Consider the following 48,476-nt stretch of genomic DNA (forward strand, 5'->3'; position numbering starts at 1 on the left):
AGTTAGTTTGTCTAGCATCTAAAAATAAAAATTGACGTTCACGTTGTTTGTTTCGTTCAGTTTTCAAAGAACTACTTAGTCGCTCATTTGCGACTTCCTTATGTTAACATCTTCATTTTTCGATGTCAACTAAGTTTTTCAATTTCTTTTTTGTCGTTTTCTGCGTTTCCGCATCAGCGACGGTTATTAATATATCATGTAGAAAAACGAAATGCAATAGTTTTTCTAATAAAATTTTTAACTTAGTAAAAAAGCATAAAAACAGCAACTTTCTTCTATATAAGTATAGTTTTTTTAATCTGGCATCCACTTAACGAGCAATAATCTCGCTTTCCTTTTAATAGAAGGTTTCTCTCCCCTCAAATAAAGAAATAAAAAAAGCTTTGGAGAAATCTCCAAAGCTTAGTCTTGTTTATGGCGCATAGCTGGGAATAATAGTACGTCACGAATGGATGGTGCGTTTGTTAATAACATAACAAGACGATCAATACCGATTCCTAACCCACCCGTAGGAGGCATACCGTACTCAAGAGCTTCGATATAATCATCATCCATCATGTGAGCTTCGTCATTACCTTGCTCGCGCTCTTTTAGTTGAGCTTCAAAACGTTCTTTTTGATCGATTGGATCATTTAACTCAGTGAATGCATTTGCATGTTCACGCGCAACGATAAATAACTCGAAACGATCTGTGAATCGTGGATCTTCGTCATTCTTTTTCGCAAGTGGCGAAATTTCTACCGGATGACCGTAAATAAATGTTGGTTGGATTAATTTATCTTCTACTTTTTGTTCGAAGAACTCATTAATAATATGACCAACTTCCATTGTATTCTTAATTTCCACATTATGTTCTTTTGCAAGTTCACGCGCTTCTTCTACACTCATTGGATTCCAGAAATCTGCTCCAGAGTGTTGCTTAATTGCATCTACCATATGAAGACGTGTCCATTCTGGCTCTAGATTAATTTCATAATCACCATATTGGATTGTTGTTGTACCCAATACTTTTTTCGCGATATGAGCAACCATATTTTCTGTTAGTTTCATAATATCATTATAATCAGCGTACGCTTCATATAATTCAATCATCGTAAACTCAGGGTTATGACGAGTTGATACACCCTCATTACGGAATACACGGCCGATCTCATAAACCTTTTCTAATCCACCCACAATAAGACGTTTTAAATGAAGTTCAATTGCGATACGCATATATAATTCCATATCTAACGCATTATGGTGTGTAGTGAAAGGACGAGCAGACGCTCCACCTGCAATCGCGTGCATCATAGGCGTTTCCACTTCAAGATAACCGTTGTCATCTAAATATCTTCTCATTTCACGAATGATTTTACTACGGGTAACGAACGTTTCACGGCTTTCCATACTTGTAATTAAGTCCAAGTAACGTTGACGATAGCGTTGTTCAACATCTTTTAATCCATGGTATTTATCCGGTAATGGACGAAGGGATTTCGTTAAAAGTGTAAATCCTATTGCTTTTACTGAAAGTTCTCCAACGTTTGTTTTGAACACTTTACCTTCAATACCTACTAAGTCACCTAAATCTGCTGTCGTAAATAACTCGTACTCTTCATCTCCAACAGTATCTTTACGAACATAAATTTGAACTTGCCCCTGTAAATCTTGAATATGCGCAAATCCCGCTTTTCCTTTACCGCGTTTTGTCATAATACGACCAGCGATAGAAACAGTGATTTCTTTCTCTTCTAATTCTTCTTTAGAGAATTCTCCATATAGACTTACTAAGTCGGTTGTTGAATTTGTGCGTTCAAATCGTTTACCGAACGGATCGATTCCTTGCTCACGTAAATTATGTAGCTTTTCACGACGAACAAGCAATTGGTCGTTTAATTCTTCGTGGTTCATGTTATCCATGATATTAATATCACTCCAGCTCTATTAATTTTTACAATATATACAGTATAGCATTTTCTACTCAACTAGAAAAACTGCCAGCAACTAACTGGCAGTTCTTCTTTCTTTCACGTAATTATAGGAAGTGTATAGAAGAATGTCAATCTCCTATGCCCCCTTATTAACCAACATAAATTGTTTGTTGTTTCGCTTCTACTTCTTCTACAAATGCACCTAATACATTCGCAAGGTCCTCACGTGTGTCGCAAGTATTGATACCATTACGCACACTCGCATTACCACGAACACCTTTTAAATACCAAGCTGCATGCTTTCTCATCTCTCTTACGGCAACATTTTCGTTCTTTAAATCGATAAGACGATCTAGATGCAACATACATACATCAATTTTCTCACGCACTGTTGGTTCCGGCATTAACTCACCTGTCTCTAAATACTTTACCGTACGATAAATCATCCACGGATCTCCAAGAGCAGCGCGACCAATCATAACACCATCTACACCAATTTCATCAAGCATACGCTTTGCATCTTGTGGTGTTTCGACATCACCATTTCCGATAACCGGAATATTTACAGCCTGCTTTACTTGTTTAATAATATTCCAATCCGCTTTACCTTCATACATTTGTACTCGTGTACGCCCATGAACAGCTATCGCTTGTCCACCAGCACGCTCAACAGCTCTAGCATTTTCTATTGCGAAAATATGTTCTTCATCCCAACCAATACGCATTTTAACTGTAACTGGCTTTTCAACAGCATCTACAACCGCCGCTACCATCTCATATATTTTATTTGGGTCTAAAAGCCACTTTGCTCCTGCATCACACTTAGTGATTTTCGGTACTGGGCACCCCATATTAATATCAATAATGTCTGCTGTCGTATATTTATCTACGTATTTCGCAGCATCTACAAGAGTTTCTTTCTCTCCACCAAAAATTTGTAAACTTAATGGCTTTTCTCTCTCATCGATATATAACATATCTAATGTTCTTTTGTTATTAAGTAATATTGCCTTATCACTTACCATTTCAGCACAAACTAAACCTGCACCAAATTCTTTTACCGTCAAACGGAATGCAGAGTTACACACTCCCGCCATCGGTGCTAGTACAACTGGATTTTTCATCTCAATATTTGCAATCTTTAACACCCGACTTACTCCTTCCTTTACGGTCACTTTGGCATCAATTCGTCTATTGAAACGTTTAATGTTTTAGCGACTTCTACTACAAAATCTTGGGAAGGTGATCTATTGCCCCTCTCAACTTCACCTAAAACCGATACAGATACCCCTAATTCTTTCGCAAAACCTTCTTGCGTATAGCCTTTTAGCTTTCGAAAAGCACGAATGCGTCTTCCCCATTTTTCTGCTTCCATACCGTTACTCCCTCTCGCCTTTTCATTTCTTCTACTTGTGAACGTGAAATGTTTTGTTTTATATCTTGATTAATCTCTAACAACGGAACGATAACAAAAGCTCTTTCGAACATCCGCGGATGCGGAACAATCAGATTCTCTGCTTCAATATTTTCTTGATTATATAGTAAAATGTCAAGGTCGATGGTCCTCGGACCCCATCTAATTTCCCTTTTTCTTCCTAGGTCATTCTCTACCTTTTGTGTTACTTTCAATAATTCTTGCGGTGATAAATTGGTAGAAATTTTTATAACTAAATTTAAAAAGCAATTTTGGTCAGTATAGCCAACCGGATCAGTTTCATATACAGACGAAACATCATCAACTTGGATATGCTGGTTTTTATTTAAAAACTGAATTGCTTCAGTTAAATAAGTATAACGCTCCCCAATATTGGAACCTAATGCAATGTACGCTATATTATTCATGGACGTTCTCTCGTAATTTCTACCGCTACAGCACGATAATGTCCCGGTATCGGCGGATCCGGTTTAATTACCTTAATTGTACACTGTGAAATACTCTCATATTGTTTCAATATATCTGTAGCGATATTTTCAGCGATACTCTCTACAAGCTTATACGTTCTACCTTCAACCACTTTTCTACATAGTTCGAAAAGCTCCCCGTAATTGACAGAATACTCTAAGTCGTCACTTTCTCCTGCACGTTTTAAATCCAACTCCACCGTTAAATCCACTTTAAATCTCTGACCCAATTTATTTTCTTCTGGGAATACACCATGATAACCGTAAAACTCCATATCATGGATATAAATTTTATCCAATTACTTTGCCCCCTTACCAATCATCGCGTCCATCATCTTAGCCATACGCGCCATTTCTTTCACATCATGAACACGGATAAACTCACAGCCCTTTTCAATACCAAGACAAACGGTAGCTCCCGTTCCTTCAAGACGTTCCTCCACTGGCAAATCTAACACATGGCCAATAAAGAACTTTCTTGAAGTACCTAAGAGAACTGGGTAACCCAGTACATTTAACTGTTCTAAATTACGCATCGCTTCTAAATTTTGCTCAGGTGTTTTCGCAAAACCGATACCTGGGTCTAAAATAATATTCTCATCTCGCACACCAGCATCTTTAGCAATTTTAATACTTTCATACAAATCAGCAATCATATCGGCCATTAAATTGCGGTAATTCATATTATCTCGGTTATGCATTAAGATAATGGGCACATCATAATAGGCTGCAACTTCAGCAATCCTCGGTTCCGCCTTCGCTCCCCAAATATCATTAATAATATGAGCACCAGCTTCAATCGCTTGTTTCGCAACCTCAGCTTTATACGTATCAATAGAAATAGGTAGCTTTACTTCTTTTGACACTGCCTGAATCATTGGAACAACTCGCTTTATTTCCTCTTCTACTGAAACTTTAGCGAAACCCGGGCGGGTAGATTCGCCGCCAATATCAATAATATGGGCACCTTCACTTTTCATTTCTTTCGCATGTCGCACCGCAGCATCTACTTCGTTGTAACTCCCACCATCAGAAAATGAATCTGGCGTTACATTTAAAATCCCCATAATTAATGTCTTTTCATTTAAGTTCAATGTATATTCGCCGCAGCGCAAATCATAATCCCACTTCAAACTACACATCTCCTCTTCGCAATTCATTTCTGCTCCACAATTTCTCTCTCTGCACTCCATAAAGATCCATAAGTCTTTTTGTAACCACTCCCACTTTACCCGGGAAATCTTTCTCCTCTATACGATAAAGGGGGACAATCTCTTGAATAGAGTTCGTTACGAACACTTCATCCGCTGAAAGCAATTCATCTTTTGTAAAGAAACCTTCCTTTACTTCTATATCTAGCTCTTCAGCAGCCTTTATAATAAATGCACGAGTGATTCCGTTTAAAATCCCTGTTTCTAATGAAGGAGTATATAAAATATCTCCTTTAACAAAAAAGAGATTCGAAACAATACCCTCTGCAACATAACCTGTTTCGGTAAGAAAAATACCTTCCTTATTCACAACATTTCCAATTTCGCGTTTCCCTAAAATATTATTTAAATAATGATGGGACTTCAAGCGAAATGCACCCTCTGGTGTATTTCTCACTTGTTTTAAAATAACTCCTTCTTTTTCCACTACATTCCCTGGAGATGCTAAAGGTTTTATAAAAACAATAACAGACGGTTCTTCATATACTTCCGTTTGTAATCCTATTTCATCTATACCCGCCGATACATTTAAGCGCACATATGCATGCTTTAACCCATTCTTAACAAGTAGATTCTTTAAAATAAGCATCACTTCATCTTTTGTCATTGTCCATTTGATTTGCAATATATCGAGCGCATCCATTAAGCGTTCATAATGATCATCCAATAAAAAGGGATGACCATTATAAATACGAAATGTCTCAAAAACCCCAAGTCCATATAGGTAACCGTGGTCATAAGGAGAAATTTTCGCTTCACTCGCTTCTACATACGCGCCATTTACGTAAATTAACACGATGTCACACTTGGGCTATATTTGCGAATGAAATTCTGTAGCAATTCTTTCCCGTGAGAAGTCATAATAGATTCCGGATGGAATTGTACCCCTTCAATCGGCAACGTTTTATGACGAAGCGCCATAATTTCACCTTCTTCAGTCCAAGATGTTATCTCTAAACAATTCGGTAACGTCTCTTTTTTAACGATAAGAGAGTGATAACGTGTCGCGGTAAATGGATTTGGGATATCAGAAAAAATCGTCTGCCCATCATGATGCATTAAAGATGTTTTTCCATGCATCAAACGCTCTGCCCTGACAACATCCCCTCCAAATACTTGCGCAATTGATTGATGTCCAAGACAGACCCCAAAAATCGGAAGCTTACCTGCAAAATATTTAATAACCTCCATACTGATTCCCGCCTCATTAGGACTACATGGACCTGGCGAAATCATTAAAAAATCTGGTTTCATATTCTCAATATCCGAAATAGTCACTTCATCATTACGCTTAACAACAAGCTCTTGTCCAAGTTCTCCAAGAAACTGCACTAAATTAAATGTAAAAGAATCATAATTATCAATCATTAATATCATTTCTCTCACCTAACCGTTTCTTCGCTACTTTCTTTTGCACGCCATAAAGCGATTGCTTTTTTTAACGACTCTTTATATTCATTTTTTGGATTTGAATCAATTACAATACCCGCTCCAGCTTGCACATGCGCTTGTCCATCTTTAGCAAGTAGTGTTCGGATTATAATATTCAATTCCGTATCTCCAGAATAACCAATCCAACCAATTGACCCTGTATAAATTCCTCGGCGAACAGGTTCTAATTCTTCAATAATTTCCATCGTACGTATTTTCGGGGCACCGGTAATTGTCCCACCAGGAAATACAGCCTTCACCAAATCGAAAGCATCTTTATCTGCTTCCACCTCACCACGCACATTAGAAACAATATGCATAACGTGTGAGTACTTTTCAATTACCATAAATTCATCTACTTCAACAGTGCCATATTTACAAACCCGGCCCAAGTCATTTCGTTCTAAATCCACAAGCATTACATGCTCTGCTCTTTCCTTTTCATTTTCAATTAATTCTTTCGCTAATTCTTCATCCTCTTGCTCACTTGCTCCTCGAGAGCGCGTACCAGCAATCGGTCTTGTACTCACTTCTTTTCCTTGCTTTTTAATTAGCAATTCAGGCGAAGCACTAACAATTTGAAAATCTCCAAACTCCAAGTAACCCATATATGGAGATGGATTAATTTCACGAAGACTTGTATATATTTCTAGTGGATGTGTTTGTAATGTTCTTTCTTGTCTTGTCGACAAGTTTACTTGAAACACATCACCCGCTCCAATATATTCTTGAATACGTTCAACGGCCTTCATAAAGCCCTCTTCCGTAAAAGCGACTGCTTCATTTTTCTTTTCAGGAGATTCAAACGGCATAGTCACTTCGGGGGCTTCTTTCATCCAAAGACCCTTCCATTCATTTAATCGTTCTTCTGCCTCTTCACACTCATCTACATAATGCGTAATAATCCATAATACTCTCTCCTGTTGATCATACACAAACACGTCATCAAATAACAAAAAGAATATGTCAGGTATATTAATATCATCCTTCGCAAGAGAAGAAAGTTTTTCAATATAACGGATACAATCATAACTAAAGTATCCAATTGCCCCACCTTGAAAAGGTGGGTACTCCGGATTATAATCCGTTTTCCATTTCTCCATATACGCTTGCATTAAATCTAACGGATTCCCTCGCTTTATTGTTTCCTTACCACTTTCACTTATATGTAACGTCTCATTCTTACCCTGAATTACCGCTACTGGATCCAGCCCAACAATATTATAACGACCACCACGTCCACTTTCTAACAAAATATGTTGCGGCTTATCCTGAGAAAGAAATTTATATTGCTTAAAGAAATCTAACTGATATGGAATAGAAAGCGCTAAAGATTTTCTTCGTTGCATATCAACACCCCGTCTTCTGTTATCCCACCCTCTTAAGCCAATCAAATCAAACTACATAAAATTATTTATATAGAGAATGATTATACTTGAGGGCTAGTGAAAATAAATTAATTATACTACTTCTTATTTTACATGAAGTTTTCTAGTCATTCACTCTTTTCCTTTTTCCAATCAAAAAAGAAAAAGCATCCTTTTTTAAGGATGCTTTTCAAATCACATTCACTTATGACTCAAATTGATAAAGTGGTGTACTTAAATAACGTTCACCGTTACTTGGGATAATAACAAGTACCTTTTTCCCTTTACCTAATTTCTTCGCAACTTCTGTCGCTGCATAAACGACTGCTCCCGAAGAGATACCAACTAAAATACCTTCTTCTTTAGCCACTCTTCTCGCATATTCGAACGCTTGCTCCGTTTTCACTTGAATAATTTCATCATATACCTCTACATCCAATGTCTCCGGAACAAACCCCGCTCCAATTCCTTGGATCTTATGTGGTCCTGGCTTTCCACCAGATAATACTGGTGAATCCGCAGGTTCTACCGCGTAAATTTTGATATCTTTATAAGCCTCTTTCAGCACTTCACCGACACCTGTAATTGTTCCACCTGTACCAATACCTGCGATAAAAGCATCTAATTGATCCCCCATCTGTTCAACAATTTCTGGACCTGTTGTTATACGATGGATTTCTGGATTCGCTTGATTTTGGAACTGTTGTGGTATAAAGTACCCATGTTCTTCTGCTAATTCAGTTGCCTTTCGAATTGCTCCGCCCATTCCTTCAGGTCCTGGAGTCAATACTAATTCAGCACCGTAAGCGCGTAATAAATTACGACGCTCAATACTCATTGTTTCTGGCATTACTAAAATTGCCTTATATCCTTTAGCAGCTGCTACCATCGCTAAGCCAATACCTGTGTTACCACTTGTCGGCTCAATGATTGTATCGCCCTCTTTTAATAATCCTTTATTTTCAGCATCTTCAATCATAGCTAACGCGATACGATCTTTAACACTGCTCCCCGGATTCATAAATTCTAATTTTAAGTATACATCTGCGCTGTCTGATTCTACGATGCGGTTCAACTTAACGATCGGCGTTTTCCCGATTAATTCTGAAACTGATTGTGCCACTCGCATTCCTGTCACTCCTAACACCGAGTATTTTTATTGGTTTTATCTATATTTAGATTTTGTCAGAAAATTCCCTGTTTGTCAATCTATTTGGGCGGCTGATTCTCCACCTAAACTTCTTTATTACAGCTTCTCAATTAGACTTGTAATATCTTCTTTAGCGAATTTATGTCGTTCATTACAGAAGTGACAGTGAACTTCCGTCTCTTCTTCTTCTGCACGAATTTGTTCTAACTCCGCTTTACCTAAACTAATTAGCACACTTTCAATACGCTCACGTGAACATGTACAATTAAATTGAACATCCATTGTTTCTAGCACTTTCACTTTATCTTCTCCAAGCACTTCATACAGTAATTCTTCTGGAGAAAGACCTTGTTCGATTAATTGTGATACCGGCGGGATTTGTTGAAGACGCTCTTCAATAAATGAAATTGTTTCTTCCTGCGCACCTGGCATAATTTGAAGAATGAATCCACCCGCCGCTAATACGCTATCATCTCCATTTACAAGAACACCAACACCTACAGAAGAAGGTGTCTGCTCAGAAACCGCGAAATAATATGTGAAATCTTCCCCTAGTTCTCCTGAAACAATGGGAGATTGACCAATAAACGGTTCACGCATACCGATATCTTTAATTACCGTTACAAATCCTTCTGTACCTACCGCTTGATATACACGTAATTTTCCTTGTTCCGTTCCTTCAAAATCAACATGCGGATTCGTTACATAACCACGTACATCCCCATTTGCATGAGCATCGACTAAGATAGGACCAATCGGGCCGTTACCCTCTACTTTAATCGTTAACTTCTGCTCGCCTTTTAACATAGCACCCATCATTGTACCCGCAGTTAAAGAACGACCAAGTGCCGCTGAAGCTGTTCTCCATGTATCATGACGCTTTTGCGCCTCACTTACTGTATTTGTTGTACGTACACTATAAGCACGAACCTCTCCATTAAACGCTAACGCTTTTACTAAATAATCTTTCATACTTATTTATTCACCCTTCTCATGTTGTAAATTTGCATTACGCTCATATAACATATACAAACCTTTTAACGTTAAAAACGGATCTACAATATCAATTACATTTGATTCTTCTGAAATTAATTTTGCTAATCCACCTGTTGCAATAACTTTCGGTTCTTGCTTAGCTTCTTCCTTCATACGCTTAACAATACCTTCCACTTGTCCAACGTATCCATAAAGAATACCTGATTGCATTGCACTTACTGTATTCTTCCCGATAACACTACCCGGTTTTGTAATTTCAATACGAGGAAGCTTTGCTGCCCTGCTATATAAAGCCTCTGCCGAAATCATAATTCCTGGCGTAATGACGCCACCCATATAATGCTTCTCTTCGTTAATATAACAATATGTAGTAGCCGTACCAAAATCAACAATAATAAGCGGACTTCCATATAAGTGGATTCCTGCTACTGCATTTACAATTCGGTCCGCGCCTACTTCACGTGGATTTTCATATTTAATATTCAAGCCAGTTTTTATCCCAGGCCCCACTACAAGCGGTTTAATTTTAAAATACTTTTCACACATACGCTCTAAAGCGAACATAATTGGCGGTACGACTGAAGACACAATAATACCTTTCACATCTTCAAAAGAAAGACCTTCATGCTCAAGTAACTGCTTTACAAGCATCCCATACTCATCTTCTGTTTTATGACGATCTGTTTCCATGCGCCAATGCTGACGAAGTTCTCCCTCTTCAAACACACCTAGTACCGCATTTGTGTTCCCTACATCCAATACAAAAATCATATTCTCACCACTTATCTTATTTAATCTATATTTGCGCAGTATGTATAAAACTTATAAAAACATCATATCACACATACTTATATAATCATTTTTTCTATACTCATCATTGTACAAAAAGATTACTCTCTATTTCAATTTTTAATAATAGTTTCATTCAATTTTTTTTGCCACTTAAATTCATTCCACAAAAAAAAGGAGTGACTATTGTCACTCCTTTTTTCTTACTTATCTTCTGTATCTTCATCGTCTTTCTTCATATTGATGTTTACTTTCACATCATCTGAAGATGTTGGACGCTCAGGTAATCTGCCATAATCATATAAATGATTAATTTGCTCTGCATCTAATGTTTCTACTTCAAGTAACGTTTTCGCGATAATATCAAGCTTATCTCGTTTTTCAGTAAGAATTTGTTTCGCACGAGCATAACAGTCTTTAATAATTATTTGCATTTCCACATCAATTTCATGCGCGATTGCATCACTGTAGTTTTGTTCTGAATGGAAGTCTCTTCCTAAGAATACCTGACCACCTTGTGAGCTACCAAATTGCATCGGTCCAAGCTTATCACTCATCCCGAATTCTGTAACCATACGTCTTGCAATACCAGTCGCACGTTGGAAGTCGTTGTGAGCACCTGTACTTGCTTCACCAAATACAATCTCCTCAGCTACTCGGCCACCAAGTAAACCAGTGATTTTATCAAGTAACTCTGGTTTTGTCATGAAGTAACGATCTTCCTTCGGAAGCATTACCGCATATCCACCAGCTTGACCACGAGGGACAATTGTTACTTTATGAACGATATCTGCTTCATCAAGGACAACACCAATTACAGTATGGCCAGCCTCATGGAATGCAACGATATTACGTTCTTTTTCAGAGATAACGCGACTTTTCTTAGCTGGACCTGCAATAACACGATCCGTCGCTTCATCGATGTCACTCATATCAATTTTCTTCTTATCTTGACGCGCAGCTACTAAAGCAGCTTCGTTTAATAAGTTTTCAAGATCGGCACCAGAGAATCCTGGTGTACGAGTTGCAATTGCTCTTAAGTTGACATTCTCATCAAGCGGTTTATTACGAGCGTGTACCTTAAGTACAGCTTCACGACCATTTACATCTGGACGATCTACTGTAATTTGACGGTCAAAACGACCTGGACGTAATAACGCTGGATCAAGAATATCAGGACGGTTTGTCGCAGCGATGATAATAATACCTTCATTTGCACCGAATCCATCCATTTCAACAAGCAATTGGTTCAACGTTTGTTCACGCTCATCATGACCACCGCCAAGACCCGCGCCACGTTGACGTCCTACTGCATCAATTTCATCAATGAAAATGATACAAGGAGCATTTTTCTTTGCATTTTCAAATAAATCACGTACACGGGATGCACCGACACCGACGAACATCTCTACGAAGTCAGAACCACTAATAGAGAAGAACGGAACGCCTGCTTCACCTGCAACAGCACGTGCTAGTAAAGTTTTACCTGTACCTGGAGGTCCCACTAATAGAACACCCTTCGGAATACGGGCACCAACTTCAGCGAACTTACGAGGGTCTTTCAAGAATTCAACTACCTCAACAAGTTCTTGTTTCTCTTCATCCGCTCCAGCAACATCTCTGAAACGAATTTTTTTCTTTTCATCATTGTATAGCTTCGCCTTACTTTTCCCGAAGTTCATAACACGGCTACCGCCGCCCTGAGCTTGGTTTAATAAGAAGAAGAATAAAATGAAGATAATGACAAACGGAATGATAGAAGTAAAGAATGTTACCCAAGCACTTGTTTCTTCTGCTGGTTGATACTTAACTTCAGCCCCTTGCGCTTTATCATTAATTTTCTTTTGTAATTCCTCAGTATTTGGTGCATAAGTAACAAATTGTTCTCCTTGGCTAGAAGTCTTGAATTGTCCCTTTACCTCAAACACACCATTTTTCGGTTGAAGCTGCACATTACGCACTTCACCTTTTTCAAGTTGAGTAATGAATTTATCGTAGCTAACTGATGTCGTTTTTTGCGTCGAACCATTAAAATAGCTCACGATTCCAATTACTACTAAGAATATCAGTAAATAAAAGATGGTATTACGGAAGATACGATTCATTCCTAACCTCCTCTCACGGCATAAACACTATAGTAAATCGTAACATAAAAAAAATTTCCTATACAATTGTAACGCCTATATTTAATTAATTTGAGTAAACACTTGGTTTTAATACTCCTACATAAGGAAGATTACGGTACTGCTCTTTATAATCTAATCCATATCCTACAACAAATTCATGAGGAACAGTAAATCCAACATAATCTGCTTTCAGATCAACCTTACGGCCTGTTGGCTTATCTAATAAAGTAACAATTTTTACAGATTTCGCTTTACGATATTTAAACAGATCCACTAAATAGCTTAGTGTAAGACCGCTATCAATAATATCTTCAACGATTAAAATATCGCGACCTTCTACCGAAGTATCAAGATCTTTTAAGATTTTTACTTCGCCTGTCGAAACTGTAGAGTGACCGTAGCTAGATACAGCCATAAAATCCATTTCAAGATATGTATCTGTTCTCTTTAATAAATCTGCCATAAATGGCATTGCACCCTTTAGTACACCAATCGCAAGAGGTACTGTATTTTTGTAATCCTCTGCAATAACTGCACCTAGTTCGTGCACCTTTTCTTGTATTTGTTCTTCAGAAATTAATACTTTTTCGATATCTTGATTCATCATTTCATTATCCTCCCGGAAGACTCCTTGCTTTTGTAGTGAATAATCATGTATTTACCCTTCTTTGCTAGCTCTTTCGAAGTAGCAAACGCAGATCGTTTCAACAAGGGTACCCAAATAATATTTCCACTTGCGTCACAAACGATCGGCCATTCTTCTCTTTTTTCTTTTGGTACTTTCGCTTCGATAAAAACAGCTTTTATCTTTTTTGTACCATCCATACCTTGCATTGACATGCGATCTCCATTTTCCCTAGACCGAATACGAAGTGGATACGATATATCATTATACTTAGCAACAAATACTGTTTCATTCATGTTACTCGGTATATCTTCGCTCACCTCTGTTACAAGTTTATCCCCATTCGGCAATATAATTGTCCCAGGTACTGATAAATCTTGCGAAAAAGGAGAAACAATTTCTTGTTTAAATCCAAAACCACATTCTTCGTATGTGCGAACAATTTTCAAACCACCTGGAAAATCTAGTGAACCTGAAGGTTGTGCCCGCTTAAAAAATTCAATCACCTTGTCAATATGTATAGAAGAAAGCGAAGATGGAATCTTATATTCATAAAGATAGTTTAATATTAGTTGAATCCCTCTTCTTTGTAAAGGCATAGACATGGATTCAAAGGCAGGAATTGATAAGCTAATTTGTTTATCGCTTTTTTTTGTAATTACTTTATTCATTTTCTCAAAAGCTAATTCCTGCAAATAAGCCTCATCCTCTTGCATCTGCACGCTAAATTTTTGAAATTTCTCATGCATTTGTGGATTTTCTTCTTTCAAATAAGGAAGGACATATTTACGTAATCGATTCCTTGTATATACTTCTTTTTTATTACTCGGATCTATACGCGGAATAACTTTTAATTTATTACAGTAATCAACAATTTCTTCCTTAGTTACCCCAAGTAACGGCCTAATTAAATATCCATTATGAAAAGATCGCTTCACTGCAATTCCTGCGTATCCTTTCGGAGTACTCCCTCGTACAAGGCGCATTAAAATCGTCTCTACTTGATCATCTCCATGGTGACCAAGAGCTACATATCTCGCATCATATTTCTTCATTATTCTTTCCAAAAATGCATATCTGCATTCTCTAGCTGCAACTTGTGCATTCATTCCATATTGCTGTTGATATTGCGACACATTAATCCTTAGCGTTTCACAAATAACTCCTAGCTCTTTGCAGAGACCCTGTACAAACTGTAAATCCTCATAAGATTCATTACCTCTAAACATATGGTCCACATGTGCTACTACAATTTCTAGCTGTTTTTCTGCCCTTTTTTCTAACAAATAATATAAAAGAGCCAAAGAGTCAGGACCACCAGAAACCCCTACAACAATTGTTGAATGTTTCTTTAATACATCATGCTGCTTTACAAAGTCATCTACTTTTTCAACAAATGCATCTTTCAACTTCGCAATCACCTTTCATTAAACAAGAACAACAACATTAGTTACCTTGTATATAATGGTACAACTTTTACAAACATTGTGCAAAAAAAAGATGTACAAAATCCATATTTTTATCTTACATCCCTCCTGTATATTTAACAAAGTAATCACATTACCTTTTTAATCAAAAAAACCTAGGCATCTACCTAGGTTTTTTGATTATTTTATTGCGCCTGCATTCCTACTATTGGAATCGTAGCCCACTTCGGCATATTTTTCTTTACTTTCGCCACCACAATAGTCATATCATCATTTATATAACCATCACCAGAGCGAATTACTTCTTCCATAATAATATCAGCGATTTCCTGTGGGTCCTCTGTTTGTAGTTCTTTAATTTTACGTTTTATCCATAATTCGTGATTCTCCACATGTTGCGCTCCCTCAAAGATGCCGTCACTCATCATGATAAGAAGATCACCCGTTTTTAATTGCTCACCAACCACATCAACTTCAACATCTTCAATGATTCCCATCGGCAAATTACTTGCCTCAATTTTCAAAATATTATTTCCGCGTTTAACAAAACTCGGCGTCGATCCAATCTTTAAAAACTTCGCACTCGCATCCCGTAAATCTACCATAGCCAAGTCAAGCGTTGTATACATCTCCTCTGTCGTCCTTAAAGAAAGAATCGAATTGATGGACTTAATCGCTATTTCTTCATCAATACCTGATTGAAGTATCTTTTGTAATAATTTTACCGTTTCCCTACTCTCCATATGAGCCCTTTGTCCATTTCCCATACCATCACTAATCGCAAGTGCATATTTACCAACGCTCAAATCCATCATCGCGTAGGAATCACCTGAAATAAACCCACCACCTTTTGCAGCTGTGGCCAATCCTGTATCAAGAGAATATGTCTTCGCTGAACCAAATGATATTAAACTGTGCCCATTTGGATATGAGGATTTCTCTTCATGCTTAACGACGATATTCTCTTTTAAAATATCTGAAAGCATTGGAGCAACCAACTTCTCACATTCCCCATGTTCATTAGATGCAGCCGGAATCAACATTTCAATATCAATACTTCCTCTATCTAAACAATAAATATCAACATGCTCCACTTCGACACCAAAATCACGAAACGCTTGTAAAATTTGCTCCTCCTGCGCTTGATGGTTCTCTCTTTCTCGTTGTATCTCCTTAGCGAAATCCTCCATCACTTTTGATACACCTAGTAATTGCTCCGCTACAATTCTACGATTTTCCTTCATTTGTTTTCTTAATTTCTGCCCCTCATAGAAGTGATCTAATTCACCTGCTACTAAATCCGTTACTTTCTTCCCTCTCACACAATGCTTGTCCCATTCACGAACTAACTTCCGATTATGCTGCAGCGTTCCTTCTTCTGTTCCACTCATTATTTGTTTCATATAATCGTATGTTTTATCAAAATTAACTACCCAACATTGATCCTTCTTAAAGCATGTTTGACATGTTTTTGCAGTAATTGTACTTAAAAATAAATCAGCTTCTGTTTCTTTATCTTCCTCCTCCACATACCCGTATACAGAAAAGCTATTAGACAAAGCAGCAAATACATTAGCAAATTGATTGATTTTGTTTGCTGTAACATCGCGCACTCTTCTTAAATATTGTTGTTGATCCTGTGAATGTTCCTGTGTACCCGGCATAAATTTAGCAATACGATCCATAACAAGCTTCGGTGTTAATAAGAAGAAAACAATCGCTACACCAGATTCAATTAAAGTTGTTACAATACTTGTTTGCTTGTCTACATATAATGTAATTAAGCTTGTACCAATTAATAAACCTAAACTAACTCCTATACGCTTCCCTTCTTTTAACAACCCCCCAAGCAATCCTGAAAAGGCAAGGAGACTAAGTTGAGACAAGCTCGCCACATTTGCTAAACTTAATATTAACCCAGTGACAACTCCTACCGTGGACCCTGTAGCTGCCCCTGCAATAAAGGCAAATACTAATACTAAATATCTAGTGAAAATATGTTGAATAGAAGCATCATAAACAAACCAATCCGTTGTGCCCGTTAAAACAGATGCTAGTAATATAATTAAACAAACAATTTCTTCTGTTTCTAACGCTTGTTGCTTCCCTTTCCTTTCCACTAAAAGCGGAACACTTTGTAAAAATATCATCGTTAATACGAAGCTAAGCCCCGCTTCGATCGTACTGACGAGCAGATCATACATGGTGACGGTTTGCTGTGCAAAATATACAACAACTAAATGTGCGGTTAATGCGGAGATAAATACTTGGAATGGTACAAGTCCAACAGTTTTACGTGTAAACCGACTAAAGAAGATATTATAAATAAAGAAGGTAAAGATAGATGCAAAAGTAAAAAATAAATTATCTATTGAAACTGAAAGTGCTCCCCCCATTAGGGCTAAGAACGCGAGCGGCATTTTATCTCGCTTCATAACATAAACAGCAGCAAAAAACGGCAATGCAAACGGTAAAATGTTTGTTAATATATATGCTCGTCCCAAAAGAAAACCAATAACAGCAATAATGAATCCCCATCTAAAGAAAACTTTTTCAAACTTCATTCGCAACTTACTCGTCCACTTTATTGTTCCAAGCTGACTTTCATTCATCGCCAATGCACTTGTATTCATAGTATTCCTTCCTGCTTTAGGCATATTTTTAACACCACCTGCATAGTTTAATTACTATTATTATAAAAGATGATTATTGGTTTTTTTGTCAAAACAACAGTTTTGACTTTTATAATCGTTCGACTTTTTATTCGAAATAAATCTACATATATACATAGTATTTAATTTATTTAAAGTGAGTTGAAAGAATGTTCAGAAAATATAGGGTGATTTTGTAGAAGTATTGTACGTCTTAATTTATATTTAACAAAAAAGACCATGCAAATTTGCATGATCTTTTTAGATGACCCGTACGGGATTCGAACCCGTGTTACCGCCGTGAAAGGGCGGTGTCTTAACCACTTGACCAACGGGCCGTTAAATTAAATATAGCGGCGGAGGGGATCGAACCCCCGACCTCACGGGTATGAACCGTACGCTCTAGCCAGCTGAGCTACACCGCCATGTCGTCGTATTTAACGGACAATTAGTATATTACATCAGATATATTTTAAAGTCAATACATCTCAAAAACTTTTTTAAAAATATATTCTCTCACATAAAAAAGTACCCGAGTAATTACTCTGGGTACCTCTCTATATGTTAAGAATTAAACGGACTTATTATCCGCGACGTGCGCCACGGCCACCACGTTTAGATTCTGTGTTACGCTTTAAAGAAGTTAAACGATCTTCACTATCTTTTAGAAAGCGTGCCATCTTTTGCTCAAATGTTTCTTTTGGAGCTCGTTCGTTACCGCCACCGCGGTTATCTCTGTTGGAAGAACGATTATTACGTTGTGGACGTCCAGAACGTTGTTGATCACCACCACGTTGGTATTCACCGCGTGGACGATCTCCTTCTGTTTTTTCACGTTCTTTCGCTTTCTTAATAGATAGGCCAATTTTGCCATCTTTTTCAACATTGATAACTTTTACTTCTACTTGGTCGCCTACTTTTAAGTGATCGTTAATATCTTTCACATAATTATCAGCAACTTCACTAATATGAACAAGACCTGTTAAGCCTTCTGGCAGCTCCACAAAAGCCCCAAAATTTGTAATACCTGTTACTTTACCCTGTAACTTGCTGCCTACCTCGATTGACATAAAAAAAATGCTCCTCCTTAGTGGTTAAAAAGTCAAATTTTACTTTATTATATATAATCCTAAAATACAGTGTCAATAAGACATACTCTACTTAGAAACAGGAAAAATTATCTCCCCTTTTCCGGAGAAGAAATAATCCCTTCTAGCAATCTTTAAAACGTACTCTTCATCATTCAACTTTTGAACTTCATCTTTTAGATTCTTTTCTTTTTTCGTTAATGAATCCAGTTCTTTTTTCATGTCCTTAACTTTTGCTTCTTTTGCTTTAATGGAACTGTTTTGTTGATAAAACGTCACACTAATACTAGCAATAATTGTAAAAGAAAAGACAAGAAAAACCGCTAAACGGCGATAAAGTCGCTTCCTGTTCTCATCCGTTTGTATTATATGTTCTTTAACAGGATTTGGACTCTGTTTGTCGATTGTTCTTTGTCTCAGTTCCCTCATTTCCGAGGTCCCCCTAACTTCTTTTTTATACGCACCCATAATTGGAAGATATGTCCCTTCAATTTTGCTACATATTGCAGGAACCCTACATGCTTCATTATAAAAAGTTTAACACGATTAGGGAGAAGTTTCCATATGAGCGAAGCAATAAACCGAACAGGCGAGAAAAAAACTTTCCATATGAAAAGTAATATCCAAATCACCATTTTCCATAACACATGTCCAATTGAAAGCAGTATACGAAATAAGAATAATATAAATGCAATAAATAGCTGTGCTATAATAATAACAGGTTTTATCATGAGTAGCTGTATAATTCGAACAAAAAATTGTGTTGTTTGTACAAAAATATAGATGAGAAAATTTAACATCTTCATGTATAGTGCTTTCAATAAGCTTTGATATGCTGCAAAACCACATAGTAACGCCAAAAATACATATATACGTAGTTCGGCTTCATTTACACGCAGTAATACATAAAAAACGAATAATGCTTGGACAATCCAAAATAGTATATCATGTATAAATACAAGCCAACGTTTACGCTCTTGGCGTTTTAAAAACCGTTGGTATGTATCTAAAGAAGCACCAATCCAAGCACCCATTCCAATCATCGAAAGCATTGTATACAACTGAATTGTTAGGCTCATTTAAACAGCTTACTAAAGAAGCCTTTAGTTTTCTCCCCTTGGTTCTCATCAATATACAGCATTTCATGAACTTTCCCTTTAATTGATACAACACCCTTTTCTACATCTAAATTCTTCATTTGCAAATTTTGACCACGAATTGTTAAAAAACCCATTACAGTCTCGAGTAAAAACTCTTCGCTATCAAAACTCTCTACCTGCTTTACACCGGTAATATCAATTACACGCCTGCCACGCATAATAATATCATGCTCTACCGAAACATTTTGTTGATTAGAAGACATAGGTGAGTAACCATTATTCACGAAAATCCCCCCATAGCTTTATACTAGCTAATAGTAATGTATGAAGGGCTAACCTATTTTAGAACAAGCCTTCTTCCGCTTTCACCTTTTCCTCACGAACGAGACTATACATGTTTGCTGCATCTTCTTTTTTAGTTGTTTCTTTCAATTCATTTACTTTCACAGTTACTATTTTTTGCCCGAAACGAATTGTTAATTCATCCTCTACCTTCACATCTGAACTCGCTTTTGCCACTTGGCCATTAATCGAAATTCTTCCTTGGTCAGACACTTCTTTTGCTAATGTTCTTCTTTTAATTAAACGTGATACTTTCAAAAATTTATCTAGACGCATATCAAATCCCCCTATTAACGCTCTGTTTGTTTTGCCTCTTCCCATAAAATATCTAACTGTTCTAATGATAAATCTTGCATTTCCTTATTCATTTCAGCTACTTTTGCTTCCATGTATAAAAAGCGATCCATAAATTTCTCATTAGTTGAACGTAACGCTTCTTCTGGATCTAATTTATAATGACGAGCTATATTCACAAATGCAAATAGTAAATCACCAAATTCACCTAGCATCTTTTTCTCATCCATGTTTACAACTTCTTGTTGGAATTCTTGCCATTCTTCTAAGGCCTTCTCTATCATCGGCTGCACATCAACCCAATCAAATCCAACCTTTCCAGCTTTCTTCTGAATTTCATAAGCACGCATTAGTTGTGGCAAGCTTTTTGGAATACCCGCTAAAACAGATTCTTTCACGAATCCCTTTTCTTGTTTTTTAATTTCTTCCCAATTTGCAATCACTTCATCAGCATTATTTACATCCGTATCCCCAAACACATGCGGATGACGACGAACCATTTTCTCAGCTAAAGTCCGAATAATATCATCTATAGAGAACCAACCTTCATCCTCTCCAATTTGGGCATGAAGCATAACTTGTAATAATATATCACCTAGTTCTTCTACTAAATGATCATCATCCTCTTCATCAATTGCTTCTAGCACTTCATACGCTTCTTCAATTAAGTATTTCTTTAAAGATTGATGAGTTTGCTTTTTATCCCATGGGCAACCATTCGGTCCACGAAGATCAGCAATAATTGCTCTAAGCACATCAAACTGCTGATATAAGGACGCACGTTCCTTAACTGGCGGTACATACACACTCGTTAAATTATTTAATTCTGTTTCGTGATCTAACATGTATAACGATACCTTTTTCACTTGCTCGAATGAAGTCCCTGCAGCTGTTACGATATACACTTCGTAATCATCTGGCAAAATCTCCATTAACGTTAGCTTCACATCTGAAGCAACGAATGCATCATACACTTGGCAAAAGATTAAATGTTGACGTAATTCTAATTGTCCTCTTTCAAATGATGTAGCATCAATTAATTGGAACCCTTCAATCGGATCAATTTTTAGACTTGCAAACATCGGATCAAGGAAACTTTGTCCACCTTCAATTCGCACTTCAATATTTGCTGCTTCTCCTTTTTCCAAAAGTAGCTGAACTGTTCTTTCTGCTACAAGCGGATGACCTGGAACAGCATAAATAATTTCTGCGCCTTTAGCTTGTTCTAGCAATGTATTCGCAATTGTTTCATATACGATTTCAAATGTATCATGTGCCTCATATACATTATCAAAGGCCGTATACTTTATAGCTTCTTTCTCCAATTCTTCTATAACTGGGTGCTCCTTCGTTCTAACAAACATATGGTCTGCTTCTTTTATCTTTCGATATACACCCATCGTTAACTGATCTAACTCACCAGCACCTAATCCTAAAATAGTAATGATTCCACTCACAACCAGTCACCTCTATCCACTCTTCTTCAATGAACCTTCTTTTTTCTCTTGTTTCATAACGGTTCCTAATTCTTCTTTTGTAAATACACGTAATTTTAAAATTAAAAACATATATGCTAATCCACCGATAGCTACACCTAACAGCGCTTCAAGCGTCGCAATTCCTCTATGTCCTGTATCAATTACTAATCCGGACATTCGTAACATACGCATAAAGATTATTAATACAAACCCCATACCGATACCACTAATAGCTACACCTAACATATTCCGCCTATTAATAAGCGTCTCCGATACAGCTCGCATAAGTAACACACTATTTAGCAAGGCAATTACAATAAGCGCAACTAAAGTTGCAATTGCAGCTCCCTTTACACCAAAATACGGCATTAATATATAGTTTAAAACTAACTTCAAACAACCTCCAAATACAACGAATATTGCTGGTTTTAATGTTTGTCCCACTCCTTGCAAAATGGAAGCAGTTGTAATTGACAATGAACTAAATAAAATAGATAAAGATAAAATCGATAACACATCTGATCCATCACTATTTTCAAACAACATAATATTTGTAGGTTGAATAATACAAGTTAATCCAATAGCAGCTGCAGATCCAATAACAAATGTTATTTTCATTGCTAACTTTACCTTTTCTTGAATAAATGAAAGATCTCCTCTTTCTTTCGCCGCTGTAATAATAGGAATAAGTGACAATGAGAAAGAAGTTGTCACAACAGTACCTAATTGCATAAGTGGGATACTTCTATCATAAACACCTTTTAGTACCTTTGCATTTTCAACTTGCTCTCCCGCACGAATAAGCAAAGTATACAAGGAAATAGAATCCGCCATTTGTATAAAAATAAGGACTAAATTACTAACACAAATCGCTAATCCCTGCCAAAAAAGGATTCGAACAATCCCTTTTTTATTTCTAATTCCCTTCCATCCTTTGAAGAAAATAGCATGGAAATCATGACGCATATAAAGTAAAAGTACGATAATCCCAATAAGCCCGCCTGCAATTGAACCTAGCATGGCACCCGCACCAACTGTATATAAATCAAATCCATGAGCAATAAGGAATAGTGATAAAAATACAATAATAGAAACACGAATCGTTTGTTCAATTACTTGCGAAACAGCCGTCGGCATCATATTATTGAATCCTTGAAAATATCCTCTCGCTACAGATAAAAATGGCATTAGTAGGAATGAAAACGAAATAACGCGTAATAATTTATCTAAATGTATATCGCCCATAGCCGATGCAATTGTTTCGGCCCCAAAGAATAATGTGAAAAACCCTATAAATCCAATTCCTAATAAAAACCAAAAAGATACACAAATAATTTCTTCTGCTTCTTTTTGTTTTCCTCGTTCTAATCTTTCTGCGACCATTTTTGAAATAATAATGGGAAACCCATAAGTAGCTAAAATCAAACAAAATCCATAAAACGGATAAATTTGTTGGTAAATATAAAAACCAACATCACCCGCTATATTTTGATATGGAATACGGTAAAAAGCGCTTAATACCTTCGTAACAAAACTTGCGATTGTTAATATAATAGCCCCACGCCAAAAGGCTTGGTACTTCTTCGCTTCCATACAAGAAAACTCCTTTTTCTATTCTCACCCCTCGTATTATATCACAAAGAAAAACTGGCTCTCCTTCATATTCCTTACATTCACTGACTTCTTTCAACAGCAAAAATATTCAATGAAAAAAGGTAGCAAAGTGCTACCTTCGTTCAATATACTTATATCTCCAAATAGTTAATTTCTCAAATAGAAATATCATAATTAGGAAAGATTGCTACTTATAGAAATTACACTTCGCTACTGCTCCATTTGTTTCGCTAAAAAGCTTGCAGCTGTATTTACTGATTTATGCTCTACTTCACTTATAATAGCCTCTTTAGAGAAGATAACGACAGCTCCGATTGGATCTCCATTTGCAATAATTGAGCCAATTGTATAAGAGCTCACTTTTTCTGTTACTCCATCAATAATTGAAATTTCGCTTTCATCTGTCATAATTACAGACTTACGCTCTTCCATTGTCTTCTCAATTAAATCGCCAACACTTTTATTTAAGTATTCTTTTTTAGATGCGCCTGCTACTGCGATAATAGAATCACGATCGCATACAAGCACATTATGTCCTAAGCTATCGTATAAAGCTTCCGTATATTCCTTTGCAAAATTACCTAGTTCACTAATTGGAGAATATTTTTTCAAAATCACTTCTCCATCGCGATCAACAAATATTTCTAGTGGATCTCCCTCACGTATACGTAAAGTTCTACGAATTTCCTTCGGAATTACTACCCTGCCTAAATCATCAATTCGACGTACGATTCCAGTTGCTTTCATTCTAATGCTGCCTCACTTTCTACTGATGATCAAAGTGGTGAATTTACCTGTTCATGTAAAAATCACCAACTATTAAACATAGTATTTTACACATTAGTTCTTCTATGCACGTCGAATTGTATTTTTTATCTTATATTAGGCATTTATTACTTCTTTTTTTACATCTGGCAAGCCTTTTAATAAATTTTCAGCAATTGTTAACCATTTCGACGTCTCTAATCCATTCGTTTTCATCACAATTTTCAATTGTGACCCCTCCATACCAAGACCGATCATACGGCCAAAACTACTTCCTAGCATGAATAATTTTCCACCATCTATATTTTGGCTCGCTTGTTCAGAAAACAGGAATGTTACTTCAAATTTATTTTGCTTAATTAACTCAATTTTTTCTTTCATTGCCAACACTTTAATGTTTGCAATTTGTAATAAATAACCAACTTCTTGTGGATAATCACCAAATCTGTCGATCATCTCTTCCTGCAACTCTTCAATATCTTCAATTGCAGAAATACCTCTAAATTGTTTATACATCATAATTTTTTGTTTACTATCTGAAATGTACGCATCCGGTAAATATGCATCTACTTCTAAATCAATTTCAACATTAACGGTATTTTCAACTCCGTCTGTTCCTCTACGTTGCTCAATTGCATCTTTTAACATTTGAGAATATAGATCAAATCCGACAGAATCAATAAATCCATGTTGTTCTGCCCCTAACAAATTACCCGCACCACGAATTGATAAGTCTCTCATCGCAATTTTGAAACCAGATCCAAGCTCTGTAAACTCTTTAATTGCTTGCAGACGCCTCTCTGCAACTTCCGATAACACTTTATCACGTTTGTATGCAAAGTATGCATACGCGACGCGATTAGAACGCCCAACACGACCACGAAGCTGATACAACTGCGATAATCCCATACGATCTGCATCAAATACAATTAATGTATTTACATTCGGAATATCTACACCCGTCTCAATAATTGTTGTACTTACAAGAACATCATGCTGCCCTTCTAAAAACGATAGCATAACAGACTCTAATTCACCTTCATTCATTTTCCCATGTGCGTATGTTACACGAGCATCTGGAACTAACATCGAAATTTCATCTGCTTTTCTTTCAATATCCTCCACACGGTTATATAGGAAGTAAATTTGACCGCCTCTTGCTAACTCCCGCTCTATCGCTTCTCGCATTAACGCTGGATTATACTCTACTACATATGTTTGTACTGGGAAACGATTCTCTGGTGGTGTCTCAATAACAGATAAATCGCGCACACCAAGCATAGACATATGAAGTGTACGTGGAATCGGAGTTGCCGTTAATGTTAACACGTCAACATTTGCTTTCAATTGTTTAATTTTTTCTTTATGTGTAACGCCGAATCTTTGTTCTTCATCAATAATAAGAAGTCCTAAATCTTTATAAGTAACATCTTTAGATAAAATACGATGCGTTCCGATTACAATATCCACCGTTCCATCTTTTAAACCTTTAATCGTTTCATTTTGTTGTTTTCGTGTACGGAATCTACTTAGTAACCCTATATTAATCGGATAATCTTGAAAACGCTCTCGAATTGTTTCATAGTGTTGTTGTGCAAGGATTGTTGTTGGTACTAAAATCGCAACTTGTTTTTCATCCATAATTGCTTTAAATGCCGCACGAATAGCTACTTCAGTCTTTCCATATCCTACGTCACCACAAAGAAGCCTATCCATCGGACGTCCGCGTTCCATATCTTTCTTAATCTCTTCAATAGAACGTAATTGATCCTCTGTCTCTTGATATGGGAATAAAGATTCAAACTCTTGTTGCTCTGCCGTATCTGGTGTATATGCATAACCTTTCGAAGCTTCACGCTCGGCATATAATTTAATTAGGTCATCTGCAATGTCTTGTACAGATTTTTCAACTTTCGTTTTGACCTTCTTCCAATCATTTCCGCCTAATTTATAAACTTTTGGTTCCTTACCTTCAGACCCTACGTATTTTTGCACTTGATCAATTTGTTCAATTGGAACGTATAACTTATCATTACCTTGATATTTAATATTTAAATAATCTTTATGAACACCATTAATCTCTAATGTCTCAATACCTAAAAATTTACCTATACCATGATTTACATGAACTACATGGTCTCCAACTTTTAATTCCGAATAACTTTTAATACGTTCAGCGTTAGATAACTTTTGCTTACGTTGTGATTTTTTAACCTTCTTATGAAAAAGCTCCTTTTCAGTAATGACAACAAACTTTTGCATCGGCATTTCAAAGCCTGCATGTAAATCACCTACAGCAATTTGTAACCTTCCAGGCAATAAGATATCTGTCGCCTCTACAATGTCTGCATCAATATCATAATCACTTAAAATATGTTGTAGTTTTTTTACACGTTCATCATCTGTTCCAAGCACAACGGTCGTAAAATTACCTTCATTCCATCTATCAATTTCAGTTTTTAACAAATGCATCTGTCCGTGGAAATCTTGCATCGTTTTACATGTCACATTTACAATGTTTTGAGGATGTGTGTGTGCTATATGGCGTAAGAATAACGTTAAATATACAAAACTTCTTTTTTTATTATGAAGAAACTCCTCAAACGAGTGGGAGAAAGATAAATCCTGAATAATTGTTCCTTCGCCAAGAAGTGAGATATACCATTCCGCTTCTTCTGTTTCAAGATGTGATGCTGTTTCTTGAATACGAGAAATCTCATCTAAAATTACAACACCATTTTCTGGTAAATAATCTATCAGACTAGCAGGTTCTTTATAGAAAATAGATAAATATTTAAACATTTGTTCTATACTCTGCCCGTTTTTCAACATTTCAATTTCATGACTAACCGTCTCAAGCACAGTAGTCTTTAATTTATCATCGGAAAGCTTTTGCATCGTCTTAGTCAAACCTTCTTCAAGATGCTTAATTCCCGATTTCAATTCTTCCTGTGAAAATAAAAACTCTGTTGCTGGACCGAACTTAACACTTTCCTTTTTATCTTGAGAACGCTGTTCATCCACATCAAACAATCGAATAGAATCGACTTCTGTATCGAAGAATTCAATACGAAACGGTAATTCTTCCGTTAATGGGTAAATATCTAATATTCCCCCGCGTAAACTGAACTCTCCTGGAGCTTCTACCATTGACTTACGCTCGTAGCCAATATGATGTAAAGTATGCAAGAGTGCATCTAAATCAATCTCTTGCCCTAGATTGATTTCAATTTGCCTTTGCTTCCATAATTCTTTTATTGGTAAAAACCTACGCAGCCCTGCAACTGGCGCTACAATAATCCCATTCTCTCCTGCAGCTAAGCGATTTAACACTTCAATACGCTGTGCCTTCAATTCTGGACTTGCAACACCAACCTCCGATGCTATCAATTCATTTACCGGATATAGCCAAACATCTTTTTCACCAAGTAACGCCACTAAATCTTCATGTACTTTTTGTGCTTGGTATAAATTGTGCGTCACGATAAGTTGTGATTGCTTTGTCTTTTTATATAAAGCTGCCATTAATAATGAACGAGAGGATGTTGCCATACCCGATACAAGTTGTTCTTTCAACCCATCTTCTAGCCCATTAATAACCGATTGTATTTCTTCATTTTTATAAAATTGCTCTAATAAACCTATCATTTTCAAAACTCCTCTCAACATAAAGAGCAAGTTACTATATTTTATGCAAATATTTTGGAAAAAGAAAACAGAAAAATGCTTTGGACATGCCAAAGCGACAACATTTTATTGCAGAAATTTTTCATATTCATAATACTCAGGATAAGATGCGAGCGTTTCTTGACACGATTCACAAATCGTTTTTATATATATATTTCCATTCTCATGAAAATGAATCATATCCACTACTTCTTGCTCTGTTAGTTGAAACAAAACGTCGCTATATACTTTTTCTGCGATAATGGAGCCCACATTACTTCCACAATGTCTACAGTAATAATAACCTTCCATACTAGCCTCCTAAATATCCAATTGCTACTAGTATGGGATAAAACAAAATAAAATATTCCAGATTGTGCGCTTAACTATTAAAAGTATTCATGATTTGGAGAAAAGGTTTATTTAACCATTCCTCACATGCATCTGCTGCATTTTCAATGGATTGATTAACGCCAGATATTTCTTCAGATGTAAAACGTCCTAATACGTAATCCACTACTTTTATCCCATTTTTCGGACGATCGATTCCCATGCGGATACGTTGAAATTCTTGTGTTCCTAAATGTGAAATTGTTGATTTCACACCATTATGTCCACCCGCACTACCTTTCATGCGAAGGCGTAATTTACCTACAGGAATATCTAAATCATCGTACATAACAATGAAGTCCTCGACATCAATTTTATAATAATCCATGAGTGGACGGATACTTTCCCCAGATAAATTCATATATGTAAGTGGCTTTAGTAAGATTACTTTTTCCCCATTAACAAAACCTGCGCCAAATACCCCTTTAAACTTTTGTTCATTCAAAGAAATACTCCAACGTTTTGCAAGTTCATCGATTGCCATAAATCCAATATTATGCCTTGTTAATTCATATTCTCTACCTGGGTTCCCAAGTCCTACTATTAATTTCATTCTTGTACCACTACTTTCTTTTTTCGATACGAAAAGACGTAACCAAGCTTGGTTACGTCTCATTCTATCCAATTAATTGAATAATACACTTACAGATTCTTCTTCGTATACACGAATGATTGCTTCTCCGATTAATGGAGCAACTGAAAGTTCATGTACTTTATCAATTTTCTTCTCTTCTGGTAATACGATAGAGTTCGTTACAACTAACTCTTTAATATTCGAATTTTGAATACGCTCAATTGCTGGACCAGATAATACTGGGTGTGTACAGCAAGCATATACTTCAGAAGCACCGTTCTCAACAAGAGCGTTTGCCGCTAATGTAATTGTACCAGCTGTATCAATGATGTCATCAATTAAAATTGCTGTTTTGCCTTCGATGTTACCGATAATGTTCATTACCTCTGATACATTCGGACGAGGACGACGCTTATCAATAATAGCGATTGGCGCTTTTAGGCGATCCGCCATTTTTCTAGCACGCGTTACACCACCGTGATCAGGAGATACGATTACGATATCTTTAAGGCCTTTTGCTTCAAAGTAGTCTGAAAGAATCGGTACACCCATTAAGTGGTCGATCGGGATATCAAAGAATCCTTGAATTTGCGGAGCATGTAAATCTAGAGTGATTACACGAGTTGCACCTGCTGTTTCAAGCAAGTTTGCTACAAGTTTCGATGTAATTGGTTCACGAGAACGCGCTTTACGGTCTTGACGCGCATAACCATAGTAAGGAATAACAATATTAATTGTTTTTGCAGATGCACGTTTTAATGCATCAATCATAATAAGTAATTCCATGATATGTTCGTTTACTGGGAAGCTTGTAGATTGAATAATGAATACATCGCAACCACGGATACTTTCTTCAATGTTAATTTGAACTTCTCCATCACTAAAACGATCAACAGAACATTTTCCTAGTCCTACTCCAATATGCTTTGCGATTTGCTCAGCAAGTTCCTTATTAGAGTTTAAAGAGAATACTTTCAAATTAGAATTTAGATATTGAGTCGACATCTAGATTAACCCTCCACATTATGATTTTTTCTTATTCAGCAATTGATCAACATAGTCTTCTTTGTTAACTTGACGTGCACGTGCTACTGATAATGCTTTTGATGGAACATTCTCTGTTATTGTAGAGCCTGCTGCCACATAAGCACCATCTTCAACTGTTACAGGAGCAACAAGGTTTGAATTACATCCAATAAATACCCCGTTACCAATTACAGTTTTAAATTTATTCTTGCCGTCGTAGTTCACCGTAATTGAACCACAACCAAGATTCACGTCTTCTCCAACTTGTGCATCCCCGATATAACTTAAGTGTGAAGCTTTACTTCTATTACCAAAAACAGTTTTTTTGATTTCTACGAAGTTTCCAACGCGCACTTCATCTCCAATAACTGAATCTGGGCGAATATGTGCAAATGGACCAACTGATACTTCTGTACCAAGTTTGCTGTCATGTACAGTAGATTGACGAATTACCGTACGATCTCCAATTTCACTATCGCGAATTACTGTATGCGGTCCAATTTCACAATCAGAACCAATTACAGTGTTCCCCTCAATAACCGTTCCTGGGTGAAGAACTGTATCACTACCAATAATTGCATCCGCAGAAATGTATGTGTTACTTGGATCAATAATTGTAACACCATTTACCATGTTCTTTCTGTTGATACGATTTTTCATAATAATTTCCGCTTGCGATAGAGCGACTCTGTCGTTAACACCTAACGTTTCATCGAAGTGCTCTGTTTGATAAGCTGATACAATATGACCTTCATTTTTTAAAATTTCAATAACGTCCGGAAGGTAATATTCGCCCTGTACATTATCATTTGAAACTTTAGAAAGTGAAGCAAATAAAGCTTTATTATCAAAACAATACGTACCTGTATTGATTTCTTTAATAGCTAATTCTTTTTCATTCGCATCCTTATGCTCAACAATCTTTTCAACATGACCATTCTCATTACGAACGATACGGCCATATCCAGCAGGCTCTTCTATGTACGCTGTTAGTACCGTCGCCATTGCTCCCGCTTCTTCGTGTTGCTGAAGCAATGCTTCCATCGTTTCAGCAGTTATTAGAGGTGTATCACCACAAATAACTAAAGTTGTTCCCTCTTCATTTGCAAGTACACTTGCAGCTTGATCGACAGCATGAGCTGTACCAAGTTGTTCTGCTTGTAATGCAAACTCACTTACGTTTCCTAGCTGTTCTTGTACCTTTTCAGCACCATGTCCAACGACTGTTACAAGTTTCTGCAATCCTAATTGAGATACTTCATTGACTACATGTTGTACCATTGGTTTTCCACATACAGGATGCAGCACTTTGTATAGCTTGGACTTCATACGTGTGCCTTTACCTGCAGCTAGAATCACTGCAAATCTGTTTGACATATAGACCCTCCATCGCAACCTATTTATCCATTAACGATATTATCCTAAATCATCATATATTTCAAGAAACACATTATAACTATTAAATTTTACCATAATTCTTATAAGATGTTTTACTCTTTAGTATCTTTTTTAAGGAATAAGCTATACTATTTTAAATGATTTTGAAAAAATTAGAAGTTTTTCATCTTTATTTTTTCAAAATATGAATTTTTATAATTAGAAACGTGTATTATTCAAAAAAAAAACAAACTCCTGTAAATGCTTACAGGAGTTTGCTACAAAATTATAAGACTTTCTTTCAAAAGCCCTTTTCATTCGAATTTTACGAAGCGCCTGCTTCTTCAAACTCAACCTCTTCTAACTCGCCTAAACGATGATACTCTGTTAAAACCGCATCTTGAATTTTAGAGCGTGTATTAGAATTAATTGGATGTGCAATGTCACGGAATTCTCCATCTGGAGTACGTTTACTTGGCATTGCTACAAATAATCCATTATTACCATCAATTACACGAATATCATGAACAACAAATTCATGATCTAGAGTAATAGAGGCAATTGCTCTCATGCGGCCTTCTGTGTTTACGCGGCGTAATCTTACGTCAGTCACTTCCATCTTGTGTTCACCACCCTTTTCTAAATAAGCGATATATTTGTATAAATTCCACAAAATTTCTATTTTCCCTTTAATTTTTTAAAAATTTTTAAGATAAAAATTTTTATTGTAGTTGAATATAAGGATTAGTAGAGGTTATCGCTTACAAAGAGTTACTTAACTAGGGCAATTACTTCGATTTCAACAGAAACATCTTTCGGTAATTTTGCTACTTGTACACAAGAACGCGCTGGTTTATGAGTAGAGAAATAAGAACCGTATACTTCATTAACAGCATTAAAATCATCCATATTCTTCAAGAATACTGTTGTTTTTACCACTGTATCAAATGAAGCACCTGCTTCTGCTAATACCGCTTGTAAATTTTCAAATACTTGCTCTGTTTGTACTGTTACATCTCCTGTTACAAGTTCTCCACTTGCCGTTAACGGAATTTGTCCTGAACTATAGAACATATTATTTACAATAATCCCTTGTGAATATGGTCCGATTGCCTGTGGTGCTTTGCTTGTTTGAACAACTTTCATACTTTTCACCCTTTTATTATTTATTTTTACTCTTTAAAAATAGTGTACCAAAGGCAGTTTGTCCATCTATTTTGTAATTTATAAATAGGAATAAAAAAAGGTAAAGCTATCTGCTTTACCTTTTTACTCAGCCTCTACAAGTCCTTTATCAAATGGTGCAAGTGCATAATTCCCCTTTTCCACTTGAATCGCTTTTTCTTTCACATCAACTTCTGACAGACGAATTAATGATACAAAGTTATTAATAAGTCTTTCTTCAATATCCGTAGACTCTACTAATACGCCAATCCCAACAACATTAGCTTTAAACTCTTCTAGCATGCTCATCATACCTTGAATGGTTCCGCCAGCTTTCATAAAGTCATCAATAATTAAAACATTGGACCCTTCCGGAAGGCTACGCTTTGCTAAAGTCATCGTTTGGATTCGCTTAGAGGAACCTGATACATAGTTAATACTAACAGTGGGTCCTTCTGTTACCTTATTATCTTTTCTCGCAATTACTACCGGTACATCTAAGTAGTTCGCTACTGCATAAGCAAGCGGAATTCCTTTTGTCGCTACCGTCATAACCGCATCAATTGGTTGCCTAGCAAAAACAGAAGCAAATAAACGACCTGCGCCATTAATCTGGCGAGGATTACTTAAAAGATCCGTCATATATAAGTAACCGCCAGGCAAAATACGGTCTGGGTTTTCAAATAAGCTACAAAGCTCGTTAATAATCAGATTTGCCTCTTCTTCACTTATATAAGGAATATATTTCACTCCTCCTGCTGCTCCTGGTACCGTTTGCAATGTGCCGACACCTTGTTGTTCAAACGTTTGCTTAATAATAACTAAATCTTCACTAATGGAAGATTTAGCCGATTGATACCTTTCAGCAAAAAAAGTGAGAGAAACTAGCTGACGAGGATTTTGTAACAAGTAATACGTCAGATCGACCAATCTTGTACTTCGTCTAATTTTCATACTCTCACCTCAAATCACGAATATTCTAAACAAATCATAACGTATTATACGTCTTTATTCAAGCGTTTCTCGCTCTCCTAATAAACGCACTGCATATACTTGCTCGCAAAATCCTTTTAACCCGTTATATATGCGGTGCATTCGCGAATCATGGTGTACAAGACCAAATACAGTTGGCCCACTTCCACTCATTAATACGGCATCTGCCCCAAAGCGTTTCATCTGTGATTTAATACGTGCAACCTCGGGATGCATCGCAAACGTCACATGTTCTAAAACGTTACCAACAGTATCACAAATTCCTTTATAATCGCCATGGTTAATGACTTCAACCATTTTATCTACATTTGGATGAGTAACACGATTTAATTTTAAATTTCCGTACACGTCAGCAGTAGATACACCAATGTGGGGCTTTGCTAAAACAACCCAACAAGAAGGCGGAGTCTTTATATGTTCAATTTCTTCTCCTCTTCCAGTGGCAATAGCAGTTCCGCCATATACACAGAACGATACATCTGACCCAATTTCTGCGCCAAGCTTTGCTAATTCATCGATTGTTAGCCCTAAATTCCATAACTTATTAAGGCCACGTAATGTCGCTGCTGCATCACTACTTCCACCTGCTAATCCAGCGGCTACTGGAATCGTTTTTTCAATAGTAATAGACACACCTTTTTTTACATTAAACTTCACTTTTAATAATTTCGCTGCTTGATAAGCTAAATTGCGTTGGTCGTCTGGGACATACCGATTATGGGACAAAATTTCAATACGGTCTTCTGCTAATTCCGTTAGCTCTAAACGATCTGCCAAGTCGATTGTTGTCATAATCATTTTCACTTCATGATATCCATCTTGTCTTTTTCCCAGTACATCTAACGACAGATTAATCTTTGCTGGTGCTTTCACTAGTAGCTTCAATCTATTCACCCACTCTATGTACTCAATCTTTTATCGTTTATTTTACCATAAATTTATAGTAAGACGATGACACTTCCCTAATTATATCGAAAAGCATTCAGAATGAAACTACTTATGTCAAATGATGGCACCTTTTAGCGTGCAAAAAGCCGAGGAATCTCTCCTCGGCTACCGTAGCATAGAAAGTATCTTACAACTACTGGTTTCGTTTCATTAATTGCTGTTCTGCAATTTCTATAGCACGTTTCACCATATTACCAGCATCTTTCGCACGAATTCCGCCCCATCCTTCTTTCTGAACAACATCATAAAAGCCAAGCTCTTTTGCAAGCTCCTCTTTAAATTGATTTGACATGACTCCTCTTCGTCTACTCAATGCAGAGTCCCTCCTTATTTTGCTACGGTATAATTAGTATGCAAAATAATATAGCTTTTCATTTATGGGAATATATGTAACGAAAAATACATTAATTATAAAATACTTCATTTTGAGATTCATCGTAAAATGTTAGCTCTACTGTCTCTGTTAAAACATCTGCATAACTATAAGATACACGTTGCAATGCATCTTCTTGCTGGTCTAATTGTACAACAAACACAGAACGATATGTTTCTGCAAGTACACCTGATTGCTCCACAGTTTTTCTTCTCCCACTATTTGCCTTTAACATAAGTCGCTGTCCAAGATGGTGATCTAATTCGCTTTTAATTTCATCTAAACGTTTTGACATATACTTTGCTACACCTCGCTGTAATTTAGATTGAACACTTAAAACACGATATATCTATCCCAATTATTAACCGCAATTCACAGACAATATCATTATAAAAGCATCATGCGTTCAAATAGATAGAAGAAATACTATATTCTAAAAGTATCATTGTATAGTCTGCACGTTCTTGCCGCTTTTTATCCAGACTCATTTAAATCATTTCCACATAAAAAAGCAAGATACGTATGTACCTTGCTCATTCGTCATAATGTTGAAAGGGCAATCCTGTTCGTAAAATCCCTCTTGTTTCAATTCCGCCTAGTCCCTTTTCGCCAGTAATTGTATTACGCACAACGTCCCATACATTTACTCTTTCCATAAATGAAGTGAAACTAATTTTGCCAACTACATATACAGGATCTAGAGCATGAATATTAATTCTAGACGGTGAACTAGCAAAATTAGCACCTGCCCGAATCAACGCCTCAAAGTGTGATTGACAAGCCCCAGCAAAAATAACGAGTTGATCTAACGATGGATACTTTTTCCGCACTTCTCGAACGGCCTGTACAAAATGTTTAGAATGTCTATATGCTGCTAAATCTCCCATAACTCCTTTTGACTTTGTATATGCATCATGTCCTGTAATAACTAAAATGTCTGGGCGAAAATGATCTATTAAGTCTACTACCTTTTCATGCATCTCCGTTTCCTTACAATGAATACCTTGAACAGGAACGCCTATTTTATTATATAAATCTAAGCACTTGCGCAAATATAAAGGATCTCCATCTATATGCAATACACGTCCTGGCATTTGAAAATAATTCACTTCACTTGTATATCCACCAGTTGAATTATGTTCATGTCTTTGTTTCATCAACACGTAATCTTGCTGAAACAACCGGTAAGTACGCTCCATCGTTTCTTTTTCACGCTTCACTCTATTTTTATGTTCTCGTTGATCTATACTAACTAAATCTGCAAGTGGTGCATCCGCCACAAGTCTAATTTCCTCTCCAAATAATATTGCCATATCGCCTTTTATTTCTATAATACGAAAAAGAATATCCCTATTATGAGAATATCGTTCAACTAATTCTCCAACATGTAAATCCATTCTCCTACCTCCAAACTCCAAACTCGTTAGGCCATCTTACCTGTTTTTAAAGTATGAATTTAGGAAAGGAAAGGTGACAAAAGGGACAGCTCAAGTTGAACTGTCCCTTTCATATTCTTATGACAATTTATGAAGAATTAATGCATTACTTAATGTTGCAAACTCTTCGATAGATAGCGTTTCGCCTCTTCGCTTCGGATCAATTCCTACTTCTGTCAAAATTCGATCCAACAGCTCTTTATCTTTCGGGAAACCATTTAAATTATTTGATAAATTATTCATTAAAGTTTTACGACGCTGTGCGAAACTTGCTCGTACTACTTCAAAGAAGAAAGTTTCATCTGTCACTTCTACAACTGGTTTAGGACGCTTTAGAAGACGGATAATCGCAGAATCAACATTTGGTTGTGGCACAAACACTGTACGTGGTACAGTCATAACTGTTTCTACCTCTGTATAATACTGAATGGCAATTGATAAAGAACCATACTCTTTCGTTCCTGGTTTAGCAGCTAAACGATCCCCAACTTCTTTTTGCATCATAACAACAAATCCACGAACCGGTAATTTTTCTTCAAGCAATTTAAATAAAATTGGCGTTGTAATATAGTATGGTAAATTAGCTACTACCATTACATCTTGTCCTTCTTCAAATTGTTCACTAAACACTTCATGTACATCTGCTTTTAGTACATCTTTATTTATAACTGTAACGTTGCTATATGGAGCTAACGTCTCGTCTAAAATTGGTAATAATCTCTGATCAATTTCAAAAGCCACTACTTTTTTAGCACGCTTCGCCAATTGCTCTGTTAACGCACCAATACCTGGTCCAATTTCAATTGCGCCACTTTCTGAACCGATTTCTGCGTGATCAACGATACGATTTAATACATTCGTATCAATTAAAAAATTTTGTCCTAAACTTTTTTTGAATGAAAATCCATACTTTTCAACAATGTCTTTCGTACGATTTGGTGTTGCGATATCCTTCATTTTTTTTCCTCCTGTATTACTTGCTTATAAGCTTCTGCAAATGATTCCTTTGAAACCTGAAACATTTGTAAACGTTTATGTAACTGTTTTGCGTTTGTATAACCAATCTTTAATAGCTTACCCACTCTTTCTCTGCGACTCTTTGCCATTTCTCCGCCCACTAAGCCCGCATCGACTAGATCACTCCAACTAATTTCACTTGTGTAAGCTTCCATTTCTTCATGTATATTCTCTAAAGCACGGCGAATCGACTCATTAGAAGCATGTTCGATTCCAACACCTTTTTTCCTTTTAGCAAGTGCTTCTTCCTTCGTTAAAAAAGCATGCTTACATCCAGGAACCTTGTCAGAAATAATTTTTCGAATACGCTCTCCAGGATAATCCGGATCTGTAAAAATAATAACGCCTCGTTTTTGCTGCGCTAATTTAACTTGCTCAATAACGTGATCACCGATTGCTGAACCGTTCGTTTCGATTGTATCCGCATCAACAGCACGTTTAATCGCAACTGTATCATCTTTACCTTCTACAACGATAATCTCTTTAATTTTCATGCTTGCCTCCACACTCTTTTCATCTCTACTTAGTAAAACAAAAAAATGACGACTTTTCCATTATTATTTTCCCAATCGTACATTTTAAAAAGTAGAAGAGAAAAATCTTTGTTCACTATCCTTATTGTAACACTTCTATCTCCATCTTAATTTATCCGCAATATTTCTACACTTATGTTATGAGTAAATAGTGGGTTCTTATCACTTCTACTATCTCTCTTCTCAAAAAACAAAAAAAGAATGGGACTCCCCATTCTTTTTTATTCAACACCAAATAAGGATTTGGCATTCTTTGTTGTTACTTGTGCTACTTCGTCATAAGAAATTCCTTTTAAATTCGCAATTTCTTCTGCTACCAGTTTTACATAACTAGGTTCATTTCGTTTCCCTCGAAATGGGTGTGGTGTTAAATACGGGCAATCTGTCTCTATCAATAATTTTTCTAACGGAATCTCCATAGCAACTTCTTTCGGTTTCTTGGCATTTTTAAATGTTACTGGCCCACCTAATGAAATTAAAAAGTTCATATCGACACATCGCTGTGCTACTTCTACACTACCGCTAAAGCAATGCATAATGCCCCCTACTTCAGCTGCATTCTCTTCCTCTAGGATATCAACAATATCTTGAGTTGCATCGCGGTTATGTATAATAATCGGTAATTTCACCTTTTTCGCTAATGCAATTTGTTTACGGAATACTTCCTTCTGTATTTCTTTTGGAGACTTATCCCAGTGATAATCTAATCCCATTTCCCCAATTGCAACTACTTTAGGATGAGCCGCTAATTCTTCTAACCAAGCTAAATGTTCTTCTTTCATATCGATTGCATCAACAGGATGCCATCCAACTGCAGCGTAAATAAAATCATAAGCCTCTGCTAATTCAATTGCTTTCTTTATCGTTACTTCATCAAATCCAACAACAACTGTATATGTAACTCCCGCTTCTTTCATTCTCGCGATAACTTCTTGTAAATCTTCTTCAAATTGCTCTGCATTTAAATGTGAATGTGTATCAAACAACATAATAAATAACTCCTTTTATATTGAAATCAATTCTCTCATAGAAAAACTACACTCTTTCTAACTTAACGATAACAATACTTCAATTTTAATGCAAAAAACGGAATGTAAAAAGAAAAAAGACGCTTCACCAATGTTACACGTGAAACATCTCTTTTCTTGTCTCAATTACTTGATTTTTGTACCACTTGGTAAATTCTGGTCAATTGATGCTAATGACAATACGCCATTCTCTTCACCTGCTAAAATCATACCTTGTGATAATTCACCACGTAATTTTACAGGTTTTAAATTCGTTACACAAATAACCTTTTTACCTTTTAGTTCTTCTGGGGAATAGAATTTAGCAATCCCAGAAACCACTTGGCGCTTCTCTGTACCTAAATCAAGCTGAATTTTTAACAACTTATCTGCTTTTTTCACAGGTTCAGCGGATATTACTTCAGCTACTCGTAATTCTACTTTAAAGAAATCATCAATTGTAATTTCTTCTGCCTTTGGTTCTTCTGCTTTTTTCTCTTCTACTTTAGGAGCAGAACCTTGCATTTGTTCTTTAATATACCCCACTTCTACTTCCATTTCCAAACGAGGGAAGATTGGGTTTCCTTTTTCTACTTTTGTTCCAGCTGGAATACATCCAATTGTAGATAGGCTTTCCCAAGATTTATGCGCCTCTTCAGTAAGTCCAAGTTGAGCAAACATCTTACTTGGTGCTACTGTTAGGAATGGCATAAGCATAATACCTGTTTGACGAAGTATCTCAGCTAAGTGGGCCATTACAGACGCAAGTTTTTCGCGATCATTCTCATCCTTCGCTAATACCCACGGTTGCGTTTCATCAATATATTTGTTCGTACGGCTAACTAATTGCCAAATGGAACTTAGCGCTACAGAGAATTCCATACTCTCCATTGCCTCTTCTACTTTTTTCAATGTATCTTTGGCAAATGTCACTAACGTTTCATCGAACTCAGTTACATTTGCTTTAAATGCAGGGATTTCCCCGTTAAAGTATTTATCAATCATAGCTACTGTACGATTTAATAAGTTACCTAAATCATTCGCTAAATCAAAGTTGATTCGTTCAACAAATCCTTCTGGTGTGAATACTCCATCAGATCCAAATGGAACTTCGCGAAGTAAGTAGTAACGCAATGCATCTAATCCGTAACGATCAATTAGTGTAACTGGATCTACTACGTTTCCTTTTGACTTACTCATTTTTCCATCCTTCATTAAAATCCAGCCATGAGCAAAGACTTTCTTCGGAAGTGGTAAATCTAAAGCCATTAAAATAATTGGCCAATAAATTGTGTGGAAACGAACGATTTCTTTCCCAACTAAATGGACATCTGCTGGCCAGAATTTTTTATACTTCTCTTCATTTTCTGTTCCATATCCTAATGCAGTAATGTAATTAGACAACGCATCTACCCATACGTAAATAACGTGTTTTGGGTTACCTGGAACACGAACTCCCCAGTCAAATGAAGTACGAGAAACAGCTAAATCTTCTAATCCTGGTTTAATGAAGTTATTAATCATTTCATTTTTACGGGACTCCGGCTGAATGAAATGTGGGTTATCTTCATAGAACTTTAATAGTCGGTCTACATATTTACCCATTCTAAAGAAATAAGACTCTTCGCGAACAAGTTCTACAGCGTGACCACTATCTGGGCTTTTTCCACCAACTACTTTGTCACCTTCCATAATTGGATCTACTAATTGATGCGCTGTATAGAATGTTTCATCTTGTACAGAATACCAACCTTCATATTCATCAAGATAAATATCGCCTTGATCTACTAGCTGCTTGAAGATTTTCTCAACAACATCTTTATGACGATCTTCAGTTGTACGAATAAAATCATCATAAGAGATATCCATCTTCTCCCAAAGTTCTTTAATCCCTGATACAATGTTATCCACATATGCCTGTGGTGTAACATTTAGTTCTTCTGCTTTCTTTTGGATCTTCTGTCCATGCTCATCAGTTCCTGTTAAATAATGAACATTGTATCCTTGCATACGCTTATATCGTGCCATCGCATCTCCTGCTACTGTCGTATAAGCATGTCCAATGTGTAACTTTCCACTTGGATAATAAATTGGGGTAGTAATATAAAAGGACTTATTTTCCTCTTTCATCGTTTTGGACCTCCCGAATAACCTCATATGTATTTATAAACAGTATATCAAAAACTCATATATAAAGTGAAACTTTAATCCGTGGAGAGGGTTCATCCCCCATGGATTATTAGCCCACACCAATCGGGCTTTTACGAGCAGCCCGACACCCACTTAACTTCTTTGCTCCGGCTAAATTTTGAAGTGGGAGTCTTACTGCTCACAAATAGCGGGATAAAAACGAGTTAATGCTCGATATCTTTATCATCTATTACTCATATTCAAAAAAATATACAATATATTTCCCCAAAAGTATAAACATTACAAAAAATAATACAAAACAATTGTAGAAATGACTTACATTCTATCATATATAAGAAGTATAAAAATCTATAAATCTTTTTTAAAAATATAGAATTTAATAATTGACGGAAATGTAAATGATTGGTATCATATGTCCATAGGGTATTTTGTCGAAAAATGACGAATCAAAAAAATAGACTCGAAACTTATAAACTATTTATTTAGGAGGAAAAGAATTATGAAATCTACTGGTATCGTTCGTAAAGTTGATGAATTAGGTCGTGTAGTAATTCCAATCGAATTACGCCGTACTTTAGGTATTGCAGAAAAGGATGCTCTTGAAATCTACGTTGATGATGAAAAAATCATCTTAAAGAAATATAAACCAAACATGACTTGCCAAGTAACTGGTGAAGTATCTGATGGTAACCTATCTTTAGCTGAAGGTAAAATTATCTTAAGTAAAGAAGGCGCTGAACAAGTCTTAAACGAACTTCAAGATTATATCGAAACAGCAAAATAAGCTTCTCAATTATGAGAAGCTTATTTTTTATCCACATGATAGATTTGATATACGTCGCGTTTCGACAAATCTCGGTCTTTAGCGACTATTTTTATCGCTTCTTTTGAATTCATGCCTTTTTCATTTATATAATGTTCAATATGATTATATACTGAAATAGCTTCCCACCATTGTTCTTCTGGAGTAGGTTCTTCTGTTGAACCTGCTACTAAAATACAAAACTCACCACGAACTTCATTTTGCTTCGTCCACTCAATCGCTTCTTCAATTGTTCCACGAATAAACTCTTCAAATTTTTTCGTTAGCTCACGACATAATACGATTTCCCTATTTCCTAATACTTCTTGCATAGAGATTAAAGTATCATCTAAACGATGTGGCGCCTCATAAAACATCATTGTAGTTGGAATATAGCGTAGTTTTTCTAATTCAAGCTTACGTCCCTTTTTATTTCTTTGCAGGAAACCATAGAAATAAAAATGTTTTGTCTCAAGTCCTGATGCAATCAATGCTGTAAGGGCTGCATTTGCCCCAGGAAGCGGGATAACATGATATTGTTCTGCTACAGCCTCTACAACGATATCATAACCAGGATCTGAAATACATGGCATACCAGCATCGCTCACAATGGCTACAGTCTTACCTTCTTCTAACTTATCTAAAATTTTCCGTCCACTTACTCCTTTATTATGCTCATGATAACTCATAACTGGTGTTTCAATTTCAAAGTAATTACAAAGTTTCTTCGTTTGCCTTGTATCTTCCGCTGCAATAATGTCTGCCTCTTTTAAAATTCGGATTGCACGAAATGTCATATCCTCTAAATTTCCGATTGGAGTCGGTACTAAATATAAAACTCCCTTTTCATTTTGCTGAAAGCTTTTTTGCTGCCACATAGCGTTCTCCTTTTTGCATGTATTCTTCTTTTTTTTTCCTCGTTAACTGCTTAAAGTGATACTCAGCTTGCATAGCCGTTCGTTTATCCTCGTGATCCTCTACATATTTTAAAACAACTGGAAGTCTAGCGCGTGTATATCTAGCACCTTTTCCACTATTATGGGTCTGAATCCGTTTTTCTATATGATTCGTGTATCCAGCATAATAACTTCCATCAGAACACTCCACCACATAAAAACAATGCTTATTCTTCTCCATATAAAATTGAACGAAGCTCCTTTGTATATTCATTGTTTTCTTCATATACAAAAAGAGGTGGTAAGATTTTTAAATCTGCATTCCCATCCTTAATTCCTTCAATTAACAATGTATTCGCTTCTTTACCAGCCTTAGGATAAACAAATCGCACACGTTTCGGTTCAATTTTGTATTTACGCATTAATGTGACGATGTCGAGCAAACGACCTGGACGATGTACAAATGCTACTTTCCCACCCTGTTTCACTAGCTGACTACTTGCGTATACAACATCTTCTAGTGTGCACATAATTTCATGACGAGCTATCGCTAAATGTTCATTCATATTCTTCTCAGAAGTTTGTGGTGTTTGAAAATAAGGAGGATTACATGTTACAACATCATATTGATGACGTCCAAGTTTCTCCGGCATATCTTTCAAATCTCCATGGATTAAATGAATTCTTTCTGCTAAATTATTGTATTGAACACTTCTTATTCCCATATCATATAAGCGCTCTTGAATTTCTACACCTGTAATTTTCCCTTTTGTCCTTGTACTTAATAAAAGAGGGATAACTGCATTACCTGTACACAAATCAAGTAAATTACCTTTTTGAATTGGCACCCAAGCAAAATCTGCAAGTAAAACAGCATCCAAAGAAAAATTAAATACTGATGGACTTTGTACAATCTTCATATCTTGCGCTAATAAGTAATCTAAACGCTCATCTTCATATAAATTCATATATTGCTCCCTTTCTTACACTTAACCTACCCTATTTCATCTTCTATTAATGTAAAAATAAATTTCATTCTACTCTCATGTATAAAAAATTACCTTTCCAATTATATTGGAAAGGTAATCTCACTTTTTATTTAAAAATGACAGACAGAATAAACAATCTCCCTCTTTACGTACACTTCCATAATGTAGATTGCAAATATGAAAACCTTCTTGATATAGTCTCGCTAGATTATCGTAGCCTTCACCAATATCTGTCTTCGCCTTCATTTCTTTGCGTTTTTGAGTTTTTTGTTTTTCCTTGTTCTGCACTTCTTCAAAACGATGTCGCAAATTTTCATTTTCCATTTTTATATGTTGGTTTTCTTCCAATAATTCTGCAAGATGTTGTTTTAATTCTCCCAACTGTTTGTATAAATGTCCAATTTGCTCTTCCATACTAGAAACCGATGCAAAAATATCCTTTTTCTCCACAAGCACCCACCTCATTAATCTGTGGTTTGACTCGAAACGACCCCTTTATTCATTAATTCATCTAACGTATATTCTACTATCCGTTCCTTGTCTACTAGTTCCACTTGAATTAATCTTTCTAAAATATTTAATCCGATAACACGGCCAGTACCGTGCGGTGTTTGTATACGTTGATCTAAATCAGGAAGTTGTTCCTTTGCTGCCTCATATTCATCATTCTCATATTTTAAGCAACACATTAAGCGACCACATAAACCAGAGATTTTTGCAGGATTTAATGATAAATTTTGATCTTTTGCCATTTTAATGGATACAGGTTCAAAATCTCCTAAAAAAGTAGAACAACAAAGCATACGACCACATGGACCAATACCACCAAGCATTTTTGCTTCGTCACGAACGCCGATCTGTCTCAGCTCAATTCTTGTCCTAAAAATTGCCGCTAAGTCTTTCACTAGTTCCCGGAAATCAATCCGACCATCCGCAGTAAAGTAAAAAATAATCTTATTACGATCGAACGTATACTCTACATCTACAAGCTTCATATCAAGATTATGTTCTCCTACCTTTTGTTGACAAACTTGATATGCTTCTTTCGCAGCATGCCTATTCTCTTCAACAATGGTACGATCATTTTCATTTGCAATACGAATAACTTTTTTTAGCGGTAATACAACGTCATTTTCATCAACTTGCTTTTTGGTAATAACTACTTTTCCGTACTCAATACCTCTTACCGTTTCTACAATTACAAACTCATTTTCTGAGATATCGAACTGATTTGGATCAAAGTAATATACCTTTCCGGCCTTCTTAAAGCGAACACCTACTACATCATACAAAACGGTCATCCCTCCTGCAACCGCAACACTAACTGTTCGAACACAAGCTGCGCATTTACATTAGCGTTGATTCTATTTTTTGCCTCTAATATATTAAAGAGAGCTGATACAATGCGCTTCTGAGCATAAGAAAAGGATTCAAACATCTCTTTCTGCTCATGAAAAACAAGACGATCTTCTTCTCCAAGTTGAACATATAATAAATCCTTATAAATAAGGAGTAACATATCTAAGCCTTGCTGTAATTGTTCTTTCTCTCCAAAGTGCTTCCCCCATTTTTCTTGTACAAAAAAAATAGAGGCCTTATCTTTTTCGAGCGCTTCACATAATTTTATCACTAAAGCTCTCGCTTGTGCAAACCATTCATCATTACACATTAATAAAGCTTCTTCAAAACTATTTGTAAGCTGCGCAGCAAGTGTAGATAAAGAGACTGTAATACCTTCTTCCTCTAACCTCTTAATTAAAGATTCTGTAGGCAACGGCCTAAACGTAACAACTTGACAACGAGATAAGATTGTATTTAAAATCTGATGACTTTGTTCAGTAAGTAAAATAGCTGTTGTATCACTACTTGGTTCTTCTAAAAACTTTAAGAGCGTATTCGCTGCATTTGCTGTCATACGATCTGCATGCTCAATAATATATACTTTTTTATTTGCTTCTAATCCTGTTTTTGAAAACTCTTCTTGTAAATCATGAATTTGCTGTTTTTTAATAGATAATCCATCTGGTTTTACAATATGTAAGTTTGGGTAGTTACCTGAATCAATTCGGCGACAATTCGTACATACATGACAAGGCTCTACACCATTTCTTTGTGAACAGAGAAAACTTTTTGCCATTTGAATTGCTGTGGCGAACTTCCCAGTTCCTTTCCCTCCCTCTAACAAGTAAGCGTGGGATATACGCTCTTTTGCAATGCTATTCATCAACATTTTGACACCGATGGGCTGTATAGCAGAAAGCTGCTCCCACGTATTTATCATACTGCATACCTCACTTATTTCATTCTTTCCTTCTATTATAACAATTTATCTTCTATAATCTGAACAACTTCTTCTATAAGTTTTTTCATTGGTTGATCAGCATTTACTAATACAATGCGATTAGAGAAACGCTCTACAACTTGTAAATACCCTTCACGCACACGTTTATGGAAAGAGATATCTTCCATATCTAGTCGATTTACTTCACGTCCTGCATCTTTTCCAATTCGTGCTAAACCTACCTCTGGCTCAATATCTAAATAGATTGTTAAACTAGGCATACAATCTTCCGTTGCGAAACGATTAATTTCAAATACTTTATCCATACCTAAGCCTCTTGCATATCCTTGATATGCTAAAGAACTATCTATAAAACGATCACATAGTACAAGATAGTTTTCCTCAAGTGCTGGCATAACTTTTTCCACTAAATGTTGTCTACGTGCAGCAGCATAAAGAAGTGCCTCTGTACGTGCTTCCATCATCGTATACTCTTTTTTATGTAAAATTGTTCTAATATCTTCAGAAATTGCAATACCACCTGGTTCTCTGGTCGCCATTACCTTTTGTTCCTTTTGCTCAAAATATGGTAATAAACTTTTAATTAATGTTGTTTTACCCGAACCTTCTGGCCCTTCAATTGTTACAAATAATCCCTTCATCCTAAAACCTACTTTCTATATCATACACGTTCATATATTTCGTACTACCTTGAAAACGAGCCCCTGTTTTCTCTAAATGAGTAATTTGCTTTGTATGTTCTTGAGTAATTCTCTCTCCATACATGATCAATGGAATTCCAGGTGGATACGGAATCACCATTTCTGCAGCTATCATACCAACGGCTTCTTCTATAGATACTAACTTCGTTTCATATCTCTCTAATTGTTTATACGTATACGGTAAAGGGGAAATCTCCCCTTTATAAGTATAACGAATTGATGCTGTCTTGTCTTTTACCTTATATTGCTGCATAGCTAATCGAATGATCTCTATAGCTTTCATATACCCCTCATTTACTTGTAACGGTAATATAAATAGGACGTTATATGGATCTGCCATTTCCGTATATATACCGACTTTTTCAAATACAGACTGTAATTCATACCCCGATAACTGACAGCGAGTTTGCACCGTAACTTTTAATTCATCTTGCGATGGATATTGTAAAATAGCTATTTGTGGGATAGATCGCAATCCTTCTTTAAATCGGCGTAAAAACTCAACGATTTCATCATGACCTTCTTCCTTTATAACTGCTATTGCAAAACGTGCTATATCAAGAGAAGCCATAATTGGATACGATGGGCTACTAGATTGTAGCATACTTAAATAGGAGGAAACTTTTTCTTCGCTCACCAAACGGCTATTTATATGTAAATAAGATCCCATTGTCATCGCAGGTAATGTTTTATGTGCGGAATGAACCACAATATCCGCACCATAAACTAATGCTGACTTCGGGAAGGGGTCCCCTATACAAAAATGCGCCCCATGGGCTTCATCTACTAGAACAGGAATTTTATGTGCATGTGCGTAAGCGATACTTGCCTCTAAATCAATTCCCATACCATAGTAATTAGGATGTGTTAAAATAAGTGCTTTTGCATTTGGATACTTTGTAATTGCCTCCTTAATAATTTCATCATGAACACCTACTGGTACGTTATGTACTTCATCAATCCATGGATTTAAAAAGACCGGATTAGCCCCTGCTAATTTCAAACCATTAATGATCGATTTATGACAATTTCTTTGTACGAGGACAATATCGTGTTCGCCGCAGCAAGACAAAATCATTGCTAAATTTCCAACTGTTGAACCATTAATTAAAAAATAACTTTTGTGCACGCCATATACTTCAGCTAATAATTGCTGTGCTTCATCTATACATTCAAACGGGCTATGTAAATCATCTAATCCTGTTAACTCTGTTACATCAATTGATAATATGTCCTTAAACCCCCCTGAAGCTTTCTGAGGGAAGTTTAAACCATTCTTATGACCCGGAACATGAAAAGATAGTAGTCGCCTTTCTTTAAATTCCATTAGCGCCTCATATAAAGGCATACGATTTTGATTCATATATATATCTTCCTTATTATTCATTCTGTATCTATTATACAGATATTAGGGCAAAAAAAATAATAGGCATAATGCCTATTTAAAAATATGATACTTCTAATTTTCGCAGTTGTTTTAAATAATGTATATACTTCGGGTCAGTTGTCTCAGTATTCACCAGATTTCTTTCGCACTCGTAACATATTAAATTATTATATACATATATTCCTTCCCCACTTTTTGTCTCACAAACGATGCAAATTTCACTTGGTAATTTCATAATCTTTCCTCCCTTTTTAAATAAACATATTATATACCTCTATTCCTTAACAAATTTCCGGAAAATATACATCAATTTTTTATATAATATGATTTATTCTTGGGCAACGTGTTTGTATTACTTATGTATTCCCTTTACTTCTTTCATGTACTGTTTAAAAACAAAAAAACACAAGTCAAAAGACTTGTGTTTTTATCTTGCTTGGCGACGTCCTACTCTCACAGGGACAAGGTCCCAACT

Annotated in this window: 50 protein-coding genes and 2 tRNA genes; 1 reads left to right on the forward strand and 51 read right to left on the reverse strand. The window is 36.2% G+C overall.

The window, feature by feature from the left end:
- Window positions 1-402: 402 nt before the first annotated feature.
- The 42 genes from lysS to metG all read right to left on the reverse strand — a co-directional run bounded on the left by lysS (window position 403) and on the right by metG (window position 40,903).
- Window positions 403-1,902 (reverse strand): lysine--tRNA ligase, encoded by a 1,500-nt coding sequence (lysS, locus tag SB773_RS26460; RefSeq protein WP_002009709.1) that lies wholly within the window; start codon window positions 1,900-1,902, stop codon window positions 403-405.
- A gap of 160 nt (window positions 1,903-2,062) precedes the next feature.
- Window positions 2,063-3,061 carry a tRNA dihydrouridine synthase DusB gene (dusB, locus tag SB773_RS26465; protein WP_002009708.1) on the reverse strand — a complete coding sequence of 333 codons (999 nt, stop codon included), beginning with the start codon at window positions 3,059-3,061 and terminating at the stop codon, window positions 2,063-2,065.
- A 23-nt stretch (window positions 3,062-3,084) separates the two neighbouring features.
- Window positions 3,085-3,288 (reverse strand): helix-turn-helix domain-containing protein, encoded by a 204-nt coding sequence (locus tag SB773_RS26470; protein WP_002009706.1) that lies wholly within the window; start codon window positions 3,286-3,288, stop codon window positions 3,085-3,087.
- On the reverse strand, window positions 3,240-3,755 hold the full coding sequence (gene folK, locus SB773_RS26475) for a 2-amino-4-hydroxy-6-hydroxymethyldihydropteridine diphosphokinase (protein ID WP_002130229.1): 516 nt from the start codon (window positions 3,753-3,755) through the stop codon (window positions 3,240-3,242). Before folK ends, SB773_RS26470 begins: the two co-directional genes overlap by 49 nt.
- Window positions 3,752-4,114, reverse strand: a complete 363-nt coding sequence (folB, locus tag SB773_RS26480) for a dihydroneopterin aldolase (RefSeq protein WP_044444397.1) — start codon at window positions 4,112-4,114, stop codon at window positions 3,752-3,754. The genes folK and folB overlap by 4 nt, the downstream gene beginning before the upstream one ends.
- Window positions 4,115-4,975: a dihydropteroate synthase gene (gene folP, locus SB773_RS26485; RefSeq protein ID WP_410593150.1), complete on the reverse strand. Its 861-nt coding sequence runs from the start codon at window positions 4,973-4,975 to the stop codon at window positions 4,115-4,117.
- Window positions 4,950-5,822 (reverse strand): aminodeoxychorismate lyase, encoded by an 873-nt coding sequence (gene pabC / locus SB773_RS26490; RefSeq protein WP_016119042.1) that lies wholly within the window; start codon window positions 5,820-5,822, stop codon window positions 4,950-4,952. The genes folP and pabC overlap by 26 nt, the downstream gene beginning before the upstream one ends.
- On the reverse strand, window positions 5,816-6,403 hold the full coding sequence (gene pabA / locus SB773_RS26495; RefSeq protein WP_002130225.1) for an aminodeoxychorismate/anthranilate synthase component II: 588 nt from the start codon (window positions 6,401-6,403) through the stop codon (window positions 5,816-5,818). The genes pabC and pabA overlap by 7 nt, the downstream gene beginning before the upstream one ends.
- A 5-nt stretch (window positions 6,404-6,408) precedes the next feature.
- Window positions 6,409-7,806 (reverse strand): anthranilate synthase component I, encoded by a 1,398-nt coding sequence (gene trpE, locus SB773_RS26500; RefSeq protein WP_044444394.1) that lies wholly within the window; start codon window positions 7,804-7,806, stop codon window positions 6,409-6,411.
- Window positions 7,807-8,029: 223 nt separating this feature from the next.
- Complete coding sequence (gene cysK, locus SB773_RS26505) at window positions 8,030-8,953, reverse strand: cysteine synthase A (protein ID WP_410593153.1); 924 nt, start codon at window positions 8,951-8,953, stop codon at window positions 8,030-8,032.
- A 117-nt stretch (window positions 8,954-9,070) separates the two neighbouring features.
- Entirely contained in the window at window positions 9,071-9,946 is an 876-nt protein-coding gene (gene hslO / locus SB773_RS26510) for a redox-regulated molecular chaperone HslO (RefSeq protein ID WP_002009693.1), read from the reverse strand.
- A 6-nt stretch (window positions 9,947-9,952) separates the two neighbouring features.
- Window positions 9,953-10,741: a type III pantothenate kinase gene (locus tag SB773_RS26515; RefSeq protein ID WP_002009692.1), complete on the reverse strand. Its 789-nt coding sequence runs from the start codon at window positions 10,739-10,741 to the stop codon at window positions 9,953-9,955.
- A gap of 221 nt (window positions 10,742-10,962) precedes the next feature.
- A complete protein-coding gene (gene ftsH / locus SB773_RS26520) occupies window positions 10,963-12,864 on the reverse strand; it encodes an ATP-dependent zinc metalloprotease FtsH (protein WP_002091565.1) in 1,902 nt (633 codons plus the stop codon).
- Window positions 12,865-12,949: 85 nt separating this feature from the next.
- On the reverse strand, window positions 12,950-13,492 hold the full coding sequence (gene hpt / locus SB773_RS26525; protein ID WP_002124550.1) for a hypoxanthine phosphoribosyltransferase: 543 nt from the start codon (window positions 13,490-13,492) through the stop codon (window positions 12,950-12,952).
- Window positions 13,489-14,919, reverse strand: coding sequence for a tRNA lysidine(34) synthetase TilS (gene tilS, locus SB773_RS26530; protein ID WP_002107305.1), 1,431 nt, complete (start codon window positions 14,917-14,919; stop codon window positions 13,489-13,491). The genes hpt and tilS overlap by 4 nt, the downstream gene beginning before the upstream one ends.
- 203 nt (window positions 14,920-15,122) lie before the next feature.
- Complete coding sequence (gene spoIIE / locus SB773_RS26535; protein WP_410593158.1) at window positions 15,123-17,594, reverse strand: stage II sporulation protein E; 2,472 nt, start codon at window positions 17,592-17,594, stop codon at window positions 15,123-15,125.
- A gap of 260 nt (window positions 17,595-17,854) precedes the next feature.
- Window positions 17,855-17,926, reverse strand: a tRNA-Glu gene (locus tag SB773_RS26540).
- Between the two features lie 13 nt (window positions 17,927-17,939).
- Window positions 17,940-18,013: transfer RNA gene (locus tag SB773_RS26545), tRNA-Met, on the reverse strand.
- Between the two features lie 159 nt (window positions 18,014-18,172).
- Window positions 18,173-18,658: a S1 domain-containing RNA-binding protein gene (locus tag SB773_RS26550; protein ID WP_002009683.1), complete on the reverse strand. Its 486-nt coding sequence runs from the start codon at window positions 18,656-18,658 to the stop codon at window positions 18,173-18,175.
- An 87-nt stretch (window positions 18,659-18,745) separates the two neighbouring features.
- Window positions 18,746-19,105, reverse strand: a complete 360-nt coding sequence (gene divIC / locus SB773_RS26555) for a cell division protein DivIC (RefSeq protein WP_404485952.1) — start codon at window positions 19,103-19,105, stop codon at window positions 18,746-18,748.
- Window positions 19,102-19,755: a spore cortex biosynthesis protein YabQ gene (yabQ, locus tag SB773_RS26560; RefSeq protein WP_002091573.1), complete on the reverse strand. Its 654-nt coding sequence runs from the start codon at window positions 19,753-19,755 to the stop codon at window positions 19,102-19,104. The genes divIC and yabQ overlap by 4 nt, the downstream gene beginning before the upstream one ends.
- On the reverse strand, window positions 19,752-20,060 hold the full coding sequence (yabP, locus tag SB773_RS26565) for a sporulation protein YabP (protein WP_001059101.1): 309 nt from the start codon (window positions 20,058-20,060) through the stop codon (window positions 19,752-19,754). Before yabP ends, yabQ begins: the two co-directional genes overlap by 4 nt.
- Before the next feature lie 58 nt (window positions 20,061-20,118).
- Window positions 20,119-20,394, reverse strand: coding sequence for an RNA-binding S4 domain-containing protein (locus tag SB773_RS26570; protein ID WP_002009677.1), 276 nt, complete (start codon window positions 20,392-20,394; stop codon window positions 20,119-20,121).
- 14 nt (window positions 20,395-20,408) lie between these two features.
- Entirely contained in the window at window positions 20,409-21,869 is a 1,461-nt protein-coding gene (gene yabN / locus SB773_RS26575; protein ID WP_002009675.1) for a bifunctional methyltransferase/pyrophosphohydrolase YabN, read from the reverse strand.
- A 12-nt stretch (window positions 21,870-21,881) separates the two neighbouring features.
- Window positions 21,882-23,483, reverse strand: coding sequence for a putative polysaccharide biosynthesis protein (locus SB773_RS26580; protein WP_131247855.1), 1,602 nt, complete (start codon window positions 23,481-23,483; stop codon window positions 21,882-21,884).
- 231 nt (window positions 23,484-23,714) lie between these two features.
- Window positions 23,715-24,251: a stage V sporulation protein T gene (spoVT, locus tag SB773_RS26585; RefSeq protein ID WP_002009670.1), complete on the reverse strand. Its 537-nt coding sequence runs from the start codon at window positions 24,249-24,251 to the stop codon at window positions 23,715-23,717.
- Between the two features lie 135 nt (window positions 24,252-24,386).
- On the reverse strand, window positions 24,387-27,917 hold the full coding sequence (mfd, locus tag SB773_RS26590) for a transcription-repair coupling factor (RefSeq protein ID WP_002130216.1): 3,531 nt from the start codon (window positions 27,915-27,917) through the stop codon (window positions 24,387-24,389).
- Window positions 27,918-28,022: 105 nt separating this feature from the next.
- Window positions 28,023-28,247 carry an anti-sigma-F factor Fin family protein gene (locus tag SB773_RS26595; protein ID WP_002091576.1) on the reverse strand — a complete coding sequence of 75 codons (225 nt, stop codon included), beginning with the start codon at window positions 28,245-28,247 and terminating at the stop codon, window positions 28,023-28,025.
- Window positions 28,248-28,317: 70 nt separating this feature from the next.
- Window positions 28,318-28,878, reverse strand: a complete 561-nt coding sequence (pth, locus tag SB773_RS26600; RefSeq protein ID WP_087943057.1) for an aminoacyl-tRNA hydrolase — start codon at window positions 28,876-28,878, stop codon at window positions 28,318-28,320.
- A 72-nt stretch (window positions 28,879-28,950) separates the two neighbouring features.
- Window positions 28,951-29,904, reverse strand: a complete 954-nt coding sequence (locus SB773_RS26605) for a ribose-phosphate diphosphokinase (RefSeq protein ID WP_002091580.1) — start codon at window positions 29,902-29,904, stop codon at window positions 28,951-28,953.
- 18 nt (window positions 29,905-29,922) lie between these two features.
- Window positions 29,923-31,302 carry a bifunctional UDP-N-acetylglucosamine diphosphorylase/glucosamine-1-phosphate N-acetyltransferase GlmU gene (gene glmU / locus SB773_RS26610; RefSeq protein WP_002091584.1) on the reverse strand — a complete coding sequence of 460 codons (1,380 nt, stop codon included), beginning with the start codon at window positions 31,300-31,302 and terminating at the stop codon, window positions 29,923-29,925.
- A 325-nt stretch (window positions 31,303-31,627) separates the two neighbouring features.
- Window positions 31,628-31,921: a septation regulator SpoVG gene (gene spoVG / locus SB773_RS26615; RefSeq protein ID WP_000454042.1), complete on the reverse strand. Its 294-nt coding sequence runs from the start codon at window positions 31,919-31,921 to the stop codon at window positions 31,628-31,630.
- Between the two features lie 152 nt (window positions 31,922-32,073).
- Complete coding sequence (locus SB773_RS26620; protein ID WP_016106815.1) at window positions 32,074-32,448, reverse strand: RidA family protein; 375 nt, start codon at window positions 32,446-32,448, stop codon at window positions 32,074-32,076.
- 123 nt (window positions 32,449-32,571) lie between these two features.
- Window positions 32,572-33,420 (reverse strand): pur operon repressor, encoded by an 849-nt coding sequence (gene purR, locus SB773_RS26625; RefSeq protein WP_002091587.1) that lies wholly within the window; start codon window positions 33,418-33,420, stop codon window positions 32,572-32,574.
- Between the two features lie 54 nt (window positions 33,421-33,474).
- The gene (ispE, locus tag SB773_RS26630; protein WP_410593167.1) at window positions 33,475-34,344 is read right to left on the reverse strand and encodes a 4-(cytidine 5'-diphospho)-2-C-methyl-D-erythritol kinase; all 870 of its coding nucleotides are present in this window, start codon (window positions 34,342-34,344) and stop codon (window positions 33,475-33,477) included.
- A gap of 196 nt (window positions 34,345-34,540) precedes the next feature.
- Window positions 34,541-34,720, reverse strand: coding sequence for an acid-soluble spore protein SspF (sspF, locus tag SB773_RS26635; RefSeq protein WP_002094215.1), 180 nt, complete (start codon window positions 34,718-34,720; stop codon window positions 34,541-34,543).
- 91 nt (window positions 34,721-34,811) lie between these two features.
- The gene (gene veg, locus SB773_RS26640) at window positions 34,812-35,075 is read right to left on the reverse strand and encodes a biofilm formation stimulator Veg (RefSeq protein ID WP_002009653.1); all 264 of its coding nucleotides are present in this window, start codon (window positions 35,073-35,075) and stop codon (window positions 34,812-34,814) included.
- Window positions 35,076-35,313: 238 nt separating this feature from the next.
- Window positions 35,314-36,177 carry a sporulation peptidase YabG gene (gene yabG / locus SB773_RS26645; protein ID WP_410593170.1) on the reverse strand — a complete coding sequence of 288 codons (864 nt, stop codon included), beginning with the start codon at window positions 36,175-36,177 and terminating at the stop codon, window positions 35,314-35,316.
- Window positions 36,178-36,294: 117 nt separating this feature from the next.
- Window positions 36,295-37,173 carry a 16S rRNA (adenine(1518)-N(6)/adenine(1519)-N(6))-dimethyltransferase RsmA gene (rsmA, locus tag SB773_RS26650; protein ID WP_002091590.1) on the reverse strand — a complete coding sequence of 293 codons (879 nt, stop codon included), beginning with the start codon at window positions 37,171-37,173 and terminating at the stop codon, window positions 36,295-36,297.
- Complete coding sequence (gene rnmV, locus SB773_RS26655; RefSeq protein WP_002029323.1) at window positions 37,170-37,727, reverse strand: ribonuclease M5; 558 nt, start codon at window positions 37,725-37,727, stop codon at window positions 37,170-37,172. The genes rsmA and rnmV overlap by 4 nt, the downstream gene beginning before the upstream one ends.
- Before the next feature lie 260 nt (window positions 37,728-37,987).
- On the reverse strand, window positions 37,988-38,755 hold the full coding sequence (locus SB773_RS26660) for a TatD family hydrolase (RefSeq protein WP_002009645.1): 768 nt from the start codon (window positions 38,753-38,755) through the stop codon (window positions 37,988-37,990).
- Between the two features lie 165 nt (window positions 38,756-38,920).
- On the reverse strand, window positions 38,921-40,903 hold the full coding sequence (gene metG, locus SB773_RS26665) for a methionine--tRNA ligase (RefSeq protein WP_410593174.1): 1,983 nt from the start codon (window positions 40,901-40,903) through the stop codon (window positions 38,921-38,923).
- 520 nt (window positions 40,904-41,423) lie between these two features.
- On the opposite strand from metG, the gene abrB reads away from it, so the two are divergent.
- Window positions 41,424-41,708, forward strand: a complete 285-nt coding sequence (abrB, locus tag SB773_RS26670; protein WP_000843037.1) for a transition state genes transcriptional regulator AbrB — start codon at window positions 41,424-41,426, stop codon at window positions 41,706-41,708.
- A 20-nt stretch (window positions 41,709-41,728) separates the two neighbouring features.
- Here abrB and rsmI read toward each other — a convergent pair whose 3' ends face one another.
- From rsmI to SB773_RS26715, 9 genes are all read right to left on the reverse strand, one after another.
- Window positions 41,729-42,604, reverse strand: coding sequence for a 16S rRNA (cytidine(1402)-2'-O)-methyltransferase (rsmI, locus tag SB773_RS26675; RefSeq protein ID WP_002130208.1), 876 nt, complete (start codon window positions 42,602-42,604; stop codon window positions 41,729-41,731).
- Window positions 42,573-42,863: a GIY-YIG nuclease family protein gene (locus tag SB773_RS26680; protein ID WP_002130207.1), complete on the reverse strand. Its 291-nt coding sequence runs from the start codon at window positions 42,861-42,863 to the stop codon at window positions 42,573-42,575. The genes rsmI and SB773_RS26680 overlap by 32 nt, the downstream gene beginning before the upstream one ends.
- Entirely contained in the window at window positions 42,850-43,590 is a 741-nt protein-coding gene (locus tag SB773_RS26685; protein ID WP_002029328.1) for a tRNA1(Val) (adenine(37)-N6)-methyltransferase, read from the reverse strand. Before SB773_RS26685 ends, SB773_RS26680 begins: the two co-directional genes overlap by 14 nt.
- Window positions 43,591-43,710: 120 nt before the next feature.
- Window positions 43,711-44,061 (reverse strand): DNA replication initiation control protein YabA, encoded by a 351-nt coding sequence (gene yabA / locus SB773_RS26690; RefSeq protein WP_002009639.1) that lies wholly within the window; start codon window positions 44,059-44,061, stop codon window positions 43,711-43,713.
- A gap of 14 nt (window positions 44,062-44,075) precedes the next feature.
- Complete coding sequence (locus SB773_RS26695) at window positions 44,076-44,903, reverse strand: PSP1 domain-containing protein (protein ID WP_002009637.1); 828 nt, start codon at window positions 44,901-44,903, stop codon at window positions 44,076-44,078.
- Window positions 44,904-44,908: 5 nt separating this feature from the next.
- Window positions 44,909-45,892, reverse strand: coding sequence for a DNA polymerase III subunit delta' (gene holB, locus SB773_RS26700; protein ID WP_002009636.1), 984 nt, complete (start codon window positions 45,890-45,892; stop codon window positions 44,909-44,911).
- Window positions 45,893-45,927: 35 nt separating this feature from the next.
- Window positions 45,928-46,554: a dTMP kinase gene (gene tmk / locus SB773_RS26705; RefSeq protein ID WP_002130202.1), complete on the reverse strand. Its 627-nt coding sequence runs from the start codon at window positions 46,552-46,554 to the stop codon at window positions 45,928-45,930.
- A gap of 1 nt (window position 46,555) precedes the next feature.
- Window positions 46,556-47,977: an aminotransferase class I/II-fold pyridoxal phosphate-dependent enzyme gene (locus tag SB773_RS26710; protein ID WP_002130200.1), complete on the reverse strand. Its 1,422-nt coding sequence runs from the start codon at window positions 47,975-47,977 to the stop codon at window positions 46,556-46,558.
- Between the two features lie 79 nt (window positions 47,978-48,056).
- Window positions 48,057-48,236, reverse strand: a complete 180-nt coding sequence (locus tag SB773_RS26715) for a sigma factor G inhibitor Gin (RefSeq protein WP_060750762.1) — start codon at window positions 48,234-48,236, stop codon at window positions 48,057-48,059.
- Between the last annotated feature and the right edge of the window lie 240 nt (window positions 48,237-48,476).

The organism is Bacillus sp. SIMBA_074, assembly GCF_046534555.1.
GTDB lineage: Bacteria > Bacillota > Bacilli > Bacillales > Bacillaceae_G > Bacillus_A > Bacillus_A mycoides.

Excerpts from the sequence above, each read along its gene's own strand:
- lysS (WP_002009709.1), bottom strand. The coding sequence starts at position 1,902 with ATGGATAACATGAACCACGAAGAATTAAACGACCAATTGCTTGTTCGT.
- SB773_RS26470 (WP_002009706.1), bottom strand. The coding sequence starts at position 3,288 with ATGGAAGCAGAAAAATGGGGAAGACGCATTCGTGCTTTTCGAAAGCTA.
- folK (WP_002130229.1), bottom strand. The coding sequence starts at position 3,755 with ATGAATAATATAGCGTACATTGCATTAGGTTCCAATATTGGGGAGCGT.
- folP (WP_410593150.1), bottom strand. The coding sequence starts at position 4,975 with ATGAATTGCGAAGAGGAGATGTGTAGTTTGAAGTGGGATTATGATTTG.
- pabA (WP_002130225.1), bottom strand. The coding sequence starts at position 6,403 with ATGATATTAATGATTGATAATTATGATTCTTTTACATTTAATTTAGTG.
- trpE (WP_044444394.1), bottom strand. The coding sequence starts at position 7,806 with ATGCAACGAAGAAAATCTTTAGCGCTTTCTATTCCATATCAGTTAGAT.
- cysK (WP_410593153.1), bottom strand. The coding sequence starts at position 8,953 with ATGCGAGTGGCACAATCAGTTTCAGAATTAATCGGGAAAACGCCGATC.
- hslO (WP_002009693.1), bottom strand. The coding sequence starts at position 9,946 with ATGAAAGATTATTTAGTAAAAGCGTTAGCGTTTAATGGAGAGGTTCGT.
- SB773_RS26515 (WP_002009692.1), bottom strand. The coding sequence starts at position 10,741 with ATGATTTTTGTATTGGATGTAGGGAACACAAATGCGGTACTAGGTGTG.
- ftsH (WP_002091565.1), bottom strand. The coding sequence starts at position 12,864 with ATGAATCGTATCTTCCGTAATACCATCTTTTATTTACTGATATTCTTA.
- hpt (WP_002124550.1), bottom strand. The coding sequence starts at position 13,492 with ATGATGAATCAAGATATCGAAAAAGTATTAATTTCTGAAGAACAAATA.
- spoIIE (WP_410593158.1), bottom strand. The coding sequence starts at position 17,594 with ATGCCTAAAGCAGGAAGGAATACTATGAATACAAGTGCATTGGCGATG.
- SB773_RS26550 (WP_002009683.1), bottom strand. The coding sequence starts at position 18,658 with ATGTCAATCGAGGTAGGCAGCAAGTTACAGGGTAAAGTAACAGGTATT.
- divIC (WP_404485952.1), bottom strand. The coding sequence starts at position 19,105 with ATGAGGGAACTGAGACAAAGAACAATCGACAAACAGAGTCCAAATCCT.
- yabQ (WP_002091573.1), bottom strand. The coding sequence starts at position 19,755 with ATGAGCCTAACAATTCAGTTGTATACAATGCTTTCGATGATTGGAATG.
- SB773_RS26570 (WP_002009677.1), bottom strand. The coding sequence starts at position 20,394 with ATGCGTCTAGATAAATTTTTGAAAGTATCACGTTTAATTAAAAGAAGA.
- SB773_RS26580 (WP_131247855.1), bottom strand. The coding sequence starts at position 23,483 with ATGGAAGCGAAGAAGTACCAAGCCTTTTGGCGTGGGGCTATTATATTA.
- spoVT (WP_002009670.1), bottom strand. The coding sequence starts at position 24,251 with ATGAAAGCAACTGGAATCGTACGTCGAATTGATGATTTAGGCAGGGTA.
- mfd (WP_002130216.1), bottom strand. The coding sequence starts at position 27,917 with ATGATAGGTTTATTAGAGCAATTTTATAAAAATGAAGAAATACAATCG.
- SB773_RS26595 (WP_002091576.1), bottom strand. The coding sequence starts at position 28,247 with ATGGAAGGTTATTATTACTGTAGACATTGTGGAAGTAATGTGGGCTCC.
- pth (WP_087943057.1), bottom strand. The coding sequence starts at position 28,878 with ATGAAATTAATAGTAGGACTTGGGAACCCAGGTAGAGAATATGAATTA.
- SB773_RS26605 (WP_002091580.1), bottom strand. The coding sequence starts at position 29,904 with ATGTCGACTCAATATCTAAATTCTAATTTGAAAGTATTCTCTTTAAAC.
- glmU (WP_002091584.1), bottom strand. The coding sequence starts at position 31,302 with ATGTCAAACAGATTTGCAGTGATTCTAGCTGCAGGTAAAGGCACACGT.
- spoVG (WP_000454042.1), bottom strand. The coding sequence starts at position 31,921 with ATGGAAGTGACTGACGTAAGATTACGCCGCGTAAACACAGAAGGCCGC.
- SB773_RS26620 (WP_016106815.1), bottom strand. The coding sequence starts at position 32,448 with ATGAAAGTTGTTCAAACAAGCAAAGCACCACAGGCAATCGGACCATAT.
- purR (WP_002091587.1), bottom strand. The coding sequence starts at position 33,420 with ATGAAAATTAGACGAAGTACAAGATTGGTCGATCTGACGTATTACTTG.
- veg (WP_002009653.1), bottom strand. The coding sequence starts at position 35,075 with ATGTCAAAACGTTTAGATGAAATTAAAAGCGAATTAGATCACCATCTT.
- yabG (WP_410593170.1), bottom strand. The coding sequence starts at position 36,177 with ATGGATTTACATGTTGGAGAATTAGTTGAACGATATTCTCATAATAGG.
- rsmA (WP_002091590.1), bottom strand. The coding sequence starts at position 37,173 with ATGAAGGATATCGCAACACCAAATCGTACGAAAGACATTGTTGAAAAG.
- rnmV (WP_002029323.1), bottom strand. The coding sequence starts at position 37,727 with ATGAAAATTAAAGAGATTATCGTTGTAGAAGGTAAAGATGATACAGTT.
- SB773_RS26660 (WP_002009645.1), bottom strand. The coding sequence starts at position 38,755 with ATGTTGTTTGATACACATTCACATTTAAATGCAGAGCAATTTGAAGAA.
- metG (WP_410593174.1), bottom strand. The coding sequence starts at position 40,903 with ATGAAAGAGGAAAATAAGTCCTTTTATATTACTACCCCAATTTATTAT.
- abrB (WP_000843037.1), top strand. The coding sequence starts at position 41,424 with ATGAAATCTACTGGTATCGTTCGTAAAGTTGATGAATTAGGTCGTGTA.
- rsmI (WP_002130208.1), bottom strand. The coding sequence starts at position 42,604 with ATGTGGCAGCAAAAAAGCTTTCAGCAAAATGAAAAGGGAGTTTTATAT.
- SB773_RS26680 (WP_002130207.1), bottom strand. The coding sequence starts at position 42,863 with ATGGAGAAGAATAAGCATTGTTTTTATGTGGTGGAGTGTTCTGATGGA.
- SB773_RS26685 (WP_002029328.1), bottom strand. The coding sequence starts at position 43,590 with ATGAATTTATATGAAGATGAGCGTTTAGATTACTTATTAGCGCAAGAT.
- holB (WP_002009636.1), bottom strand. The coding sequence starts at position 45,892 with ATGATAAATACGTGGGAGCAGCTTTCTGCTATACAGCCCATCGGTGTC.
- tmk (WP_002130202.1), bottom strand. The coding sequence starts at position 46,554 with ATGAAGGGATTATTTGTAACAATTGAAGGGCCAGAAGGTTCGGGTAAA.
- SB773_RS26710 (WP_002130200.1), bottom strand. The coding sequence starts at position 47,977 with ATGAATCAAAATCGTATGCCTTTATATGAGGCGCTAATGGAATTTAAA.
- SB773_RS26715 (WP_060750762.1), bottom strand. The coding sequence starts at position 48,236 with ATGAAATTACCAAGTGAAATTTGCATCGTTTGTGAGACAAAAAGTGGG.